Annotated in this window: 56 protein-coding genes (2 of these 56 running past the window's edge); 34 read left to right on the top strand and 22 right to left on the bottom strand. The window is 70.8% G+C overall.

Annotation, left to right across the window (positions count from 1 at the left end):
- A protein-coding gene (locus tag ACTIE5_RS01975; protein ID WP_439548013.1) for a hypothetical protein crosses the window boundary here: on the bottom strand, window positions 1-933 show its 5' portion. It extends 201 nt beyond the left edge of the window; the window shows 933 of its 1,134 coding nt (coding positions 1-933); the start codon lies at window positions 931-933; its stop codon lies beyond the left edge, outside the window.
- Between the two features lie 144 nt (window positions 934-1,077).
- Between ACTIE5_RS01975 and ACTIE5_RS01970 the strand changes: the two genes are divergently transcribed.
- From ACTIE5_RS01970 to ACTIE5_RS01955, 4 genes are all read left to right on the top strand, one after another.
- The gene (locus tag ACTIE5_RS01970) at window positions 1,078-2,784 is read left to right on the top strand and encodes a hypothetical protein (RefSeq protein WP_439548012.1); all 1,707 of its coding nucleotides are present in this window, start codon (window positions 1,078-1,080) and stop codon (window positions 2,782-2,784) included.
- A gap of 42 nt (window positions 2,785-2,826) precedes the next feature.
- On the top strand, window positions 2,827-4,611 hold the full coding sequence (locus ACTIE5_RS01965; protein ID WP_439548011.1) for an ATP-binding protein: 1,785 nt from the start codon (window positions 2,827-2,829) through the stop codon (window positions 4,609-4,611).
- Between the two features lie 49 nt (window positions 4,612-4,660).
- Entirely contained in the window at window positions 4,661-5,959 is a 1,299-nt protein-coding gene (locus ACTIE5_RS01960) for a Zn-dependent hydrolase (RefSeq protein ID WP_439548010.1), read from the top strand.
- 133 nt (window positions 5,960-6,092) lie between these two features.
- Window positions 6,093-7,541, top strand: coding sequence for a sensor histidine kinase (locus tag ACTIE5_RS01955; protein WP_439548009.1), 1,449 nt, complete (start codon window positions 6,093-6,095; stop codon window positions 7,539-7,541).
- Here the strand turns inward: ACTIE5_RS01955 and ACTIE5_RS01950 are convergent.
- Window positions 7,538-8,146: an HAD family hydrolase gene (locus ACTIE5_RS01950; protein ID WP_439548008.1), complete on the bottom strand. Its 609-nt coding sequence runs from the start codon at window positions 8,144-8,146 to the stop codon at window positions 7,538-7,540. The genes ACTIE5_RS01955 and ACTIE5_RS01950 overlap by 4 nt on opposite strands.
- A gap of 26 nt (window positions 8,147-8,172) precedes the next feature.
- Window positions 8,173-8,445 carry a hypothetical protein gene (locus tag ACTIE5_RS01945; RefSeq protein WP_439548007.1) on the bottom strand — a complete coding sequence of 91 codons (273 nt, stop codon included), beginning with the start codon at window positions 8,443-8,445 and terminating at the stop codon, window positions 8,173-8,175.
- 238 nt (window positions 8,446-8,683) lie between these two features.
- On the opposite strand from ACTIE5_RS01945, the gene serA reads away from it, so the two are divergent.
- Window positions 8,684-9,931 (top strand): phosphoglycerate dehydrogenase, encoded by a 1,248-nt coding sequence (gene serA / locus ACTIE5_RS01940; RefSeq protein WP_439548006.1) that lies wholly within the window; start codon window positions 8,684-8,686, stop codon window positions 9,929-9,931.
- 206 nt (window positions 9,932-10,137) lie between these two features.
- Here the strand turns inward: serA and ACTIE5_RS01935 are convergent, their stop codons facing one another.
- From ACTIE5_RS01935 to ACTIE5_RS01925, 3 genes are read right to left on the bottom strand one after another with little or no spacing between them, the layout of a single operon-like run.
- A complete protein-coding gene (locus tag ACTIE5_RS01935; RefSeq protein ID WP_439548005.1) occupies window positions 10,138-11,169 on the bottom strand; it encodes an amino acid ABC transporter substrate-binding protein in 1,032 nt (343 codons plus the stop codon).
- Window positions 11,169-13,079 (bottom strand): TRAP transporter permease, encoded by a 1,911-nt coding sequence (locus tag ACTIE5_RS01930; protein ID WP_439548004.1) that lies wholly within the window; start codon window positions 13,077-13,079, stop codon window positions 11,169-11,171. The genes ACTIE5_RS01935 and ACTIE5_RS01930 overlap by 1 nt, the downstream gene beginning before the upstream one ends.
- 27 nt (window positions 13,080-13,106) lie before the next feature.
- Window positions 13,107-14,105 carry a TAXI family TRAP transporter solute-binding subunit gene (locus ACTIE5_RS01925; protein ID WP_439548003.1) on the bottom strand — a complete coding sequence of 333 codons (999 nt, stop codon included), beginning with the start codon at window positions 14,103-14,105 and terminating at the stop codon, window positions 13,107-13,109.
- A gap of 102 nt (window positions 14,106-14,207) precedes the next feature.
- Between ACTIE5_RS01925 and ACTIE5_RS01920 the strand changes: the two genes are divergently transcribed.
- Window positions 14,208-15,794 carry an ABC transporter substrate-binding protein gene (locus ACTIE5_RS01920; RefSeq protein ID WP_439548002.1) on the top strand — a complete coding sequence of 529 codons (1,587 nt, stop codon included), beginning with the start codon at window positions 14,208-14,210 and terminating at the stop codon, window positions 15,792-15,794.
- 206 nt (window positions 15,795-16,000) lie between these two features.
- The gene (locus ACTIE5_RS01915; protein ID WP_439548001.1) at window positions 16,001-17,725 is read left to right on the top strand and encodes an ABC transporter ATP-binding protein; all 1,725 of its coding nucleotides are present in this window, start codon (window positions 16,001-16,003) and stop codon (window positions 17,723-17,725) included.
- Between the two features lie 158 nt (window positions 17,726-17,883).
- Here ACTIE5_RS01915 and ACTIE5_RS01910 read toward each other — a convergent pair whose 3' ends face one another.
- Window positions 17,884-18,474 carry a TetR/AcrR family transcriptional regulator gene (locus ACTIE5_RS01910; protein WP_439548000.1) on the bottom strand — a complete coding sequence of 197 codons (591 nt, stop codon included), beginning with the start codon at window positions 18,472-18,474 and terminating at the stop codon, window positions 17,884-17,886.
- A gap of 96 nt (window positions 18,475-18,570) precedes the next feature.
- Between ACTIE5_RS01910 and ACTIE5_RS01905 the strand changes: the two genes are divergently transcribed.
- The 5 genes from ACTIE5_RS01905 (at window position 18,571) to ACTIE5_RS01885 (ending at window position 22,745) form a co-directional block, all read left to right on the top strand.
- Complete coding sequence (locus tag ACTIE5_RS01905; RefSeq protein ID WP_439547999.1) at window positions 18,571-19,713, top strand: hypothetical protein; 1,143 nt, start codon at window positions 18,571-18,573, stop codon at window positions 19,711-19,713.
- A gap of 50 nt (window positions 19,714-19,763) precedes the next feature.
- Entirely contained in the window at window positions 19,764-20,597 is an 834-nt protein-coding gene (locus ACTIE5_RS01900) for a transporter substrate-binding domain-containing protein (protein ID WP_439547998.1), read from the top strand.
- 88 nt (window positions 20,598-20,685) lie between these two features.
- The gene (locus ACTIE5_RS01895; RefSeq protein ID WP_439547997.1) at window positions 20,686-21,120 is read left to right on the top strand and encodes a CBS domain-containing protein; all 435 of its coding nucleotides are present in this window, start codon (window positions 20,686-20,688) and stop codon (window positions 21,118-21,120) included.
- Between the two features lie 127 nt (window positions 21,121-21,247).
- Window positions 21,248-21,691: a CBS domain-containing protein gene (locus ACTIE5_RS01890; RefSeq protein WP_439547996.1), complete on the top strand. Its 444-nt coding sequence runs from the start codon at window positions 21,248-21,250 to the stop codon at window positions 21,689-21,691.
- 73 nt (window positions 21,692-21,764) lie between these two features.
- Window positions 21,765-22,745 (top strand): Bug family tripartite tricarboxylate transporter substrate binding protein, encoded by a 981-nt coding sequence (locus tag ACTIE5_RS01885; RefSeq protein WP_439547995.1) that lies wholly within the window; start codon window positions 21,765-21,767, stop codon window positions 22,743-22,745.
- Between the two features lie 97 nt (window positions 22,746-22,842).
- On the opposite strand, the gene ACTIE5_RS01880 is transcribed toward ACTIE5_RS01885, so the two are convergent.
- From ACTIE5_RS01880 to pdxY, 3 genes are all read right to left on the bottom strand, one after another.
- Window positions 22,843-23,406: a DedA family protein gene (locus ACTIE5_RS01880; protein ID WP_439547994.1), complete on the bottom strand. Its 564-nt coding sequence runs from the start codon at window positions 23,404-23,406 to the stop codon at window positions 22,843-22,845.
- A 120-nt stretch (window positions 23,407-23,526) separates the two neighbouring features.
- Entirely contained in the window at window positions 23,527-26,589 is a 3,063-nt protein-coding gene (locus ACTIE5_RS01875; RefSeq protein WP_439547993.1) for an autotransporter outer membrane beta-barrel domain-containing protein, read from the bottom strand.
- A gap of 104 nt (window positions 26,590-26,693) precedes the next feature.
- Entirely contained in the window at window positions 26,694-27,581 is an 888-nt protein-coding gene (pdxY, locus tag ACTIE5_RS01870; protein WP_439547992.1) for a pyridoxal kinase PdxY, read from the bottom strand.
- 192 nt (window positions 27,582-27,773) lie between these two features.
- Between pdxY and rpmE the strand changes: the two genes are divergently transcribed.
- Window positions 27,774-28,004, top strand: a complete 231-nt coding sequence (gene rpmE / locus ACTIE5_RS01865; protein ID WP_439547991.1) for a 50S ribosomal protein L31 — start codon at window positions 27,774-27,776, stop codon at window positions 28,002-28,004.
- Between the two features lie 255 nt (window positions 28,005-28,259).
- Window positions 28,260-28,727: an Hsp20 family protein gene (locus ACTIE5_RS01860; RefSeq protein ID WP_439547990.1), complete on the top strand. Its 468-nt coding sequence runs from the start codon at window positions 28,260-28,262 to the stop codon at window positions 28,725-28,727.
- A 42-nt stretch (window positions 28,728-28,769) separates the two neighbouring features.
- On the opposite strand, the gene ACTIE5_RS01855 is transcribed toward ACTIE5_RS01860, so the two are convergent.
- Window positions 28,770-28,964 carry a DUF1192 family protein gene (locus ACTIE5_RS01855; RefSeq protein WP_439547989.1) on the bottom strand — a complete coding sequence of 65 codons (195 nt, stop codon included), beginning with the start codon at window positions 28,962-28,964 and terminating at the stop codon, window positions 28,770-28,772.
- 131 nt (window positions 28,965-29,095) lie between these two features.
- Between ACTIE5_RS01855 and ACTIE5_RS01850 the strand changes: the two genes are divergently transcribed.
- Window positions 29,096-29,668, top strand: coding sequence for a cell cycle transcriptional regulator TrcR (locus tag ACTIE5_RS01850; protein WP_439547988.1), 573 nt, complete (start codon window positions 29,096-29,098; stop codon window positions 29,666-29,668).
- A gap of 106 nt (window positions 29,669-29,774) precedes the next feature.
- Here ACTIE5_RS01850 and ACTIE5_RS01845 read toward each other — a convergent pair whose 3' ends face one another.
- Window positions 29,775-29,948 carry a YdcH family protein gene (locus ACTIE5_RS01845; protein WP_439547987.1) on the bottom strand — a complete coding sequence of 58 codons (174 nt, stop codon included), beginning with the start codon at window positions 29,946-29,948 and terminating at the stop codon, window positions 29,775-29,777.
- A gap of 281 nt (window positions 29,949-30,229) precedes the next feature.
- Here ACTIE5_RS01845 and ACTIE5_RS01840 point away from each other — a divergent pair, with 281 nt between their 5' ends.
- The 6 genes from ACTIE5_RS01840 to ACTIE5_RS01815 all read left to right on the top strand — a co-directional run bounded on the left by ACTIE5_RS01840 (window position 30,230) and on the right by ACTIE5_RS01815 (window position 35,013).
- On the top strand, window positions 30,230-30,430 hold the full coding sequence (locus ACTIE5_RS01840; protein WP_092962147.1) for a YdcH family protein: 201 nt from the start codon (window positions 30,230-30,232) through the stop codon (window positions 30,428-30,430).
- A gap of 10 nt (window positions 30,431-30,440) precedes the next feature.
- Entirely contained in the window at window positions 30,441-30,944 is a 504-nt protein-coding gene (purE, locus tag ACTIE5_RS01835; protein ID WP_439547986.1) for a 5-(carboxyamino)imidazole ribonucleotide mutase, read from the top strand.
- Complete coding sequence (locus ACTIE5_RS01830; RefSeq protein WP_439547985.1) at window positions 30,941-32,074, top strand: 5-(carboxyamino)imidazole ribonucleotide synthase; 1,134 nt, start codon at window positions 30,941-30,943, stop codon at window positions 32,072-32,074. Before purE ends, ACTIE5_RS01830 begins: the two co-directional genes overlap by 4 nt.
- A 192-nt stretch (window positions 32,075-32,266) precedes the next feature.
- Entirely contained in the window at window positions 32,267-33,355 is a 1,089-nt protein-coding gene (locus ACTIE5_RS01825; protein ID WP_439547984.1) for an OmpA family protein, read from the top strand.
- Between the two features lie 106 nt (window positions 33,356-33,461).
- Complete coding sequence (locus ACTIE5_RS01820) at window positions 33,462-34,073, top strand: glutathione S-transferase family protein (protein ID WP_439547983.1); 612 nt, start codon at window positions 33,462-33,464, stop codon at window positions 34,071-34,073.
- Window positions 34,074-34,257: 184 nt separating this feature from the next.
- Window positions 34,258-35,013: a DUF1194 domain-containing protein gene (locus tag ACTIE5_RS01815; RefSeq protein WP_439547982.1), complete on the top strand. Its 756-nt coding sequence runs from the start codon at window positions 34,258-34,260 to the stop codon at window positions 35,011-35,013.
- 70 nt (window positions 35,014-35,083) lie between these two features.
- Here the strand turns inward: ACTIE5_RS01815 and ACTIE5_RS01810 are convergent, their stop codons facing one another.
- From ACTIE5_RS01810 to ACTIE5_RS01790, 5 genes are all read right to left on the bottom strand, one after another.
- Window positions 35,084-35,323, bottom strand: coding sequence for a DUF3072 domain-containing protein (locus ACTIE5_RS01810; RefSeq protein WP_439547981.1), 240 nt, complete (start codon window positions 35,321-35,323; stop codon window positions 35,084-35,086).
- Window positions 35,324-35,385: 62 nt separating this feature from the next.
- Window positions 35,386-35,583 (bottom strand): hypothetical protein, encoded by a 198-nt coding sequence (locus tag ACTIE5_RS01805; RefSeq protein ID WP_439547980.1) that lies wholly within the window; start codon window positions 35,581-35,583, stop codon window positions 35,386-35,388.
- An 18-nt stretch (window positions 35,584-35,601) separates the two neighbouring features.
- Window positions 35,602-36,018 carry a pyridoxamine 5'-phosphate oxidase family protein gene (locus ACTIE5_RS01800; protein WP_439547979.1) on the bottom strand — a complete coding sequence of 139 codons (417 nt, stop codon included), beginning with the start codon at window positions 36,016-36,018 and terminating at the stop codon, window positions 35,602-35,604.
- Window positions 36,019-36,045: 27 nt separating this feature from the next.
- Window positions 36,046-36,774 carry a GntR family transcriptional regulator gene (locus tag ACTIE5_RS01795; RefSeq protein ID WP_439547978.1) on the bottom strand — a complete coding sequence of 243 codons (729 nt, stop codon included), beginning with the start codon at window positions 36,772-36,774 and terminating at the stop codon, window positions 36,046-36,048.
- A complete protein-coding gene (locus ACTIE5_RS01790; RefSeq protein WP_439547977.1) occupies window positions 36,771-38,387 on the bottom strand; it encodes a thiamine pyrophosphate-binding protein in 1,617 nt (538 codons plus the stop codon). The genes ACTIE5_RS01795 and ACTIE5_RS01790 overlap by 4 nt, the downstream gene beginning before the upstream one ends.
- Window positions 38,388-38,465: 78 nt before the next feature.
- Between ACTIE5_RS01790 and ACTIE5_RS01785 the strand changes: the two genes are divergently transcribed.
- The 10 genes from ACTIE5_RS01785 (at window position 38,466) to chrA (ending at window position 46,968) form a co-directional block, all read left to right on the top strand.
- Window positions 38,466-39,209: a succinate dehydrogenase/fumarate reductase iron-sulfur subunit gene (locus ACTIE5_RS01785; RefSeq protein ID WP_439547976.1), complete on the top strand. Its 744-nt coding sequence runs from the start codon at window positions 38,466-38,468 to the stop codon at window positions 39,207-39,209.
- Window positions 39,206-39,538, top strand: coding sequence for a succinate dehydrogenase (locus ACTIE5_RS01780; protein ID WP_439547975.1), 333 nt, complete (start codon window positions 39,206-39,208; stop codon window positions 39,536-39,538). The genes ACTIE5_RS01785 and ACTIE5_RS01780 overlap by 4 nt, the downstream gene beginning before the upstream one ends.
- Window positions 39,535-39,882, top strand: coding sequence for a succinate dehydrogenase (locus ACTIE5_RS01775; RefSeq protein WP_439547974.1), 348 nt, complete (start codon window positions 39,535-39,537; stop codon window positions 39,880-39,882). Before ACTIE5_RS01780 ends, ACTIE5_RS01775 begins: the two co-directional genes overlap by 4 nt.
- On the top strand, window positions 39,879-40,610 hold the full coding sequence (locus tag ACTIE5_RS01770; RefSeq protein WP_439547973.1) for a sulfite exporter TauE/SafE family protein: 732 nt from the start codon (window positions 39,879-39,881) through the stop codon (window positions 40,608-40,610). Before ACTIE5_RS01775 ends, ACTIE5_RS01770 begins: the two co-directional genes overlap by 4 nt.
- A 13-nt stretch (window positions 40,611-40,623) precedes the next feature.
- A complete protein-coding gene (locus tag ACTIE5_RS01765; protein WP_439547972.1) occupies window positions 40,624-41,532 on the top strand; it encodes a fumarate hydratase in 909 nt (302 codons plus the stop codon).
- Between the two features lie 4 nt (window positions 41,533-41,536).
- The gene (locus ACTIE5_RS01760) at window positions 41,537-42,145 is read left to right on the top strand and encodes a fumarate hydratase C-terminal domain-containing protein (protein WP_439547971.1); all 609 of its coding nucleotides are present in this window, start codon (window positions 41,537-41,539) and stop codon (window positions 42,143-42,145) included.
- A gap of 145 nt (window positions 42,146-42,290) precedes the next feature.
- Window positions 42,291-44,027 carry an L-aspartate oxidase gene (locus ACTIE5_RS01755; protein ID WP_439547970.1) on the top strand — a complete coding sequence of 579 codons (1,737 nt, stop codon included), beginning with the start codon at window positions 42,291-42,293 and terminating at the stop codon, window positions 44,025-44,027.
- 94 nt (window positions 44,028-44,121) lie between these two features.
- Window positions 44,122-44,670: a ferritin-like domain-containing protein gene (locus ACTIE5_RS01750; protein WP_439547969.1), complete on the top strand. Its 549-nt coding sequence runs from the start codon at window positions 44,122-44,124 to the stop codon at window positions 44,668-44,670.
- A 151-nt stretch (window positions 44,671-44,821) separates the two neighbouring features.
- The gene (locus tag ACTIE5_RS01745) at window positions 44,822-45,637 is read left to right on the top strand and encodes a chromate resistance protein ChrB domain-containing protein (protein WP_439547968.1); all 816 of its coding nucleotides are present in this window, start codon (window positions 44,822-44,824) and stop codon (window positions 45,635-45,637) included.
- A complete protein-coding gene (chrA, locus tag ACTIE5_RS01740; RefSeq protein ID WP_439547967.1) occupies window positions 45,637-46,968 on the top strand; it encodes a chromate efflux transporter in 1,332 nt (443 codons plus the stop codon). The genes ACTIE5_RS01745 and chrA overlap by 1 nt, the downstream gene beginning before the upstream one ends.
- On the opposite strand, the gene ACTIE5_RS01735 is transcribed toward chrA, so the two are convergent.
- Together ACTIE5_RS01735 and ACTIE5_RS01730 are read right to left on the bottom strand one after the other, a co-directional pair.
- Window positions 46,957-47,565, bottom strand: coding sequence for a histidine phosphatase family protein (locus ACTIE5_RS01735; RefSeq protein WP_439547966.1), 609 nt, complete (start codon window positions 47,563-47,565; stop codon window positions 46,957-46,959). The genes chrA and ACTIE5_RS01735 overlap by 12 nt on opposite strands.
- Window positions 47,565-48,677, bottom strand: coding sequence for a Kelch repeat-containing protein (locus ACTIE5_RS01730; protein WP_439547965.1), 1,113 nt, complete (start codon window positions 48,675-48,677; stop codon window positions 47,565-47,567). The genes ACTIE5_RS01735 and ACTIE5_RS01730 overlap by 1 nt, the downstream gene beginning before the upstream one ends.
- Before the next feature lie 226 nt (window positions 48,678-48,903).
- Here ACTIE5_RS01730 and ACTIE5_RS01725 point away from each other — a divergent pair, with 226 nt between their 5' ends.
- From ACTIE5_RS01725 to ACTIE5_RS01715, 3 genes are all read left to right on the top strand, one after another.
- Complete coding sequence (locus ACTIE5_RS01725; protein WP_439547964.1) at window positions 48,904-49,245, top strand: YMGG-like glycine zipper-containing protein; 342 nt, start codon at window positions 48,904-48,906, stop codon at window positions 49,243-49,245.
- A 93-nt stretch (window positions 49,246-49,338) separates the two neighbouring features.
- Window positions 49,339-50,166: a PstS family phosphate ABC transporter substrate-binding protein gene (locus tag ACTIE5_RS01720; RefSeq protein WP_439547963.1), complete on the top strand. Its 828-nt coding sequence runs from the start codon at window positions 49,339-49,341 to the stop codon at window positions 50,164-50,166.
- Window positions 50,163-51,473, top strand: a complete 1,311-nt coding sequence (locus ACTIE5_RS01715; protein ID WP_439547962.1) for a sensor histidine kinase — start codon at window positions 50,163-50,165, stop codon at window positions 51,471-51,473. Before ACTIE5_RS01720 ends, ACTIE5_RS01715 begins: the two co-directional genes overlap by 4 nt.
- A gap of 3 nt (window positions 51,474-51,476) precedes the next feature.
- On the opposite strand, the gene ACTIE5_RS01710 is transcribed toward ACTIE5_RS01715, so the two are convergent.
- The 3 genes in view from ACTIE5_RS01710 to ACTIE5_RS01700 are tightly spaced (at most 35 nt apart) and all read right to left on the bottom strand, a layout consistent with a single transcriptional unit that may run on beyond the window.
- The gene (locus ACTIE5_RS01710; RefSeq protein WP_439547961.1) at window positions 51,477-52,427 is read right to left on the bottom strand and encodes a sterol desaturase family protein; all 951 of its coding nucleotides are present in this window, start codon (window positions 52,425-52,427) and stop codon (window positions 51,477-51,479) included.
- Complete coding sequence (locus tag ACTIE5_RS01705; RefSeq protein ID WP_439547960.1) at window positions 52,427-53,143, bottom strand: polysaccharide deacetylase family protein; 717 nt, start codon at window positions 53,141-53,143, stop codon at window positions 52,427-52,429. Before ACTIE5_RS01705 ends, ACTIE5_RS01710 begins: the two co-directional genes overlap by 1 nt.
- 35 nt (window positions 53,144-53,178) lie before the next feature.
- On the bottom strand, window positions 53,179-53,984 hold the 3' portion of the coding sequence (locus ACTIE5_RS01700; protein ID WP_439547959.1) for a YncE family protein. The gene runs 304 nt beyond the window's last position; 806 of the gene's 1,110 nt are visible here — the last part of the coding sequence; its start codon lies off the right edge, out of view; the stop codon is at window positions 53,179-53,181.

The following is a 53,984-nucleotide window of genomic DNA, read 5'->3' as shown; positions in this document are numbered from 1 at the left end:
CCAGGCGGGGCCGCCCTTGTTCTCGCCGATCCGGTGGTCGGCCACGACATAGCGTTCGCAGGCGCTGGCATGGGTGTGCCAGCCGGTCCCGCGCCAGACCAGCTCCGCCGCCCCGCTGGCGATGTCGAAGCGCATCACCCCCTGGCGGAAATCGACGAACCACACGGCACGCCCATCCGCGCCCCACACCTCATGCCCCGCCTTCCGCCCGGGCGGGCCGACCGGCCCGAAGCTGCCGGACCGGCGGTAGAAGAACATGCGGTGCTCATAGGGCTCGCTGACGCCGGAGGTCATGTCCACCTCATCCTCCCGCGCCAGCAGCACCAGTTCCGGATCGGTGGGCGAGAATTGGCCATGGTTGAAGTGGGACGGGCTGCAGAACCAGGGCTCATACCCGCCATCGGCCAGGTCGAGCGCGCCGATGAAGCAGCGCGTGCCGATCCGCGAATCGAGCAGCAGCCGCGACCCGTCCGCGCTGATGCTGGGCTGGGTGACCAGACGCTGGAGGAGGCGGCGGTGCGTCATCTCGAAGGGCAGGCAGCCGAGGTGGCGCGGCACCGCTTCGGGATCGGGGCCGCGGCGCCAGAGATCCCGGTTGTTCGCCCAGACCAGATCCCCCGTCGCCGGGTCCGCCGCCGCCCCGCCATCGCTGAACTGGTGGTCCGGCAGGCGCGTGACCGTGCCGCGTTCCAGGTCCACGACGCCCAGCATCCGCCCCGCCTTGGCCGACCCGGCCCAGGGCGTGAACCAGGCGAACCAGAGGAAGCGCAGCCCGTCGTCGCAGGACGGCTTGCCGAAATAGAGCGTCTGCGAGGAGACCGAGGGCGGCATCCGAAGCAGCCAGCTGTCGATGCCGCTGGCCGGATGGGTCGACCGCGCGAAGATGCCGGGCGCCGCGGCGCGCAGCCGGTCCACTGCCGAAACCATCGTCATGCCCGCCCGCCTCCCCAATCCCCCGGGCATTCCCACCGGCGTGGCCCGGGGGCCATTCACCTTGCCGTGCCCGCTGCTCCGCCACTTCGTAACCCCCACGGATTATCTTAGGCTACGCTGCACGTCCAAGCCGGGAGTCCGCCGATGCGCCGTCGCCTTGTCATCCTCGCCGTGGTTGGCGGGCTTGCCCTGCCGGTCGCCGGCGCCGTCGCCCAGGCGGAGGCCGAGCGCCGCGTGGATGCCGCGATCGAACGCCTGCGCGTCGCGATCGGGCCCGATGCCCGCATCGTCTGGGGGACGCGCCAGGTCGACCCCGTCTCCGGCCGCACGCGGCTGACCGATGTGGTGATGACCGGCGGCGACCGCCGGGTCACGGTGGCGGAGGTGCTGCTGCAGGAGGTTTCCGACGCGCGCCTCGGCCGCGCAGAGTTCCGCGCCCTGCTGCTGACCGAGGGCAAGGGCGAACGCACGGAGGTCGCCCGGCTGGTCCTGGGCGGCGTGCCCATCCCTGCCGCCGGGCAGGGCCTGGACCTGGCGCGGCTGGAGATCGGGGTGCTGGAGGCGGAGGCGCTGAACATCCTCAGCGCCGACGGCACGCTGACGCTGGGCCGCCTGAGCGCCGAGGGCTACGCCCCCGGCGCGCTCGGCCAGGCGTCGCTGGAGGGCCTGGAATTCCGGGGCGCCGGCAGCAACCGGAACAGCGGCCGCGTCGGGCGCATCACGGTCGCGGGCGTCACCATGCCCGCCCCCGGCCAGGATTTCGACATCAAGGACTTCACGCTGCGCAGCGCCAACCTCGAAGGGATCAGGGTGGCGGATGAGGAGAAGCAGGTCGATGTGTCGCTCGGCCGCCTGGCGCTGCGGGACTTCGTGCCGGGGCGGCTGATGGACCTGGCGATGGAGGGGCTTTCGGTCGGCACCCAGTTCGGCACCATGGGGCCGGGCGTCTTCCGCCTGGGCCGCGTCGTGGTGCAGGGCATCGATGCCGCGGGGCTGGCCACCGCCTGGTCCACCAACATCCAGCCGCCGGACCCGGCGCCGGGCGTCCCGCAGCTGATCCAGCTGGAGGGGATCACCGCGGAAGCCAATGGCGCGCCGCTGTTCAGCCTGGGCCGCATCCAGGCCGATGGCAGCGTGGCGGCCGATGGCGTGATCGGGGGCTCCCTGGTGGTGGACGGGCTGCGCGTGACGCTGCCGCGCGGCACCGCGCCGCCGCTGGAACAGCTGGGCTTCACGGAAATCGCGGGGGGGATGGAGATGCGCGCCACGCTCGCCCGCGCCGGCGGTGTCCTCGCCCTCAGCCCGTGGCGGACCCGGTGGAACGAGGCCGGGACGCTGACGCTGGCGGGCCGCTTCCGCGACATGCCCGCCCCCCTGCCCGGCACCACGCTGGACCCCGATGCCCAGGCGGCCGCGTTGATGAATGCGCGGGTGGAGGAGGTGACGCTGTCCTGGCGGGACCAGGGGCTGCTCGGCCGCGCCATCAGCTGGCAGGCGCGCCAGCAGCGGGTGCCGGAAGCGCGGATCCGCGACCAATGGGCCCAGATGGTGATGGCCATGCCCCTGCCGGGGGATGCACCGCCCCCCCGCCGCGGCGCCGCGCCGCCCGCCACCAAGGGCGCCCCGGCGCCCGCCGCCGGGGGCAAGGCGGGCCCCGCGCCGGCCGCCACGGGGCCCGACCCCTTCGTCGCGGTGCGGGAGGCCGTCGCGCAATTCATTCGCCAGCCGCGCGAGATCGAATTCACCCTCCGCCCGCCCCGCCCCATGGCCTTCGGGGAAATGACGGGCCTGATGGGCGCGGGACCGTCGGAGGGCGCGCGGCAGCTGGGCCTGACGGTGCGGCTGCCCTGACGGGCGGGCGGCGGCGACAGCAACGCCGCGACAGGCCGCGGATTGCTTGACGCTGGCCCTTCCCGTGGGCCTTCTGCCGGCACAAGGCGCCGTCCGGCATTCCCCCGCCTGAAAGAGGCCCCCCTGAACCAAGCCCCGTGGTCCCGCCTCCGGTCCGGCCTGCAATCCCGCCGCGCCGTCGGACCGGGCACGCTGCGGGGGCATCTGCTCGGCATCGCGCTGTTCGCCGCAGCGCTGGCGGGGCGCTTTGCGCTGGCCGGGGTGCTGCCGCCGGCGGGGTTCCCGTTCCTGACCTTCTTCCCCGCCGTGCTGCTGGCCACCTATTTCGGCGGCATGGGCCCCGGGCTGCTCACCGGCGCGCTCAGCACCCTGGCGGCCTGGTATTTCTTCATCCCGCCGGTCCACTCCTTCGCCCTGGCCACCACGGCCGATGTCATCGCGATCGGCTTCTTCATCGCCATCCTGCTGGTTGACGTCCTCGTCATCGATTTCATGAACGCCGCCGTGAACCGGCTGGAGGAAGAGAAGGCCCGCAGCGCGGGGCTGGCGGAGGAGTTGCGCCGGATGAATGCCTCGCTCGAGGACCGGGTGCGGTTGGAGGTGGCGGCGCGGGAGGCCGTGCAGCTCAAGCTCGCGCAGGATCTCCGGCTGCGCGCCCTCGGGCAGCTCGCCGGCGGTGTCGCGCATGACTTCAACAACATCATGCAGGCGGTGCAGAGCGGGGCGAGCCTGATGCGCCGCCGCGCCGAAAGCCCCGATGCCGTGCGGCACCTCGCGCAGATGGTGGAGGAAGCGACGCAGCGCGGCGCCTCCGTCACGCGCCGCCTGCTGTCCTTCGCCCGGCGCGGCGAATTGCGGCTGGAGCCGGTCGATCCCGCCAGCCTCGCCCGCGGGCTGCAGGAGATCCTGTGGCACACGCTGGGCGGGCGCGTGACGGTGGTGATCGAGGCCGAGGAGCCCCTGCCCGCGCTGGTGACGGATCGGGGCCAGCTGGAAACCGTGCTGGTGAACCTGGCGACCAATGCGCGGGACGCGATGCCGGGCGGCGGCACCCTGACCATCAGCGCCACCGAGGAACGGGTGACGGCGGCGGGGCTGCATGGCCTGGACCCCGGGCACTACGTGAAGTTCACGGTGCGGGACACCGGCGCGGGCATGACGGCGGAGGTCCTGGCCAGGGCTGGGGAGCCCTTCTTCTCCACCAAAGGCGCCGGTGCGGGCACCGGGCTGGGGCTCGCCATGGCGCGGGGCTTCGCGGAGCAATCCGCGGGCGCCATGGCGATCGACAGCGTGCCGGGCGCCGGCACCGCCATCAGCATCTGGCTGCCCGCCGCCGAGGCGCAGGATTTGCGGGAGCCGGCCGCGGCCGCGCTGCTGGCGCCCGCCCGACCGCTGCGCATCCTGCTGGTGGATGACGATGCGCTGGTGCGCGACTTCCTGGCGGAAAGCCTGGGCGAACAGGGCTTCACCGTGCTGCGCGCCAGTGGGGGCGCGGGCGCGCTGTCCCTGCTCTCGGCCGGGGAGCGGCCGGATATCGTGGTGACGGATTACGAGATGCCCGGGATCACCGGCCTGGCGCTGATCGACGCCGTCCGGGACGCTTCCGGGCCCACCCCCATGCCCGCCATCCTGCTGACCGGCAATTTGGAGGAAACGCTGGACGGGCAGCTGGCCGGCCGCGTCGCCATCGACCCGCTGCTGCTGGTGCTGCGCAAGCCGATCCTGGTGGAGGAACTGGCGGGCGCGCTGCTGGCGCTGGATGGCCTGGCGCAGGGCGGCGCCCCCGCGCAACACCCTGCCAGCGCCCGCCCCACCCCGTTGATCTGACGCCTGTTCCCCGCCAAACAGGGGCGCGTAGGGACAGGGGACAGCAGGCATGGCCGCATCGGACAGCACATCGGTCGAAGCCGCGCCCAACCTCGTCGCCGCCGTGTCCGAAACCCGGCAATGGGACCGCATCGCGCAGATGGCGCGGCTCGGCGGCTTCACCGATGCCGATGGCCATCAGGGCGTGAACCGCGCCGCGCTGACGAAGCTGGACCGGGAGTCGCGCCGCCTCCTGCTCTCCTGGGCGCTGCCGCTCGGCCTCAAGCCCTCCGTCGATGTGCTGGGCAATCTGTTCCTGCGGCATGAGGGGACGGAGAAGGACGCCGCCCCGGTCATGGCCGGCAGCCACATGGACAGCCAGCCCAATGGCGGCCGCTTCGACGGCATCTGGGGCGTGCTGGCGGCGCTGGAGGCGGTGCAGGCGATCCGGGAAGCCGGCATAGCCACCAGGCGCCCGATCGAGGTCGTGGCCTGGACCAATGAGGAAGGCGGCCGCTTCGCGCCGGGCTGCATGGGCAGCATGGCCTGGTCCGGCCACCGCCCGCCCGATACCTGGGACGACACGGCGGACAGCGAAGGGCTGCGCTTCGGCGACGAACTCGCGGCGCTGCTGGCCGCGGAAGCGGATATCCCGCGCCGCAGGCTCGGCATCGTGGAGGGGCCGCGCCCCTTCGCCTATGTCGAGCCGCATATCGAACAGGGCCCGCTGCTGGAATCGGAAGGGCTGGATATCGGCGTCGTCACCGGCATCCAGGGCAGCCGCTGGTTCCTGGTGGAGATCGAGGGCAAGACGGACCATGCAGGCACTGCGCCGCTCTCGCTCCGCCGCGATGCCGTGCAGGACATGGTGCGCGTCATCAACGCGCTGAACGCGCTGATGGCGGACCCGACGGACGTGCTGCGCTTCACCGTGGGGCGGATCGAGGTCGGCCCCAATTCCAGCAACACGGTCGCCGACCGCGCGCGCTTCACCATCGATTTCCGCCACCCGGACCCCGCGGTGCTGCTGCCGAAGGGCGATGCGATCGAGGCGACGGTCAAGGCCGCGCTGACCACCTGCCGTGCCACGGTGACGGAACGCTTCCACGCTTTGCCCGCCCGCTTCGACGCCATGGTGCAGGATTTGATCGAGGGCGCCGCCCGGTCCCAGGGGCTGAAGAGCCGCCGCATGCCCTCCGGCGCCTTCCACGATGCGCAGTTCCTGGTGCCGGTCTGCCCGACCGGGATGATCTTCATCCCCTCCCGCGGCGGCGTCAGCCACCACCCCGCGGAATACAGCACGCCCGCCCAGGTCGCGAACGGCGCGCGGGTGCTGGCGCAGGTGCTGGCGGAGCTGGCGAACCGTTGAGGTTGCGGAACCGGGGCAGGATGCTCCGGGTAAGTTGAATCGGCCCCGCGCGGCCCGCCCTGCTATGCCGGATCAAGGCCTGCCCCGGCCCGTGGCGCCGGGCGCGGCCGCTGGCAGCCGAGAGACACACTGCATGGGCGTTGAGGATATGGGCGGCGCCCGGCCCACGACGGGCGCGCCGGATGCCGGGCTCACCGCCTCGACCGCGCTGGACACCATCCTCCGCCTGATGCGGCAGTCCCGCCAGCCGATGTTCGTGGCCTGGGGCCCGGCGCTGGCCTTCCACTACAACGATGCCTACGCCGTGATCCTCGGCGCGCGCCACCCGCAGGCCCAAGGCCGCCCCTTCCAGGAGGTCTGGCCGGAGATCTGGGACGCCCTCCTGCCCCTGATCCGCCAGGCCCTGGCCGGCCAGGCGACCTGGAGCGAGAACCTGCACCTGGTCATGGAACGCCACGGCTACCGGGAGGATACCTGGTGGACCTTCTCCTACAGCCCGGCGCATGACAGGGATGGCCGGATCGCCGGCATCTTCTGTTCCTGCATCGAGACCACCGGCCAGGTCCTGGCCGAACGCCGGCTGCGGGAGAATGAGGGCCGGTTCCGCGCGTTGCTGGATGCCGCGCCGGCGATGATGTGGGTCACGGACCGCACCGGCTTCTGCACCCATCTCAGCCGCAGCTGGTACGCCTTCACCGGGCAGACGCCCGCCAATGCCCTCGGCACCGGGTGGCTGGAGGCGGTGCATCCGGATGATCGCGTCCGGGCCAAGGCCCGCTTCCTCGATGCCGTGCGGGACCGCGCCGAATTGCGGCTGGACTATCGGCTGCGGCGCGCCGATGGCGTCTGGCGCTGGGCGATAGATGCCGCGCAGCCGCGCCTCGCGGCCACCGGCGACTACCTCGGCCATGTCGGATCCGTGCTCGACATCACGGAGCGGCGGGAGGCGGAGGAACGCCAGGCGCTGCTGGCGCGGGAAGTGGACCACCGCGCCAAGAACGTGCTGGCGGTGGTGCAGGCCGTGCTGCGCCTGACCCGCGCGCCCGACATGCCAAGCTTCGCCCGCGCCGTCGAAGGCCGCGTCGCCGCGCTGGCGCGGGCGCAGACGCTGCTGGCCAAGGATCGCTGGGCGGGGGCCGATCTGCGATCCATGGTGGAGGGCGAGATCGCCCCCTTCCTGGTGGAGCACGGCCAGCGGGAAAGCCGCGCCACGCTGCGCGGCCCCGCTGTGGTGCTGCCAGCCGCGGCCGCGCAGCCGCTGACCATGCTGGTCCACGAACTCGCCACCAACGCCATGAAGCATGGCGCGCTGTCGGTGGAGTCGGGCCGCCTGCTGGTCAGCTGGCGGGTGGAGGGGCAGGCGCTGCACCTCGACTGGGTGGAGACCGGCGGGCCGGCAATCCTGGCCCCGCCGCTGCGCACCGGCTTCGGCACCAGGGTGCTGGATAGCACGGCGCGCGGGCAGCTTGGCGGCACCATGTCCCTGGAATGGCGCGCCACCGGCCTCGCCTGCCGCCTGACGATGCCACTCGACCGCCTGCCGGGGCAGGAGGAGGAGGCGGTTCCGGGCCTGGCCAGCTAGGCCGGGAGGCCTTCCGCCCGCAGCGCCGCCGCCAGCCCCGCCGCATCCCGGAAATGGTGCGCCCGCATCCCCACCGCACGGGCGCCGATCACGTTCTTCTCGCTGTCATCGATGAACAGGCAATCCGAGGCGGCCAGCCCGTTGCGGTCCAGCAGCCGGCGATAGATGGCGGGATCGGGCTTCAGCAGCCCTTCCTCCGCCGATACCACCACATCGATGAAGCGGGTCAGGAAGGGGAAGCGGGCCTGCGCCTCCGCGAATTTCTCGCTGGAGAAATTGGTGATGGCGTAGAGCGGCACGCCCGCTTCGCGCAGCCGCTCCAGGATCGCGACGCTGCCCGGCACCTCCCCGGGCACCATCTCATGCCACCGGTCGCTGTAGGCGGCGATCAGCGGGGCCTGGTCCGGGAACAGCGAGGTTCGTTCCGCCACCGCCGCCGCCCATCGCCGGCCGCGATCCTGTTCCAGGTTCCATTCCATGGTGCAGATGCGGGCCAGGAAATCGGCCCGCCCGGCGGCATCCGGGATCAGCTTGCGATACAGGTGCTCCGGGTCCCATTCGATCAGGACATTGCCGACATCGAAGACCACCACCGAAGCCGCCATCGCCGCACCCCCCGCTATGCCGATCTCTATGCCGGCGGCAGGGTAGCCGCGAAGGGCTCCTCGATCCCAGCCCGGGCGAGGTCGGCCACCAGGCGCGCCGCCGGGTCATCGCCGCGGCGCACCGCCTCCGCCGCCGACAGGGCGTAGAGCAGCAGAGCCGGGCCCGCGAGCCCGATCCGCAGCCCGACACGGCCCGCCCGCGCCAGCGCGTCCCTCGCCCGCGGATCGTCCCCCGCCATCTCGGCCAGGGCATCCAACCCATCCCCCGCCAGGGGCGACGGCTTGCGGAGATCAACCATGCCGCGACGCGGCCATCACACCACCCCTCCTGTCGCGCGCCCCTTCGGCCCGCATGAACATCCTGTCAGCCCGCCGGCACCCATAGACGCCGGAATCGCCGGAGCCGAGTGACATAAGGTTACGGGAATTTCACGAGAAGGGCACCCCCCCTCCCGGTCCTGGCGCACGACCCTTGCCCCGCCCGGCCATCGGGGGCAGACAGGCGCCCCCTCCATCCTCCCCGGATGCCCGCGCCCCATGAATGACCGCATCTCCCTCCCCAAGGACCGCATCCGCATCCTGCTGCTGGAAGGCATCGCGGACAGCGCCGTGGACCTGTTCGGCTCCGCCGACTACGTGACCATCGTGCGGGAGAAGAAGGCGCTGGAGGGCCAGGCGCTGATCGATGCGGTGAAGGGGGTCCATATCCTCGGCATCCGGTCCCGCACCGAGGTGTCGGAGGAAGTGCTGGCCGCCGCCGACCGGCTGATCGCCATCGGCTGCTTCTGCATCGGCACCAACCAGGTGGATCTGGCCGCCGCCGCCCGCCGCGGCGTGGCCGTCTTCAACGCGCCCTTCAGCAACACCCGCAGCGTGGCGGAGCTGACGCTGGCGGAAGCGGTCATGCTGATGCGCGGCATCGTCGAGAAATCGAACAGCGCCCACACCGGCGGCTGGGACAAATCGGCCGCCAACAGCTGGGAGATGCGGGGCAAGACGCTCGGCATCATCGGCTACGGCAATATCGGCAGCCAGCTTTCCGTCCTGGCGGAAGCCTTCGGCATGCGCGTGCTCTACCACGACCACACCGGCAAGCTGCCGCATGGCAATGCGTCGCCCGCCGCATCGCTGCGCGACCTTCTGTCCCAGGCCGATGTCGTGACCATCCACGTGCCGGAAACGCCCGACACCGTCGGCATGATCGGCGCGCGGGAACTCGGCTGGATGAAGCCCAGCGCCATCTTCATCAACAACGCCCGCGGCACGGTCGTGGACGTGGACGCGCTGGCCGATGCGCTGCGGGAAAAGCGCATCCTGGGCGCCGCCGTGGACGTCTTCCCGGTGGAGCCGAAGCGCAACGGCGACCCCTTCACCAGCCCCCTCCAGGGCCTGCCCAACGTGATCCTGACGCCCCATATCGGCGGCAGCACGGCAGAGGCACAGGACCGCATCGGCCAGGAAGTCGCCCGCAAGCTGGTGGACTACAGCGACACCGGCGCCACCATGGGATCGGTCAACCTGCCCCAGGTGCAGCTTCCCGTCCGCCCCGCCGGCGCGCGCTGGACGCATCTGCACCGGGACGCGCCCGGCATGCTGTCCCGCATCAATGAAAGCTTCGGCCGCCGCGGCCTGAACATCACCGCCCAGTACTACCAGACGGATTCCGAACTCGGCTACATCGTGGTCGAAAGCGTCGAAGCCCGCGCGGAGGCCGAGGCGATCCTGGCGGAACTGCGCGAACTGCCGGGGACCGTGCGGGCGCGCCTGATCTACGAGCGGCGGTAGCACGGGTTGCCGCAGGGAGGGCGTTGCCCTCCCCGCACCCCACCCACCAGGAGGCGGGGGCCTCCTGGACCACCGGCAATAGATGCAGAAAGGGAGGGGGGCACTTCGGCCCCCCTCCCTTTCTGCATGTAAAGTCCCGGCGGGGCCCGGGGGGCGCCACGCCCCCCGGCGGGGGTGCAGGGGGCAGAGCCCCCTGCAAGCGCGCCCTACCTGATCGGCGGCGCGTACATCAGCCCGCCGCGCGTCCACAAATCGTTCACGCCGCGCGGCAGGCCCACGGGCGATCCGGCGCCGAGGTGGCGGTCGAAGATCTCGCCGTAGTTCCCCACGGCCTTGATGGCGTTGTAGGCCCAACGCCGGTCGAGCCCCATGAAGGGCCCGTGGTCGCCGGAGACGCCCAGCAGGCGGCGCACATCGGGGCGTTCGCTGCGCAGCATCTCATCCACATTGGCCTGCGTCACGCCAAGCTCCTCGGCCTCGATCAGGGCGAAGATCGTCCAGCGCACGATGTCGAACCACTGGTCATCCCCCTGCCGCACCGCGACGCCGAGCGGTTCCTTCGAGATGAGGTCGGGCAGCACGATGTGCTCCGCCGGGTTGCGCAGCGCGGTGCGCGTGCCGGCGAGCTGGGAGGCATCCGTGGTGAAGACGTCGCAGCGGCCGGACTGGTAGGCCAGGCGCGTCTCGTCATTGTTCTCGAACACCAGCGGGCGGACGGTCAGCCGGTTCGCTCGCGCCCAATCCGCCAGGTTGAGTTCGCTGGTGGTGCCGGCGGTGACGCAGAAGGTCGCGCCATCCAGCTGCGTGGCGCGCGTGACGTTCAGGCTGCGGCGGATCAGGAAGCCCTGGCCATCGTAGAAATTCACGGCCGTGAAGTTCAGGCCATTCGCCGTGTCGCGCGAATGGGTCCAGGTGGTGGTGCGGGGCAGCACATCGATCTGCCCGGCCTGCAGCGCCGTCATCCGGGTGGAGGAGGTGAGCGTGGTGAAGCGCACCTTCGATCCATCGCCCAGCACGGCGGCCGCGACGGCACGGCAGGTATCGGCATCCAGCCCCGCATAATTGCCGCGGCTATCCATCACGCCGAAGCCCGGCGCGCCGGGATGCCCGCCGCAATCCACCACGCCCTTGGCGCGCACGGCCGTCAGCGTCGGCCCGGCGGAGACGACGCCCTGCGCCACCGCCGGCAGCGCCGTGGCGGCCAGCGCGACCAATGCGGCCAATGTCCTGCGGATCATCACGTCCCTCCCCGATCGAGGCGCGCGGTTCGTGCCGCGGCCCATTGGAATCCCGCGATCCCGCCGAGCACGGCGACACCGATCCCGAAACGCACGACATCGTCCAGCACATGCGCGAATGCGGCGACCAGGCCCGCCACCATCATCGCGATGCGCAGCGGCCAGCCGGTACTCGCCAGCAGGAAGCCCGCATAGCTGGCCGTGATCAAGGTGAGCGCCACCAACTGGATGCCCGTCGCCAGGAAGATGTCCGTGAACGACCCGCGCAGCATGATCCCGGGGTCGTAGATGAAGGCGAAGCCCACCGTGAAGCCGGCGATGCCGAAGCGCGTGGCGTGCACGCTGGTGATGGTGGGGCTGGCCTTGGCGATGGCCGCCGCCGCGAAGGCCGCCGCCGCCACCGGTGGCGTCGCATCCGCAATCACGGCGAAGTAGAAGACGAAAAGATGGGCCGCCAGCGGGTCCACGCCGATGCTGCGGCCGAGTTCCAGCACCTGCGGCACGCCGATCGCGGCCGCGATGATGTAGGCCGGCGTCGTCGGGATGCCGAGGCCGAGCACCAGCACCGTCAGCGCCAGCAGCACCAGCAGCAGGCCGAGGTTGCCGTCCGCCAGGCCCTTGATGATGCCGCCGAAGGCCACGACCATGCCGGTCGCCGTCAGCGCGGAGACGACGATGCCCGCGCCGGCGATGGAGACCGCGAGCGGCGCCATGGTCAGGCCCGCCTGCGCGAAACTCTCCCCGATGTCTCGCAGGCTCATCCGCGTGCGCTTCTTCAGCATGGCGACGACGACCATGGCGACGGTGGCGCAGAAGGCGGCGTAGTTGCCGGACCAGCGTTCCGCCATCATCCAGACCAGGACCGCGATCGGCAGCACCAGGTGGACATCCGCCAGGACTTCCCGCCAGGCGGGGATATCCTTCAGGGCCATGCCGGTCATGCCCTTCTTCTTCGCCTCGAAATGCACGGCGGAGAGGATGGCGAAGTAGTAGAGCACCGCGCCGATGGCGGCGGCGACGATGATGTCGCCATAGGGAATGTTGGTGATCTCCGCCATCACGAAGGCGGCCGCGCCCATCACCGGTGGCATCAGAGCGCCGCCGACGGATGCCGCACTCTCGATACCCCCCGCGACGGCCGGCTTGTAGCCAATGCGCTTCATCAGCGGGATCGTCATCGCCCCCGTGGTGATGACGTTGGAGACGGAGGAACCGCTCATCGTCCCGAAGAGGCCGGAGGTGATGACGGCGACCTTGGCCGGCCCGCCGGTGTAGCGGCCGGCGGCGGCGGCGCCGAGGTTGCTGAACAGCCGCCCCGTGCCGCTGCCCTGCATGAAGCTGCCGAACAGGATGAAGACGGCGATGGTGGTGGCGACGATGCCCGTCAGCGGGCCATAGACGCCGCCCGCCGTCGGCACCAGCCAGGCGGATTCGACGATCTCCTGCGGCGTGAAGGGGCGCGCATTGAAGATGCCCGGGACCAGGTAGCCCCACTGCATGTAGGCGAGCGAGCCCGCCACCATCCAGGCCAGGCCAGGCTCCACCGCGCGGCGCGTCGCTTCCAGCAGCGTGACGATGCAGGTGATGCCCAGCGCCATCATCATGGGCGTGAAGGGATCGACGTATTCCATGCGGTCCGCGACCGCCATCCAGTTCCACATGACCCAGGCATGGGGCACCGCACTCGCGATGGCCCAGCCCCAGTCGAACAGCGATGGCCGCGTGGCCGGCGATTTCCCGGGCCGAGCCGGATACAGAAGAAACAGGATCGGCACGAAGACGAGCAGGTGGAACCCGCGCATCTGGATGGGTTCGGGGAAGCCCACCGCGCCGAAATAGAGATGGACCGCGGCAGCCGCCGCGGCCCATGCCCAGCACACCCACTTCAGTGGGCCCGAAAGGTCACGCATTCCGGCGTGCGAGGATCAGGGTGCCCCTCAGGCCGGCATCACGCCGGCTTCGCGGAAGGCGCGCGCGGCGCCGGGGTGCAGCGGCAGGCCGTTGTACTTCCAGGCCTCCCGCGGGTTGAAGGCGGCGCAGGATGCGTGGATCTGCGTCAGCCGCGGCCCGGCATTCTTGATGAGGGTCCGCGTGATGCCATGGGCCACGGGCTCTGGCAGGGAATTGTGGACCATGATGACGGTGTCCATCGTCGTCACCATCATGTCCTGCGTCTGGCCGAGGCTGGGGTAGGTGTTCGCCGGCAGCAGGCCCTGGTTGTAGGCGAAGGTATCCTGCAGGTGCTTGCGCACATCCTCCGGCCAGGCAACCAGGCGCGTCGCGCGGCGGCCCTGGCCGATCTCGGTCAGGATCGCGGCCGGCTTGGCCAGCGCGCAATACAGGTAGTCCACCTGCCCGTCATTGTAGGCCGCCGCGATATCCGCATAGGACCCGTTGAGGTAGCGGCCGCCGGAATTGCGGATGGCATCCGGGCTGGTGCCGAGGAAGCGGAGGATGCGCTGCAGCGTCATCTCATCCGTGCTGGACCGCTGCGGGCAGGCGATGCGCAGGCCACGCTGGGTCAGGATCTCCCGCATCCCCTCCGGCCCCGCATCGGCGCGGCGGATCAGATTGTGCTCGGTCGGGCTGTAGCCGACGCCAAGGGAGGAGATGTTCTCATGCTTGGCCGTGTAGGGTTCCTCGCCCCGCGCGGCGGCGGCGGCAAAGGCATCGATGCCGAAGCCGACCTGGGACTGGTTGTTGTTCACGCGGGTGGAATTGGCGAGACCGCCGCCCGGCACGACGCGCAGCCGGATCTGCGGATTCTCCTCCGCGATCAGCGAGGAGAAGCCGGCGGCGATGGTGTACCATCCGCCGCCGACCGACCCCGCGACGAATTCGAAGGTCTGCTGCGCCTGTGCGGTCCGCACGAAAGGCGATGCCAGCGCGGCGGCGGCACCCAGCAGCGCGGCGCGGCGCGGAACGAACAGGGCCATGATCTTTTCTCTCCCAACCTGAGGCCGGGATCATGCGCGGCATTGCGCGCGCTGGGCAAGGCCCGGCATCCTTGCCTCTCCGTAAGCCGGGAGTCTCCCTCGATGCGCCGCCGTACGCTGCTGACCACCCTCGCCGCCGCCCCCCTCGCCGCCCGCGCCGCCCCTGCCCTTGCCCAGGGCAGCGCCGCGACCACGCTGCGCTACATGCCGCAGGCGGACGTCACCTCCATCGACCCGATGAGCACGACGAGCTACGGCGTGCGCAACCACGGCCACATGTGCTGGGACACGCTCTACGGCCCGGACGAGAATTTCGTCATCCGCCCGCAGCTCGCCGCCGGGCACATGGTGGAGGATGACGGGCTGCGCTGGATCTTCACGCTGCGGCCCGGCGTTCGCTTCCACGACAACGAACCGGTCCGCGCGCGCGACGCCGTCGCCTCCATCCAGCGCTGGTGGGCGCGGGACACGCTGGGCCAGACGCTGCGGGACCGGACGGACGCGATCACGGCGCTGGACGACCGGCGCTTCGAGATCCGCCTGAAGCAGCGCTTCGGCCCGATGCTGGAAGCACTCGGCAAGCCCAGCTCCTACCCCTGCTTCATCTTCCCCGAACGCTTCGCCACCGTCGATCCCGCCCGCCCCTTCACGGAAGTCGTGGGGTCGGGCCCCTATCGCTGGGTGGCCGCCGAACGCCTCTCCGGCGCCCGCGCCGTCTACCAGCGGTTCGACGGCTATGTTCCGAACCCCGCCGCGCCCAGCCTGCTCGGCGGCGCCAAGATGGCGCATTTCGAACGCGTGGTCTTCAACTGGATCCCGGATGCCGGCACCGCCGCCGCCGCGCTGCAATCCGGCGAGATCGACATGTACGAACAGGTGGCGCCGGACCTGCGCGGCCTGCTCGCCCGCCACCGCGACGTGGTGCTGGACCGCGTCGATACCGGCGGCCTGGTAGCGCATCTCCGCTTCAACCAGCTGCACGCGCCCTTCGATGACCCTGCCGTGCGCCGCGCGCTGCTGCATTCCATCAACCAGTCCGACTTCATGACCTCCATCATGGGCAATGACCGGCGCCTCTGGTCCGACGGCATCGGCGCCTTCCCCACCGCATCGCCGCTGGCGAATGACGAGGGGATCGCCGCCATGACATCCCCCCGCAGCGTGGACCGCGCGCGCGAAGCGCTGCGCGCCGCCGGCTACGCCAACACGCCCGTCACCGTCCTGCACCCCACCGACGTCACCAACAACAACACCATGACCACGGTGCTGACGGATGTGCTGAAGCGCAGCGGGCTGAACGCCGACAGCGCGACCAGCGACTGGGCCACCGTCCTGCAGCGCCGCGCCAACCAGAATCCGCCCGGCCAGGGCGGGTGGAACGCCCTCATCGTCCTGTTCGGCGGCGTGGACCTGGCCAACCCCGGCGTCCACCCGCTGCTGCGCGGCAATGGCCGCCAGGCCTGGTTCGGCTGGCCCACCAGCCCCACCCTCGAAACGCTGCGCGACGAATGGCTCGCCGCCCCGGACCTCGATGCGCAGAAACCCATCGCGCGCCGCGTGCAGGCAGCGCTGTGGCAGGACGCACCCTACATCCCGCTCGGCCAGTACTACACCGACGCCGCCTGGCGCCGCGGGCTGGTGGGGATCCAGAAGGGGATGACACTGCCGCTGAACATTCGCCGCGGGTGAACGCGCTGTGCGAGAGGGACGCTGTCCCTCTCGCGCTCTCCCTGCCAGGGGCCAGCGGGCCCCTGGACCCCAGGCTTTTCATCGATGGGTGATGGGAGGGGGTTCCAAGGGGCCGCTGCCCCTTGGCGGGTGGGGCGCGGGGAGGGCAGAGCCCTCCTCGCACAACCCGTTTGCACCCGGCGCATGCCCGGGTGTATCGCCCCCTCATGATCCGACAGTTCGCGCAGTTCTACCGGCCGCATATGCGGCTGGTCTTCATCGCTTTCGGCTGTGCCGCGGCGTCCGGCTTGCTGGAGCTCGGCTTTCCCATGGCCGTGCGGGCTTTCATCGATCACCTGCTGCCGCGGCAGGACATGCAGGTGGTGGGGTTGGCGATCGCGGGTCTGCTCGCGGTGTATCTGCTGAATGCGGTGCTGATGGCGGTCGTCACCTATTGGGGCCATGTGCTCGGCATCGCGATCGAGACGGAGTTGCGCGCCCGCGCCTTCGATCACCTGATGCGCCTGTCCCACCGCTTCTATGATGAGGAGAAGACCGGCCACCTCGTCGGCCGCGTGACGAAGAACCTGGAGGATATCGGGGAGGTCGCGCATCACGGGCCGGAAGATCTGCTGATCGCGCTGCTGACCTTCGCCGGCGCCTTCGCGCTGATGGTGATGGTGAGCCCGCAACTGGCCCTGCTGACGGCGCTGATCGTCCCCATCATCGGCTGGGCCGTCGCGCATTTCGGCGGCAGGATGACGGGCAATTGGCAGGCGCAGTTCCGGCGCGTCGGCGCCTTCAATGCGCGGATCGAGGAAGCGGTCGGCGGCATCCGCGTGGTCAAGGCCTTCGCGAATGAGGCGCATGAGAAGCGCCTGTTCGCCGCCGACAATGCCGGCTACCAGCGCACCAAGCTCGACGCCTATCGCATCATGGCCATCGGCACGACCTTCAACTACCTCGGCATGCGGCTGGTGCAGCTGGTGGTGATGCTGGCGGGCGCGGTGTTCATCGTGGGCGGCAGCCTCACCATCGGCGATTTCGTCGCCTTCCTGCTGCTGGTGAACGTGTTCTACCGGCCGCTCGAGAAGATCAACGCGGTCATCGAGACCTACCCCAAGGGCATCGCCGGCTTCCGCAGCTACCTCGATCTGATGGCGACGAAGCCGGAGATCGAGGACGCGCCCGATGCCCTGCCCGCCCCCGCCTTGCGCGGCGCGGTGCGGTTCGAGGGCGTGAGCTTCGGCTACGACCCCGCCCGCCCCGTGCTGCGCGGCATCGACCTGGCGGTGGAGCCCGGCCAGACCATCGCCCTCGTCGGTCCCTCCGGCGCCGGGAAGACCACGCTGTGCTCCCTGCTGCCGCGCTTCTACGATGTGCAGGCGGGGCGCATCACCATCGATGGCATCGACATCCGGCGCATGACACTGTCCTCGCTCCGCGCCCAGATCGGCCTGGTGCAGCAGGATGTCTTCCTGTTCGCCGGCACGATGCGGGAGAACATCGCCTATGGCCGCCTCGGTGCCTCGGATGAGGAGATCATGCAGGCGGCGCGGCGCGCACGGCTGGATGCGCTGATCGCGGAGATGCCGGCGGGCCTCGACACGCTGATCGGGGAGCGTGGCGTGAAGCTCTCCGGCGGGCAGAAGCAGCGCATGGCGATCGCGCGCATCTTCCTGATGAATCCGCCGATCCTGGTATTGGATGAGGCGACGAGCGCGCTGGACACGGAGACGGAGCGCGCGATCCAGCTGGCACTGTCCGAACTGGCACAGGGCCGCACGACGCTGGTCATCGCCCACCGCCTGGCGACGATCCGCGACGCCGACCGCATCGTGGTGGTCACGGCCGACGGCATCGCCGAACAGGGCACGCACCAGGATCTGCTCGCGCGGCCTGGGCCGTACCGGCGCCTGCATGAGGCGCAGTTCGCGGACCAGGCTTCCTAGGGTCCAAACCCAGTCATCTGCCGGGCGCCTGGCCGGTCTCGCGCGGCATCCGCGGCGTCAGGCCACTTGCCGATGCAACCAGCATCGGCGGCGCGCCCCTCCTTGCGGCCTGCCACGCGAGACCGGCCATCCGCCTCGGGTCTGACTGGGTTTGGACCCTAGCCCGGCGTCGCCAGGCCCCGCGCCAGGGCCAGCACCACGGTGGAAAGCTGCGCCCGCAGCGCTGGCAGGGGCGTCGTCTCCAGCTTCTCATCGAGGCCGAGGGAGACGATGCCATGGACGGCCGCGAAGACGGACCGTGCCAGCGCCTCGCGCTCCGCCCCCGGCATGAGCGCGGCGAGCGGCGCCTCCACATGGCGGAACACCCGGGCGCGCTGGGCGCGATAGGCGGCGGGCACCTCAGCCTCCGAGGGCAGCCGATGCTCGAACAGCGCGGCCCAGCGCGGGCGATGCGCCGCCGCCCATTCGAGATAGGCGAGCGAGAGGGCCAGGATGCGCTGGGCCGGGTCCGCCCCCTCACCCGCGGCGCCCGACATCGCCGCATCCAGCAGATCCAGCGTCCGCGCCTGCACGGCGAAGACCAGCGCATCGAGGTCGGGGAAGTGCAGGTAGATGGCGCCGAGCGAACAGCCGGCCTCCTTCGCCAGGTCGCGCGCCTTCAGCGCGGCCAGGCCCCCTTCGGCGATCCGGCGCTCGGCGATGTCGATCAGGGCGGCGCGCAGCGCGGCCTGGCGGTCGGTGGTGGACATGGGGGGCAGCATAGCGGTTGAACGGCGTTCAGAAAACGATTGAACAACGTTCATCGTGATGGCATAGCGCATTGAACGTTGTTCATGGAACCCATCATGCACCCGATCCTCACCCCACCCACCCCCGCGGCGCGGCGAGCGCCGGACCTGCTTGACGGGCTGAAGGACCTCGTGACGGCGGTCGCCGGCGTCATCCTGACCTTCATCATGCTGGAACAGGCCTCCTGGTTCGGCCTGCCCTGGCAGGTCCGGCAGGTCATCGGCCTGGCATTGCTGGCCGCCATTCCCGCCATGCTGCTCATCGCGCTGCCGCTGAAGACGCTGAAGCTGGGTTGCGGGCGGGATGCGCTGATGCCCTTCGCCATCGTCCATGCGGTGGCGATCATCGTCTCCGTGCCCGCCTTGCTGGGGCCGGGGCTGCCGACGGTGTTGATGACCTTCGTCCCGCCCATCGGCGCGTTGCTGCTGGTGGTGTTGAACATCGCCCTGGGCTTGGCCGTCTGGTGGCCCGCCTTCCTGGTGGCGCGGGTCACGGGGCGGCGGCGTCCGGCGCTGCTGCTGGCCGCGGCGGTCTTCGCGGCCCTCGCCATCCCGCCGGGCCTGGCCTCCCGCCTGGTGGCGGAGCGGGAGGCCGCGCCGCTGCGCGCCGGCGATGTCGCCGGGCGGCTGGAAGGCGCCGCACCGAACCGGCTGGAAATCGCCGTGACCTCGGTCGCGGAACGGGGCTCGCCGCAGCCCTTCCGGGATGCGCGCTGCGACACGCTGTGCGAGGGCCTTCTGCGCTCCGGCCAGGTGGACCGGCTGCGCATCACCTGGCAGGCGCCGGATGCGCCGCCGCGGAGCATCATCTACGCCGCCGGCGCGCCCGAGACCTGCCGCGCGGGGCGGCCCTGCGTCGCCACGGTCGAGGAGGCGGATTGGGCGCCCTCCCCCCGGCTGTCGGTGACGGAAACCACCCTCCCGGGGCCGCGCGTCGGGGACCGCCGCGGCAGCCGCCTGGTGACGCGCTTCGAGGTCACGCTGCCCGATGATGGGGGCGACCGCCTGGTCGCGCGGTCCACCATGGTGCGCGCGGCGGTGGTCACCATGCCGGTGCTGGTGGACTACAACTGGGTGGACCACCAGACCGCGGTCGTCGGCGTCTCTCGCCTGCACCGGGTGATGAACCCCATCGAGATGCGGGACCTCCTCGTCAACACGCTGGGCTACGCCGTGCCGCCCGATCAACGGCCTTCCTGACCGCGCCGCGCGAGGCCATGCTGCGCGCAACACCAACGGGAGGAACCGCCATGCTCCGACGCAGCCTGCTGGCCGCCGCCGCGCTTCTCGCCGCTCGCCCCTTGTTTTCCCCCGGGGCCTTTGCCCAGCCCGCCGATGCCGCGACGCGGGCGCAGCTTCTCCCCGCCGGGCGCCTTCGGGTCGGCATCGGCGTCGGCCCCGCGGCTTCCGCCTTCTGGGCCATGCGCCAGCCCGATGGCACGGCGCGGGGCGTGACGGTGGCGCTGGCGCAGGAAGCCGCCAGCCGGCTCGGCGTGCCGCTCGACCTGCTGCTGCTGAACTCCTCCGGTGAGGTGGTGGAGGCCGGGGCCACGGCGACGCCGGCCTGGGACCTCTCCTTCATGCCCGTCGATGCCGAACGGGTGGCCAGGCTCGATTTCGGGCCGGACTACTACCTCTCCACCAGCACCTACCTGGCGCCGGCGGGCAGCCCGCTGGCCAGCGTGGAGCAGGCGAACACGCCGGGCATCCGGCTCTGGGGCGTTGCCAACACGACCACCATCCGCGCCAGCCAGCGCACCGCGCCCCGCGCCACCATCACCGCCGCCGCCAGCCTGGACCAGGTGATGGCGGCGATCGCGCGCGGCGAGGTCGATGGCGTGGCGCTGGGGCGTGAATCGCTGGACAGCCTGCTGCCCCGCCTGCCCGGCGCGCGGATCCTGGACGGGCATTTCCACGCGCTCGGCACCGCCATCGTCGTGCCGCGCAACCGGCCGTTGTCGCACGCCTGGGCCACCGCCTTCATCGAAACGGCCAAGGCCGATGGCACGGTGCGGCGCGCACTGGATGCGATGGGCATCACCGGCCCGGTGGCGCCGGCGGGCAGCCGCACCGCGGGGGCCTGAATAGTGTTGCAACGGGATGACGCGGGGGGATACACCGCCCGCGGTTGAGCAAGGCGACAGCATCGTTCGAAGGGAAGGACCCCGGACCATGTCGATCGCCCATGTTTTGCGTCACAAGGGAAATGCGGTCATCACCGTCCGGCCGGACACATCGGCCGGCGATGCCGCGCGGCTGCTCGCCGGCCACGGGATCGGCGTGCTGCTGGTGCGCGATGATGGCGGCGCCATCCTCGGCCTGCTGTCGGAATCCGATATCGTCCGGGCCGTCGCCGCGCGGCCCCGTGGCGTCGCGGGGCTCGACGTCGCCGCGCTGATGCTGCGCGACCCGCTGCTGGTGCGGCCGGAGACCTCGATCCCCGTCGCCATCGACCTGCTGGCGGAAGGCGGCCAGCGGCATCTGCCGGTGGTGGATGCGGGCGGCGCGCTGGTCGGCATCCTGGGCCTGGCGGATCTGGTCCGGCACCGCGCACCCGCCGATGGCGGCACGCATACGGAGCGGCGGCCGCGCGGCCCCCTGCACTGAACGCCACCATTTGAGATTTCCGCCGGAAATCGGCGGCCCGCAACATTGCGGAAACGTGAACCCTACCGATATGCGCCACGCGGAGGGGAACGCACACTAAGGGCCGGCGCAGGGAGCGCTCATAACCATGAACATCGAAGCCGTATTGCGGCTGACGAGCCATGGGGTCATCGCGGTGTCGCCGGAAAGTCCGGTGGCGGAAGCAGCGAGGTTGATCGCGGCACACCGCATCGGCGCGGTGGTGGTGCAGGACCGCGGCGGCAACGCCATCGGCCTGCTCTCCGAATTCGACATCGTCCGCATCGTGGCCGAACGCCGTGCCGGCATCCGCGGCCTGGCGGCGGAGGATGCGATGCGCCGTACGCCCATCTCCGTCCTGCCCGATACCAGTGTTGCGGATGCCATCGCGATGATGGCCGATGGCGATCTGCGCCACCTGCCCGTCTGCACGCGGGATGGCCGTCTGCTCGGCCTGGTCGGGCTGCGCGACCTGCTGCGCCACCGGCCCGACCCCGCCGCCCATCCGGGTGCCGCCGAGGGCCAGGACAACAGCCGCGCCTATGTGAACTGAACGCGGCGCCACTTTTGCCTGCCCCCGGCGCGCAGCCCGCGCTGGCGGGCCCGCGCTTTCCGGAGACGCCTTGATGATTCAACGCCGCCTGCTGCTCGGCACCCTTGCCGCGCCCCTGTTCGCGCCTGCCCTGGCGCGGGCCCAGACCCCCGCCTGGACACCCGATCGCCCGCTGCGGCTGCTGATCGGCTTCCCGCCCGGCGGTGCCTCCGATGCCGCCGTCCGCATCATCCAGCCCAGGCTTTCGGCACTGCTCGGCCAGACGGTGGTGGTGGACAACCGCGCCGGCGCCGGCGGCAATCTGGCGGCGGAGGCCGCGGCGCGCAGCGCGCCGGATGGCACCACCCTCGTTTCCGCCAATATCGGCACCCTCGCGGTGAACCCGGCGCTGGTGCGGCAGATGCCCTTCCATCCCGTGAACGATTTGGCGCCGCTGTCGCTGATCTTCAACGCGACCAATGTCCTCGTCGTGCCCTCCTCCCGCCCCTGGCGCAGCGTGGCGGAGCTGGTGGCGGCGGCGAAGGCGCGGCCCGATACCATCACCTACGGCACGGGCGGCGTCGGATCGCCCGGGCATCTCTGCGGCATCCTGGTGGACAAGCTGGCGGGCACGCGCACCGTCTCCGTCCCCTATCGCGGCGGCGGGCCGCAGATGCTGGGGCTGGTGGCGGGGGAGCATGATTTCTCCTTCTCCCCGATGGGCACCGTGACCAGCCACATCGCGGCCGGCACGATCCGCGCGCTCGGCGTCTCCACCCGCGCCCGCGCGCCGGAACTGCCCGACGTGCCGACGATGATCGAGGCCGGGCTGGCGGATTACGAGGTGCTGAACTGGGACGGCATCCTGGTGCCGCGCGCGACGCCGGCGCCGATCCGCCAGCGCCTGGGCGACGCCATCCGCCAGGTGCTGGCGGAGCCAGAGATCGTGGCCGACTTCGCCAGGCGCGGCCTGACGCCCCGCCCGACCAGCGAAGCCGCCTTCGCCGCGCAATTGGCCGCGGACAGCGAGACCTGGCAGGGCCTGATCCGCGCGGCGGGCATCGAGCCGAGCTGATGACAAAGGCCCGGCCTTGCGGCCGGGCCTTCTGTCGTAACCGTAACCGTTTCGTCACAACCCGGGATTGCCGCCACTCGCGCCCTGGTCGCGGATTTCAGGTCGGCTGGATCGCCGCCCGGCGCCGGCGCCACCACCAGCGCGCCACGAAGAAGCCGAGCACGGTGAAGGCGATGCCACCGATGGCCCAGAAGATGTTCTCCACGCCCAGCCAGGCGCCCAGGAACCACCCCGCCCCCACGAAGCTCGCGGCCCAGACGCCGGCGCCGATGAAGTTGAGGATGGCGAAGCGGCGATAGGACAGCCCCGCCATGCCGCAGGCCGCCGCGGCGACGTTGCGGATGCCGTAGAGGAAGCGGAAGCTCAGGATGAAGTAGGCGCCGTATTTGTGCAGCAGGATGGAAGCGCGTTCGAAATGCTTGCGCGCCTTGGGCATCCGTTCCAGCAGCCGCGGGCCGAATTTCCAGCCGAGGTAGAACCAGCACTGGTCCCCGCAGAAGGATCCGAACCAGGCGGAGAGCATGAGCAGCCAGGGATCGATGAGCCCGGTCGCCGAACCGACGGCCGCCGCGGCGATGACGAAGGTCTCGCCCTCGAGGAACGCCCAGAGGAACACGCCGAGATAGGCGAGTGAGCCCCAATCCTCCCAGATTTGTGCCAAACCTGCTCTCCCGCTCGTGATGAGCATGACTGATATGCAGGATGATGAAAAGACATCCAGAGAGCATTAATGCGGCGTCACATTTAAGACAGGTGCGGCAATAAGCTCAGAATTCGTTCCTCAGAATTCGTATCGCAGCCGCGCCGTCCCGCCGATGCTGGTCACGTTGCCGCTGAACTCGCCCTCCATCCGGCTGTGCAGCGTGATGCGGTCGGCCAGCGTCACCTCCAGCCCCGCCCCCACCAGCGCCGCGTTGCGGTCCGGCCGCGCGCCCGTCGTCACGAAGCTGGTGCTGCGTTCGCCGGCGAAGTTGGACAGCATGCCCGCTTCCCGATCCAGGTAATGCGCCCAGGCCAGGCGCCCCACCAGCCGCAGGTTCAGGCCGAGCGACCGGCCCAGCATGCTGGTCTGCCCGACCTCATACTCGCCGCCCAGCCCGATCTCCGTCCGGGTCGTCGCCTGGGTGGCGGGCTGCACCGTCAGCGCCGCGGCCGCGGCACCGCCCGTGGCGGTTTCCGAATAGCCGTCGCTCCGCGTCCAATGGCCCTGGTAGGCGAAGGCGGGGATGGGCGTGAAGCCGCCGATCTTCGCCATCTCATAGGCGGCCTCGACGCGCGTGGACCAGGTCTGCGGCACCGTCTCCGCCCGCGCGGCGCCGTTGAGGTAGCTGAGCGAGCGGCTGGTATCGGCCTCCATCCGCGTATGGCTGCCGGCGAAGCCCAGGAAGAGCGGGCCGAACCAGTGGGAGCCGAAGAGGCCGCCCTGCGCCACCTCCCCGCTCGCCCGTCCCTGCCCGCCATCCAGCGTCGCCTCCCCCTGCCCGCCCGCGAACGCGAAGCCGAAGGTGGTCCCGGCGCCGAGGCGCATGTCGGTGCCGACCGCGCTGCCGGCATTGCGGGTCTGCCGGGTGGAGGAGCCGACCGCACCCTCACCGGCATTGCGGCCATAGCCGCCGATCGCCGCGACCCAGACGGAATAGGGCTGGTCGGAGGATCGCTCCCCCCGCCGCAGGCGCGACCCGTCCAGCATCGCCGCGAGGAACTGCGACGCCGCCTGCTGGCTGATCGCGGCCGGCGCGGTGCCGGCTTCGCCCGTCAGCTGCCGGGCGGCGGCGCGCGTCTGGCCGGCGGGGGCGTTGAGCACGCCGAAGAAGGGGTTGGCATCGCCCGACCGCTGGTCCAGCGCATTCGTCACATTGACGACGTTGGTGGGCTCATCCGGCGCCAGCGTCGGCCCCAGCGCCTGGGGCTGCAGCACCAGCGACACGCCGGTGGGCGTCAGCGCGATCAGCGGGTTCACGCCTGGGCCGAAGCTGCCGGTGGTGGAGACGGCATCGAAGGCACCCGTCCGCCCGCCCGTGGCGTTCACCAGCACGAGGGGCGTGTTGAAGGTGAAGCTGCTCCCGATCGGCACCAGTTGCAGCGTGCCCGCCAGCGTCGCGGTGCCGGAGACGTTGATGCGGTCCGCCGCGGCTCCCTGCACCTCCATCACCGTCACCGATCCCGGCTGCAGGACCAGGTTGCCCAGGATTCCCAGCGTGCCGATGGAATTGCCCGGCGCGATGCGGCCCGCGACGCTGGTGGACCCCACCGTGCCGCTGCCGCCGAGCAGCCCGCTTGCCTCCACGCTGACGGGGGAAGCCAGGCTGCCATTCACCAGCAGCGTGCCGCTGCGCACCGTGGTCAGGCCGGTATAGGTGCTGGCGCCCGTCAGCGTCAGCCGCCCGCCATTGTCGATCACCAGGCCGCCGCCCGCGCCGCCCACGGCCTCGCTATCCGTGATGGTGCCGGAGAAGGTGCCGCCCGCCGCGCCGATCGTCAGGGTCGTGCGCCCGAGTTGCACCGTGCCGGCTCCATTGAGCCCGGCGATGCCGGTGGCCCGGCTGGCCACGCCCGATACGTCGAACAAGGTGTCGGCGCCGAGGGTCAGCGCGCTGTTGGCGATCGACCCGGCGCCGGACAGCAGCAGCCCGCCGGCCTCCACCACCGTCGGCCCGGTGAAGCTGTTGACGCCGTCCAGCACCAGCGTGCCCGGGCCCCGGTTCACCAGTGAACCCGCGCCGCTGATGCTGGCGCTGTAGTCCAGGCTGCCGCCATGGTTGAAGGCCAGCGTCGTGCCCGCGGCCAGCGCCACATTGCCGGCGACAAGGCGGGGGAAGCCGCCATCGCCAACGGTCAGCGACCCGCCTTGCAGCGTGATGGTGCCGGTCAGGCTGCTCCCGCCTGTCAGCACCCGCGCCTCATTGCCCGCGAAGGTGACGTTGCCCGTGCCGGTGATGTCCAGCGGCAGCGCGCCGCCCGCGACGGTGCCGATGGTCAGCGTGCCCGTCCCGAAGGTCTCGATCGTGCCGCTGGTGGCCGACAGCGTGCCGAGGGTGAAGGCCGCCATCGGCGCCGAATCGCTGCCCATGCGCAGCGCGCTGCCGGCCACCAGGTTCAGCCGCGCGCCATTGCCGGTCGCGTTGCCGAAGACCTGCAGCGCGCTCCCGCCGCCGCCCAGCGTGATGCGCGCCGTGCCGAGGGAGCCATTGGCACCCACGCGCAGCACCCCGCCCGAGGCCATGCCGATGCTGGCATTGCCGAGGCTCGCCGTGCCCGGCGCGGTCATGTTGACGTCGATCGAGGCCGCGTTGGTGACGGTGGCGTTGCCAAGGCTGGAGGCCCCCAGCAGCGCGATCGGCACGCCATCGATGGTCGCGCTGCCGCCGCTGGCGGTGCCGGAGAACTGCACGAGCGTCGGCCCGCCCGTGCCCCCGCTGACGACGGCATTCCCGAGGCTCGCCCCGTTCTGCAGCACCAGCCGCACCTGGCCGCTGGGATCGGCGGGGCTCAGCAGGATGGTCGGCGCGAAATCGGACGCATTGGCGATGCCGCCGCCGTTCAGCGTCAGCGTGACATCGTTGCCGAAGCCGCCATTCAGGGTGATGGCATAGGCCGGCGCACCGGCCTCGAAGGACAGGGTATCGAAGGCCAGCGGGCGGTTGAGGAAGGTGTTCGTGGTGCCCGAGGCGCCGAAACTGGCCGTGCCGGTCGGCACCGAATCGGGGCTCCAGTTCCCGTTCGATCCGAGGTCCCCGAAGCTGAAGCCGTTCCAGGTGCCGTCCTGCGCCGCGGCGGGCGCGGAGACGAGGGCGAGGCAGCCCAGCAGTGGCGCGATGCCGCCACCCATCCGAAGCCGTGCCATGACGACGCTTCCCCCGCACTGACCACGCGCCGGTCAAGAACCTTGCGCAAGGACGGGAGCTTAGTGGGGCAGGCGCCGAAGCGTTAACGGAATCGAACGGATGGTCAGCAGGCCTCGGCGCGGAACACCCGGCTCGGCGTGACGAATTCCTCCTGCGCCGCCACGGTCAGGATCTCCCGGCTGCCGGCTTCCGCCGTGCGGCGCAGCAGCCCGTAGATGGAGGAAGCGGCGGCGGAGAGCGCGACGGAGGCCTGGCCCCAGCGCAGGCGGTGGAACAGGAAGAGCGCCGCGATGGCATCCCCCGCGCCATTGACGTTCACGGGCAGCAGCGGCGTGCGGACGCGCCAGAACTGCCCGCCATCCGCGGCCAGCAGGTCCATGGCGTCGGCGGGCGTGTCCTCCACCCGAAGGCTTGTCACCAGCACGCAGCGCGGGCCCTTCGCCTGCAACGCCGTCACGGCCCGCTTCGCCTGGTCCAGCGTCGTGACGCTGGTGCCGGCCATCCATTCCAGCTCGAACTGGTTGGGGGTGATGATGTCGGCGGCGGGGATGGCGCGGTCGCGCATGAATTCGGGGATGCCGGGGCGGACGAAGATCCCCCGCCCGACATCGCCGATGACGGGGTCGCAGCAATACATGGCGGCGGGGTTGGCGGCCTTCACCCGTGCGGCGGCATCCAGGATCGCCTCCCCGATCTCCGCCGCGCCCATGTAGCCGGACAGCACGGCATCGCAGCGCGGCAGGGCGCCGCGCTCGGCGATGCCCTCCACCAGCTCCTGGATCAGCTCCGCCCCGAAGACGCTGCCGCGCCAGGCGCCGTAGCCCGTGTGGTTGGAGAACTGGACCGTGTTCACCGCCCAGACCTCCGCCCCCAGCCGCTGCAGCGGGAAGACGGCGGAGGCATTGCCCACATGCCCATAGGCCACCCAGGACTGGATGGAGAGGATGTTCAGCGGGCGCCCCGAGTCGGAGGGGGAGGTGGCCTGGTTCATGCGCGTGGTCCTGCTTCCCGCCCCGCTATGGCGCCGGCGGGCGGCGCTGATCAACCCCGGGATGCCGCGGCCGGCGGGATGGCGGGCCCCGCCACGCCAACGGTTGCGCCAAACCACGCCCTACCCTATAGCGCGCCTTCCCAGTGCCTGCCGGTCACCGTCGGCGGGACCATCTGTATGAGCGGCGGACCGATGAAGCCCGACATCCATCCCGAGTACCACACCATCAACATCATCATGACGGATGGTACGACCTTCACCACCCGCTCCTGCTACGGGAAGGAAGGGGATACGATGCGCCTCGACATCGACCCGAAGTCCCACCCGGCCTGGACCGGCCAGCAGCGCGTGATGGACACGGGCGGCCAGATCGCCAAGTTCAACAAGAAGTTCGCCGGCCTCGGCGTCCGCAAGGCGGGCTGAGGCACCGCCGGCGGGGCAACCCGCCGAGGTCTTTGCGCGTGGTGAAGCGCGCCGCCGGGGGCACCCGCGGCGCGCTTTTTCACGTCCGCACGCCCCCTTGAACGGCGGGGTGCCGCTGCTTAACTCCTGCATCGCTGGCGGTGCCCGATCGGGGCCGACAGCGCGGACCAGGGGTCCAGGTCGCCCGGTATCGGGGACCGTCACAGCCCCTCGGATTCGCCGTGCAACGACCTTGCTCCCGCAGGAGGTCTTCCTATGAACACGCTCGATTTCGCCCCCCTCTTCCGCACCGCCATCGGCTTCGACCGCATGGCCCGCCTGGCGGAGACCGCCCGCGCGGCGGCCGAGGGGTCCAGCTACCCCCCCTACAACATCGAGAAGACGGGCGAGGACAGCTACGTGCTGACCATGGCCGTCGCCGGCTTCGGGCCGGAGGACATCGATGTGGTGACACATGAGAACACGCTGACCGTCGCCGGCAAGGCCCCGCAGGCCCAGCCGGAGCATGGCCGCGTGCTCTACCGCGGCATCGCCGGCCGCGCCTTCGAACGCCGCTTCGTGCTGGCCGATCACATCGTGGTGGAAGGCGCAGACCTGCAGCACGGCCTGCTGCATGTCGCGCTGCGGCGGGAGGTGCCCGAAGCCCTGAAGCCGCGCCGGATCGCCATCCAGGCCGGCACGCCGAAGGTCATCCAGAACGAGGCGGTCCCGCAGGCCGCCTGACGCGAGCAATTTGGCCGGCGGGGAAACACGCCGGCCTTTCCGCTACCCCCGCGGCCCCAACTTGAAGAACGCCGAGGCCGCGGCCCTGCTCGCCTCCCGCTTGCCGATCTCGCGCTCCGCGCGGCCGATCTCCTCCCGCAGCGCCTCGATATAAGCGCGCAGCTCCTCCACTCCCCAGGCATCGATCACCGGCGGCGTGAACCGGTTCCGGGGCCGCGGCCCCTCCTCCTCCATCATTCCTGCTCCCCCTTTTCCTCGGGCTTTGACCCGGCCCGGCCCCCTCTCTATATCCGATGCTGACGAGGCGCGGGCGCCCCGGCGAGCGTTTCCGCTTGCCCAGGCGGCGGCCGACCACCAAAGGGTAGAACATGAAGACGCCCCTGATGCCGAAGGCCACCGCGGTGTGGCTGATCGAGAAGACGTCGCTCTCCTTCGAGCAGATCGCCGATTTCGTCGGCATGCATCCGCTTGAGGTCCAGGCCATCGCCGATGGCGAGGTGGCGCAGGGCATCGTCGGCTACGACCCCGTCGCGAATGACCAGCTGACGCGGGAGGAGATCGTGCGCTGCGAGGCATCGCCCGGCGCGCGCCTCCAGCTCACGGAACGGTCGATGCCGCTGCCGAAGCAGCGCGGCAAGGGGGCCCGCTACATCCCCGTCGCCAAGCGCACGGAACGCCCGGACGCCATCGCCTGGCTGCTGCGCAACTATCCCCAGCTGTCGGACCCGCAGATCGTCAAGCTCCTCGCCACCACGAAGGAGACGATCGCGAAGGTGCGGGACAAGACCCACCCCAACACGCCGAACATCAAGCCGCGGGATCCCGTGACGCTCGGCCTCTGCACGCAGACGGCCTTGAATGAGGCGGTCGGCACCGCGATGGAACGCCATGGCGGCGGCCCGATTCCGCCGCCCCTGCCGATGGACGACCAGGCCGCCTGAACGGTGTTCCCTCCCCCGCGCTTGCGGGGGGTTGGCGGCACTGCCGCCAACGCCAGGGGCTGGTCAGGGTGGGGGTCCGGCCAGACCTCCCCCCACCCGACGCGCCTTAGTGCAGGCGCGTTCGCAGCTTCTCCATCTCTTCCTTCAGGCGAAGCTTCTCCCGCTTCAGCCGGACGAGTTCCAGGTCATTCGGCTTCGGCCGACATACCTCCTGGGCGATCCGTGCCTCCAGCGTCGCGTGCCGTTCCTCGAGGGATCGGATGCGTGCAGCTTCAGCCATGCGCAAGTTCCTTGTCCATTGCCAAGCGGGGCAAAGGCAGGACGGTCCGCGCCACGGTATGAGCGCCACGATCAACTGGAACGCGGCACCAAGGCACCGGGGGCGCGCATCCGTCCCTTCTGCGCCCGCGCCTGTCATGTTATGCCGACCCTCGGCAGGGTCCAGCACTATGTTTGCGATCCGCCGGGTCGAGCGGCACGTTTTTTCGAGGGACGCTAACCCTTGATCAACCGTTGTTTCGCGGCCCCGATCTGCCTCTTCAACCGGCACCCAGGGGGCGCATGCAGGCCGACCGCGACAGCCTTCTCCGACGCCTGCATGAGCTGCGGAGCGAGCACCGGGACCTCGACACCGTCATCGCCCGCCTGAGCGAGGCCGGGACCGATGCCCTGCAGCTCCAGCGCCTCAAGAAGCGCAAGCTGAAGCTGAAGGACGAGATCGCCTGGCTCGAAGGCCGCCTCGTCCCAGACATCATTGCCTGAGGGTTCCCCCATGACCGAAGCCGTTGCCGACGGGGCCCCGCCCCGTGTCGGCGTCATCATGGGCTCGACCTCGGATTGGGAGACGATGCGCCAGGCGGCGGAGGTGCTCGCCGCGCTCGGCGTCGCGCACGAAACACGCGTGGTATCGGCCCATCGCACGCCGGACCGCATGGTGGCCTATGCCAAGGATGCGGCGGGGCGGGGCATCCAGGTCATCATCGCCGGCGCCGGCGGCGCGGCGCACCTGCCGGGCATGGTCGCGGCCTTCACCACCCTGCCGGTCCTCGGCGTGCCGGTCGAAAGCCATGCGCTGAAGGGCATGGACAGCCTGATGTCCATCGTCCAGATGCCCGGCGGCATCCCGGTCGGCACGCTCGCCATCGGCAAGGCCGGCGCGCTGAATGCCGGGCTGCTGGCCGCCGCCATCCTGGCGCTGAACGATCCCGGCCTGGCGGCCCGCCTCGCCGCCTGGCGCGAAGCGCGGACCGATGCCGTGCCGGACAGCCCAGCGTGAGCAACCCCGTGCCCCCGCCCTTGGCTCCCGGCTCCACCATCGGCATCCTCGGTGGCGGGCAACTCGGCCGCATGTCGGCGCTGGCCGCGGCCGCGCTCGGCTATCGCTGCCACGTCTTCGCGCCGGAGGGTGACAGCCCCGGCATGCAGGTGGCCGCCGCCCGCACCGTGGCCGGCTATGACGACACCCAGGCCCTCGCCGCCTTCGCCGCCGCCGTCGATGTCGTGACCTTCGAGTTCGAGAACGTGCCGGCCGCGACGCTCGATGTGCTGGCCCCCCTGGTGCCCTGCCGCCCCGGCGTCGCCGCGCTGCGCATCGGCCAGGACCGCGTGGCGGAGAAGCGCTTTTTCGAATCGGCCGGCATCCCGGTCGGCCCCTGGCGCGAAGTCACCAGCCGCGAATCGCTGCACGCGGCCATCGCCGCACTGGGCCTGCCGGCGGTGCTGAAGACGACCCGACTCGGCTATGATGGCCGCGGCCAGGCGGTGCTGCGCTCCCCCGGGGATGCCGATGCGGCCTTCGATCGCCTGGCGCCGCATCCCCTCATCCTGGAAGCCTTCATCCCCTTCGCGAAGGAGGTCTCCGCCATCGCGGCGCGCGGTGCCGATGGCCAGGTCGTGACCTTCGACGCGGTGGAGAACCGCCACGCCCACCACATCCTCGACCTCTCCTTCGCCCCGGCCCTGGTGCCGGATGCCGTCGCCACCGCCGCCCGCGCCCATGTCGCCGCCGTCGCCACGGCGCTGGATCTGGTCGGCATCCTGGCGCTGGAGATGTTCCTGCAGGCCGATGGCACGCTGCTGGCGAATGAAATGGCGCCCCGGCCGCATAATTCCGGCCACTGGACCATGGATGCCTGCGCCCATGGGCAGTTCGAGCTGCATATGCGGGCGGTCGCCGGCCTGCCCCTGCCCGATCCGGGCCGGCATCACGATGCCGTCATGAAGAACCTGGTCGGCCCCGATTCCTTCGCCGCCTGGCCTTCCCTGGCCGCCATGCCGGACGTGGCGCTGCATCTCTATGGCAAGGCGGAGGCCCGGCCGGGCCGGAAGCTGGGCCATGCGAACCGCCTTCTGCCGCCGGGCAGCCTCGCCCAGGCCAGGGATCCGGCCGACCTCTCGCCCCTGTGACCGTTTTGCCATGGTCGCGTGTGTCCTGAAGGCCACACACCACTGATTGTGCTGCAACCGCGCTGACATCACCGATCAGGCAATGTTAGTCTGGTTCCCATGCAGCCGCCCTGGACGGGGGCATCGGCGATCAAACGTCGATGAGGTGGTCCGGTCGGGTGCGACGCACCTGTGATCAAGGAGATTGATCGAATGACATTCCGCAAGGCCCTGCTGGCCGCCACCATGCTGGCACTGCCGCTCGCCGCCCAGGCGCAGCCGGTGACCGGCTTCTACATCGGCGCTGGCGCCGGCGTGAACATGCTGCAGGAATCGGACATCAACCTGAGCGGCCCCGCGGTCGCCGGCCTGACCGGCCCGCAGCGCAACGGCTCGGTCGAGTTCAACTACGGCTATGTCGGCGTCCTCAGCCTCGGCTACGGCTACGGCAACGGCCTGCGCGCCGAACTCGAAGGCAGCTTCCGCGAGAATGAGGTCGACGGCGCCAGCGGCTTCCAGGCGCTCACCCGCCCGCTGCGCGCGGACGGCAAGGTCCGTTCCTACGGCGTGATGGCCAACGCCTTCTACGATTTCGACATGGGCGCCGGTTCCTTCATCTTCCCCTATGTCGGCGCCGGTATCGGCATGCAGTGGCAGGAATTCTCGTCCGTCCGAGTCCGCGGCGCCGGCGGCGGTGGCAGCCTCACCCTCGATGGTGAACAGGGCCGCTTTGCCTACCAGGCGATCGTCGGCGCCGCCTTCCCGATCAACGCCAACCTGTCCGTGACGGCGGAATACCGCTTCATGGGCACGCAGCCGGTCGAGTTCGACATCCGCAACGCCAACGGCGTGCGTGGCACGGCGGAAGCCGACAACTTCAACCACAGCCTGCTGATCGGCCTGCGCTACGCCTTCGGCGCCGCCCCGGCCCCGGCCCCCGTCGTCGCGCCGACCCCGGCCGCCGCCCCGGCCCCGGCCCGCACCTTCCTGGTGTTCTTCGACTTCGACCGCGCCGACCTGACTGATCGCGCCCGCCAGATCATCGGTGAGGCCGCGACCAACAGCCGCACCGGCACGACGCGGATCGAGGTTTCCGGCCACGCCGACCGTTCCGGCACGCCGCAGTACAACCAGCGCCTGTCCGAGCGCCGCGCCGCCGCCGTGGCCGCGGAACTCGAGCGCCGTGGCGTTGCCCGCTCCGCCATGGCCATCCAGGCCTTCGGCGAGAGCCGCCCGCTGGTCCCGACCGCGGACGGCGTGCGCGAGCCGCAGAACCGCCGCGTCGAGATCGTCCTGCGCTGATCCAGCGCCGGACCTTCTTCGGCCCGACACGGAAGGGGGGTGCCGCAAGGCGCCCCCTTTTTCGTTGCGGGCCCGCCACCAAGAAATCACGTGAGGAAACCATCCCATGATCCTGATCGGCCGCAATCTTTCCCCCTTCGTCCGCCGCGTCGGCGCCAGCCTGGCCGTGCTCGGCATCGCCTATGAACAGCGCCACTACGGCACGGTGGACCAGCGGGCGGAGATCCTGTCCCTCAACCCGCTCGGTCGCGTGCCGGCGCTGGTGATGGATGATGGAGAGGTGCTGGTGGACAGCATCGCCATCCTGGACGCGATCGATGATCTGGTCGGCCCGGACCGCGCCTTGGTCCCCGCCACCGGCGCGCCCCGCCGCGCCGCCATGCGCGCCCTGGCGCTGGCCGTGGGGGCGACGGAAAAGCTGGTCGCCTGCTACCAGGAAACCAAGCGCCGCCCGGCGGAACTCGTCTGGGCGGATGCCGCCACGAAGCTGCTGGACCAGGCCGCGGGCGGCTTCGCGGCGCTGGACATGATGGCGACCGGCCAGGAATGGCTGTGCGGGGACCGGATGACCCAGGCCGACATCACCGTGACCGCCTCGCTCGATTTCGCCGATGTCGTGATGCCGGACTTCACCGCCGGCCGATTCCCCGCCCTGCTGGCGCTGCGGGACCGCGCCAACGCCATCCCGGCCATCGGCGATACGCGCTGGAAAGCGTAAGCCTTCCTGCCATTGCCCATGCGATGGGCAAGGTTATTCGCCATCGCGCCCCGCATGGGCAATATCCCGGCATGTGATGAAAAACGCCGCAAATACGATGTTGCGGCGCAGCATATTTGTCTTAGGTTTACCCCCGGAGGGTACGTGCAAGACCGGTCCACCATCTCGGTGAAGGAAACCGCACGTGAGCACCTCCCCGCTCCTGAGCAGAAGGCTCGTCCTGGGTAGCGCCCTGGCCGCGCCGCTTATCCTCCGCACCGGCGCCGCCCGTGCGCAGGAACCCGTCGATGTCGAACTCGTCCTCGCCGTCGATGTCAGCCGTTCGGTCGATGAGGTCGAACAGGAACTCCAGTTCAACGGCTACGCCGCCGCCTTCCGCGACCCCAAGCTGCTGGAAGGCATCGCCGGCGGGCCGCTCGGCCAGATCGCGGTCACCATGTTCACCTGGTCCGACTGGCACATCCAGGAGATGATGGTCCCCTGGATGAAGATCGATGGCCCCGCCGCCGGCGAACGCTTCGCCGCCGCGGTGGACGCCGCCCCCCGCCGGACCTGGCTCTACACCTCCATCTCCGGCGCCATGGACTACGCCGCCAACCTCTTCGGCCGGGGGTATGAGGGCACGCGCAAGGTCGTCGACATCTCCGGCGACGGCGTGAACAATTCCGGCCGCCCCGTTGCCGAAGCCCGCGCCGATGCGCTGGAAAAGGGCATCGTCCTCAACGGCCTGGCCGTTCTGGACCGCACCCCCACCCCCTGGGCCGCGGGGCTGCCGCCGCTGGATGACTACTACCGCACCGAGGTGATCGGCGGCCCCGGCGCCTTCCTGATGGTGGCCGAAGGCTTCGACGCCTTCGAGACCGCGGTGAAGCGCAAGATCATCCGGGAGATCGCCAGCGCACCGGCGCCCGGACCACTGGTGGAGCGAGCCTTCGCGTGAAGAACGACGCACAAGGCACTGATATTGAAATATAGATAGGGGGAGCACTGCTCCCCCTTGCCGCCGCGCCCTACCGGCCGCGGCCGGTCCTCTCCTGCAACGCATCGATGCGCTTGGAGGCATCGGCCTTGCTGAGGCCGGGGTCGAATTCCTCGCCCGCCTCCTCGCTCAGCGTCTTGAGGTAGGAAGCCTGCGCCCCTGTCATCGCCTCATCGCCCGTGGTCCAATCCGCGGGGTCCTTGATGGTGTTGGACCCGGGATCGGGATTGGTCTTGGGGTTGTCGTCCATCGGTTCGGGCTGCTTCGCCATGGCCTGGTCCTCCGTCCTGTGTTGCCAGAACGTTCACGGCCACCGATGGGTTCCGCCCCGCTTCAGTACAGGTTGGCGGAGAGCCTCGCGGGCGCATCCGCGTCATAGACCTTCCCATCCACCGCCCCGCCCGTCGCGGATTGCAGCAGGTCGCCGGCCGTCGGCAGGGTGGCTGGCCGCTTCGTCTCCCCCCAGAGCTTCGACCGCAGCAGGGCGCGGGCGCATTGGAAGAACACCTCCTCCACCGTGATGCGCAGCACCGTCGCGGGCTCCCGGCCCTAATGCGCCAGGCGCGCCCGCAGCGCGGGGTCGGTGCTGATCACAGCCTTGCCGCCGACGCGCAGCGTCTCCCCCGACCCCGGCACCAGGAACAGCAGCGCCACATTCGGGTCGCCGATGATGTCGCGCAGCGCGTCGATCCGGTTGTTGCCGCGCCTGTCGGGCAGCAGAAGTTCGGTCGGCGACACCACCTGCACGAAGCCCGGCCCGTCGCCCCGGGGCGTGCCATGCACCCGCCCATCCGCGTTGCGGGTGGACAGGATGCAGAAGGGGCTGCCCGCGATGAAGGCGGCGCTCGGCGCATCCAGGTCGCGGCGCACCTTCAGCACGGAATTCGGCACCGCCGCGCCATAGAGCGCCTCCAGCGCCTCCAGGCTCGTCACGGCATGGGGGTCGGTCATTGGCGCTTCAGGCATGGGGCCATCCTGCCCATGCGGGCCCGCTCAGTCCAGATTGGCGATGTAGCGATGCGCCGCCGTGTCCAGCAGCGTCACGCGGCGTTCCACCGGGCGGTCCTGCAGGTCGAAGGCGATGCGGGCGATCTCCAGCAGGGGCGCCCCCGCCGCCAGCCCCAGCAGCGCGGCGTCATCCGGCGCGGCGGCGATGGCGGCCAGGCGTTCCTCCGCGCGGGCGATCGTCACGGCATGGTCGCGCTGATACAGGACGTAGAGTTCATCCGTCATCTCCCGCCCCACCGGCAGGGCGAAACCCGGGAAGCGCGCGGCGGGCAGCCAGATGCGTTCCAGGATGCAGGCGGCACCGCCCACCATCCGCCCGCGCTTCACCCGATGCACCGGATCGCCCTCCGCCAGGCCCAAAGGCGCGGCTTCCTCCGCGCTGGCCGCGACGGTGGCGCATTCCAGCACATGGCTGGTCGGCGCCCGCCGCTGCCCGTCCAGCGCGGTGATGCGGAAGAAGTGGAACAGCGCCCGTTCGGAGGTATGCGCCGCGACGAAAGTGCCCCTGCCCTGCCGCCGCTCGATCAGCCGCCGGCGTTCCAGCCCCCCCAGCGCCTTCCGCACCGTGCCCGGGGAGACGCCGAGTTCTGCCGCCAGATCGGGCTCCGGCGGGATCATGGCGCCCGGCGCCCAGAACCCCTCCGCGATCCGCCGTGTCAGGATCGCTTCCGCCTGGGCGTAGAGGGGCTTGGAATCCGGGCGCGCCTGGTTCATCGCTTCAGCGTCGGCGCCGGCTGCCCGTCCAGCACCACATTCACCACGGCCGGCTTGCCGGAGGCGATGGCCCGGTCGATGGCCGGCCCGATCTCCGCCACCTCCGTCACCTGCTCCCCATGCCCGCCGAGGGCCACCGCCACCAGATCGTAGCGCGTGCCGGGGGCTAGTTCGCAGCCATGGGCGCGGTTGGCGCCATAGTCCCGGATCTGGATCTGGTGCTCCGCATTCCAGCGGCTGTCATTGCCGACCACGGCGACGAAGGGCAGGCCGTGGCGGGCGGCGGTGTCGATCTCCGCCATGTGGAAGCCGAAGGACCCGTCGCCCATCAGCGCGATGACGGGGGCCGGGCGCGCGGCGCGGGCGCCGATGCCACCCGCGGCGGAGCCGCCAATGGCAAACGGAATGCCCACGCCGATGGCCCCCGCCACGCCATTCACGGCGCGGGTATCCGCCTTCACCATCGCCATGCCCCACTGCCCGATCTCGCCCCCGTCGCAGATGAAGGTGGCGCCGTGGCGGGCGACAGCGTCGTTCACGGCGGCGCAGAGCGTCGCGGACCGGATCGGCCCAGCCGCCTGCGGCGTGGACCACTCGGCAGGCCGCCAGGTGATCGCTTCCCGCACCGTCGCCGCCCATTCCGCATGGCCGGGCGTCACCGCCGCCGTCAGCGCGGTGATGGCGCTGGTCGGGTCGGCGATGGCGGCCAGCACCAGCCTCTCCCCCAGCAGCGCCTGGGCGCGGCCGACCAGCGCGGCCTCCGGCTCCAGCAGGATGAAGCGGCAATCCGCCGGAATCGGCTTGCCAAAGCCGAGGGTGAAGTCGAGCGGCTTGCCGATCAGCACCACCAAATCCGCCTGGCCCAGAACCTCCCTCAGCAGCCCCAGCGTCGGGTCCGCCAGGCCGCGGGGCGATTGCATGGGCAGGACCGGCAGGCCGGACGCCGCCTCCAGCCCCCGCTGCAGCGCGAAGCCGGCGGGGGTGCAGAGCGCGGGCGGCGCCACCAGCACCGGCCGCGCCGCCCCCGCGATGGCCTGCGCGACCAGCGCCGCCGTGGTGGGTGAGAGCGCCATGGGGCTGAGGGCGGGGGTGGGCACGGGCGCGTCCACCGCCTCGCCCTCCAGCACATCGGTGGGCAGGGACAAATGCACAGGGCCCGGGCGGCCGGACATCGCGATGGACACGGCCTTCGCCACATCCGCCGCCATGCCGCCGGGGGTCTGCGCCGCCCAGGCCGCCTTGGCCGCCGGCGCCGCCATCGCCACCTGGTCCAGCTCCTGGAAGGCGCCGAGGCCGATCTGGTTCAGCGGCGCATGGCCCGACAGCAGCAGCACCGGGACCTCCCCCTGCCAGGCCGTGCAGAGCGCGGCCGCCGCATTGGCATGGCCCTGCCCACCCGTCACCAGCGCGACACCCACCTGGCCGGTCAGCCGCGCCCAGGCATCGGCCATGTGGACCGCCGCGGCCTCGTGCCGCGTGTGAACGATCTCGATCCCCGAGCCCACCAGCGCGTCATAGACCGGCATGATGTGGTTGCCGGACAGGGAGAAGATCCGCCCCACCCCCGCCGCAAGCAGGCCCTTCACCAGGATGTCCGCGCCGCGCAATGCCATGGTCTCAGCTCTCCAGTCCGGGTCTTGTGTCTGATACAAGACCATGCAAGCCTTTGATGGCGCAAGGGGAGCAAACGGATGAACGCGGCATCGCCGACGCTTCGCGTCCGGATCTGGCGCGGTAACGCCGAAGGCGGCGCCATGGCGGATTACGCCGTGCCCGCCCGCGCCAACCAGACGGTGCTGGACGTCGTCACCTTCATCCAGCGGGAGGTCGATCCCACCCTCGCCTATCGCTTCGCCTGCCGCGTCGGCATGTGCGGGTCCTGCGCCATGGTGGTGAATGGCCGCCCCCGCTGGACCTGCCGCACCCATGTCAGCCGTGTCGCCAAGGATGGCGCGCTTGAATTGCGGCCGCTGTCCAACCTGCCCGTGATCCGCGACCTGGCCACCGACATGGCCCCCTTCTTCGACAAATGGGCCAAGGCCCGCGGCAGCTTCCAGCCCAAGGACGCACCCGATGGCGCGGTGCCAGAGGAATTCGCCCCGGGGGAATTCGCCGTCGTTCCCCCTGCCTCGAAACAGCGGGAGGCCGCGGATGCCGGGATCGAATGCATCGGCTGCGGCGTCTGCTACGCCGGCTGCGACATCGTCGCCTGGAACCCGGATTACCTCGGCCCCGCCGCGCTGAACCGCGCCTGGACGCTGGTGAATGATGTGCGGGATGGCGGGAAGAAGGACCGGCTGGCGGCGGTGGCCGGCGATGCGGGCTGCCATGCCTGCCATTCCACCCAATCCTGCACCGCCCATTGCCCGAAGGGCATCGACCCTTCCGGCGCCATCGCCGGCCTCAAGCGGGGCATCTTCTGGGGGGTGCGATGAACGGCGTGCAACTCTGGGCCGTGCAGCGCGGCACGGCGATGGTCCTGGCGCTGGCGGTGGTCGTCCACCTCGTCACCATCCTGGTCGCGGTGCGGGGCGGGCTTTCCGCCGCCGAGATCATCGGCCGCACGCAAGGCAGCTGGGCCTGGCTCGGCTTCTACAGCGTCTTCGCGCTGGCGGCGGGGCTGCATGGCGCGATCGGGCTGCGCGCCATCGCGGCGGAATGGGCGGGCTGGCGCGGGCGGGGCTACGACCTGGCCTGGGTGGCGATCGGGCTGCTGACCGCCGCCTTCGGCATCCGCGCCGCCTTCGGGCTGTTCAGCTCATGAGCCACTGGCGCGGCCGCGGCCATCCCGCCTGGATCGCCTTCCTGGTCCATCGCCTGTCCGGCCTGGCGCTGGCGCTGTTCCTGCCCGTGCATTTCTGGGCGCTCGGCCAGGCCATCCAGGGGGAGGCCGCGCTGGAGGGCTTTCTCCGGTGGTCCAACAATCCCGTCCTGAAGGTGGCGGAGACGGTGCTGGTGGTGCTGCTGGCCGCGCATCTGGCGGGCGGGCTGCGCGTGCTGGCGCTGGAATTCCTGGGCTGGCGGGCGCAGCAGAAGACGATGGTCGCGGCCTCCGCCGGCTTCGCCTTCGCCACGGGGCTGCTGTTCCTGCTGAATACAGGCGCATGAGCCTGGAAATGGCCGTGCTGGTCGGCGCCTGCTTCGTGGCGGCCTTCGCCTCAGGGATGGCGGGCTTCGCCTTCAACCTGATCGCGGCGGGCATCCTGTTCCACTGGCTGCCGCCGCAGGAAACGGCGCCGGTCCTGGTGGTGGGGTCCTTCATCATCCAGCTCGGCACCATCCGCGCCGTGCTGCCCGCCATGCGCTGGGCGGTGCTGCGGCCCTATGTCGTGGGCGGCGTGCTGGGCACGCCACTCGGCATCGTGGTCCTGAAACTGACCAGCGCGGCTTCCATCACGGTGGGCATCGGCGCGCTGCTGGTGGTCTATGCCGGCTACACCCTGGCCCGCATCGCCCTCAAGCGCGCGCCCCACGCCTTCACCACCGGCCCCCTGCCCGATGCCGGCATCGGCTTCGCCGGCGGCGTGCTGGGCGGGATCGGCGGCTTCTCCGGCGCGCTGCCGGCGATGTGGGGGGATCTGAAGGGGCTCCGGAAGGATGAGGCGCGGGCCATCTTCCAGCCCTTCATCGTCGCCATGCAGGCGCTGGCCGCGATCGGCCTTCTCGCCGGTGGCTTCTTCACCGCCGACAGCGCCATCATGCTGCTGGCCTGCCTGCCCGCGCTGGCCGCCGGCGCCTGGCTCGGCGTGCGTGCCTATGGCGTGATCCCGGCCGAGGGTTTCCGCCTGGTCTTGCTGGTGCTGCTGCTGCTCTCCGGCCTGTCGCTGGTCCTGTAAGGGAGGAAGAACGATGACGCTGATGACACGTCAGGGCGTGGAACCGCTGCGCATCGCGCCGGAGGCGATCGAGGAAGCGGCCAAGCTCCTCTACATCCGCGCGCTGAAGATCCTCCCCGACGACATCAAGGAAGGCTTTTCCAGCCTGGTGGCGACGGAGACGGATGAGACCGCGCAATCCATCCTGGCCACGATGGTCGAGAATATCGGCGTGGCGGAGCGAACGGAGAACCTGCTCTGCCAGGACACCGGCATCCCCATCTTCAACATCGAGATCGGCCGCAATGTCGAGATTGATGGCTGGGCCCTGAAGCAGGCGATCCGGCGGGGGACGGAGCGCGCCACGCGCGAACACCCGCTGCGCAGCTCCGTCGTCCACCCCATCACCCGCCAGAACGAACACACGAGCTGCGGCGCGCATGTCCCCGTCATCAACATCGATTTCGTGGAGGAGGAGCGCGTGCTGCGCCTGGCCATGATCCCCAAGGGATCGGGCAGCGAGAACGGGTCCTTCCTGCAGATGCTGATCCCGGCGGATGGCCTCAACGGCGTGAAGCGCTTCGTCATCGATGCCGCGATGAAGGCCGGCGGCAAGGTCTGCCCGCCGACCATCATGGGCATCGGCATCGGCGGCACCAGCGACCTCTGCATGCACCTGGCCAAGGTCGCCGCGACGCGGCCGCTCGGTTCGCGCTGCACGGACGAACAGGGCGCGGCGCTGGAAATGTCGCTGGCCGATGCGGTGAACAGCCTCGGCATCGGCCCCCAGGGCCTGGGCGGCGACAGCACCGCCTTCGCCGTGCATGTGGAAATCGCGGCGACGCACATCACGATGAACCCCGTCGCCGTCAACATCCAGTGCCACAGCGCCCGCCGCGCCAGCGCCACCTTCACGCCGGATGGCGTGAGCATCGGGTTCTGACGCCATGACCCACCACACGCTGCACATGCCCTGCACCGAGGCCGATATCCGCAAGCTACGCATCGGTGATCACGTCACCTTGCAGGACACGCTGTTCGGCATCCGCGACGCGACCCAGATCCACATGTTCGACCATGGCCGCCGCACGCGCTTCGACCTCAACGGCCACGCCGTCATCCACACCGCCCCCAATGTCCGCAAGGTGGACAAGCGCGCCACGAATGACAGCGGCTATGAGGCTGTCTGCATCGGCACCACCACATCGGACCGCATGGAACGCTTCACCCGCCCCCTGATGGAGCGCGAGGGCGTGCGGATCATTATCGGCAAGGGCGGCCTGCGTGAATCGTCACAACAGGCTTTCGCCGATCTCGGCGGCGTCTACCTCGCCATCATCGGCGGCACCGCGGCGCTGGAGACGACCTGGATCGAGGCGATCGAGGATGTTGACCTCGACGATCTGAACCCTGAAAGCCTCTGGCGATTCCGCATCCGTGACTTCGGGCCGTTGCTCGTGGCCATGGACAGCCATGGCGGAAGCCTGTTCGCTGAGGTCCAGCAGAAGGTCCAGGACCGGCGCGCCGCCGCGCTGGCCCGATTGGGGGTTACATGATCGCCGTCGTCGTCGTTGCCGTGGGTGTCCTGATCGCCGTTCTCGTCGGCGCGTCCGACGGAAGTTCCCAGCCCCTGCCGCAGAACCCGCCCGTGACGCAGGAGGATTGCGGCTGCGGCGTGCCGGCCTCTCCGAGAGGGCCGCGATGACGCGCATCCGCCACCACACCACCGACATCCTCGTCATCGGCTCCGGCGGCGCCGGGCTGCTGGGCGCGCTGCACGCCAAGGCGGGCGCGCCGGACCTCAAGGTCACCGTCGCGGTGAAGGGGCTCCTCGGAAAATCCGGCTGCACCCGCATGGTCCAGGGCGGCTACAACGTCGCCCTCGCCGCGGCCGATTCAGCCGAGCGCCATTTCATGGATACGCTCGACGGCGGCAAATGGCTGAATGACCAGGACCTCGCCTGGACCCTCGTCACCGTCGCGCAACAACGCATCCGCGAATTGGAAAACCGCTGGGGCTGCTTCTTCGACCGCAACCCCGATGGCACGATCCACCAGAAGGCCTTCGCCGGCCAGACCTTCGACCGCACCGTCCACAAGGGCGATTTGACCGGCATCGAGATCATCAACCGCCTGGCCGAACAGACCTGGGCGCGCGGGATCGAACGGCTGGAGGAACACCGCGCCCTCGCCCTGATCCCGTCCAGGGACGGCGCCCGTATCAGCGGCGTGCTGCTGATCGACATCCGTTCGGGCGACTACGTCTTCGCGAAGGCCAAGGCCGTGCTGCTCGGCACCGGCGGGGGCCCGACGATGTACACCTACCATACCCCCTCCGGCGACAAATCCTGCGACGGCATGGCGATGGCGCTGCGCGCCGGCCTCAGGCTGCGGGACATGGAGATGGTGCAGTTCCACCCGACCGGCGTCCTCGCCGGCCCCGGCACCCGCATGACCGGCACGATCATCGAGGAAGGGCTGCGCGGTTCCGGCGGCTTCCTGCTCGGCGGCGACGGCGAGCGCTTCATGCACAAATACGATTCCCGGAATGAACGCGCGACGCGGGACATCGTATCGCGGGCGATGTACCGGGAGATGCTCGCCGGCAACACCAACGAGCATGGCGGCCTCTACATCGCCATGGCGCATCTCGGCCCCGATCGCGTGCGGCGTGAATTCAAGGGCATGGTGGAGCGCTGCGCCGATATGGGCTTCGACCTCGCCGGCGGCCAGGTGCCGGTGGTGCCGACGGCGCACTACATGATGGGCGGCCTCGTCTTCCGCCCCGATGGCAGCACCGATCTTCCGGGCCTGTTCGCGGCCGGGGAGGATACCGGCGGCGTGCATGGCGCGAACCGGCTGGGTGGCAACGGCGTCGCCAACTCCACCGTCTTCGGTGGCATCGCCGGCGACAGCATGGCGCGCTTTGTGCCCCGCCATGGCGCCTTCGAGGACCGCTGCCCCACCGCGCTCGACGCCGCCATCGCGCTGGCCGAGGCGCCCTTCGCGAAGCCCGCCCGCAGCCTCACGCCGCTGCGCGACGCGCTGCACAAGCTGATGTGGGACAAGGCCGGAATCCTGCGCAACGAAGCGGGCCTCGACGAAGCCGCCAGCGGCCTCGATGCGCTCGAAGCCGAACTCGATTCCACCGGCATCGCCGATGGCGCGCGGGGCTTCGACCTGGCCTGGCAGGAATGGCTCAACCTCCGCTCCCTGCTGCTGGTCAGCCGCGCCATCGTCACCGCCGCACAGGCCAGGCGCGAAAGCCGCGGCGCGCATTTCCGCGAGGATTTTCCGCAAACGGACAGTGACAGCGCCGGCCTCAGCGCCACCATCACGACGCTGCGCGCGGACAACCGCATCGCGCTCGACTGGCAGCCCGTCTCCTTCAGCCGGATCAGGCCCGGGCAAAGCCTGCTGCCCGCCGCCGCGGAATAGTCACGCGGCGCCGGGCAACCGCCCCCCCGCCCGCCCCGTTCCTCCTGCCACGGCCGCCGATCTGGGCGGCACGGGTGAGAGAGGAAGCGATGCCATGGACGATATCTCCAAGCTGATGATCGACCAGCTCAAGGACGCCTACAGCGCCGAACGCCAGGCTCTGCGGGCCATGCCGAAGATGATGAAGAACGCGACGCACCCCGCACTCAAGCAGTGCATCCAGATGCATATGGAACAGACCGAGGGCCAGGTGGAGCGCATCGAGCAGGCGCTCGAGATGATCGGCGGCAAGCCCGGCCGGAAGGTCTGCGAGGCGATGCGCGGCCTGGTCGAGGAAGCGACGCATGAGATCGAGGAGAACGATCGCGGCGAGATGCTCGACGTCCTCATCATCGCCGCCGCGCAGCGGATCGAGCATTACGAGATCGCCGCCTATGGCACGATGGTCACGCTCGCCAAGGCCGCCGGGCAGAAGCAGCTCGCCGACCTCCTCGCCCAGACCCTGGCGGAGGAGAAGGAGACCGACCAGAAGCTGACCGATGTGGCGGAATCCGAGGTGAACCCCGCCTTCATCCAATCCGCCCAGGGCAGCGCGGAAGCCAATGAGAACAGCCGCGGCTCCAGCCGTCGCAAGGCTTCCTGAACCCATCCCCGCCGGGCGCGTGCCCGGCGGGGCCTTCCGCTGCTTGACAGCCACGCCCGCTGGTCGCCAACAATGGTGCTCAGGGGCCTTCGCGATCGCCCCGTGAGGCGTCAGCCCAAGCATCGCGTCCACTCATCCCGGATGGACGCTTATGCCCTCCCCCAATTCGATCACCGTGCAGCACCTCGCTCGCCAGGTGGGCCTGCCCGATGCGCCCGTCATCCTCGATGTCCGCATCGCGGAGGATGTGGCCGATGACCCGCGCCTGCTGCCCGCCAGCGATCAACGCAGCCATACCCATGTCGCATCCTGGGCCCGAGACTTCGATGACCGCGACGTGGTGGTGGTCTGCCAGCGCGGCCTGAAGATCAGCGAGGGCGTCGCCGCCTGGCTCCGCCATGAAGGCGCGCGGGCGGAGGTGCTGGAAGGCGGCTTCGCGGCCTGGCGCGATGCGCGGATGCCCCTGGTGGAACCAGCCGCCATCCCGCCGCGGGATGCAGAGGGCCGCACCGTCTGGGTGACGCGCGCGCGCCCCAAGGTGGACCGCATCGCCTGCCCCTGGCTGATCCGCCGCTTCGTCGATCCCTCCGCCGTCTTCCTCTACGTCGCGGCATCCCAGGTGGAAGCGGTGGCGGAGCGTTTCGGCGCCACCCCCTTCGACATCGAGGGCGTCTTCTGGACCCATCGCGGGGAAGGCTGCACCTTCGACACGATGCTGGAGGAATTCGGCCTGCGCACGCCCACGCTGGAACGCCTGGCGATGCTGGTGCGCGGCGCGGATACGGGGCGGCCGGACATGGCCCCGCAGGCCGCAGGCCTCCTCGCCGTCTCGCTCGGCCTGTCGCGCCTGCACCGGGACGATCTGGCGCAGCTGGAAGCCGGCCTCGCCCTCTATGACGCCTTCCACCTGTGGTGCCGGGATGCGACGGAGGAGGTGCATGACTGGCCCGCCTCGGGATCCCGCTGATGGACACGCGACCCCCGCCCGCCTTCCCCACGCTGAAGGAAGCCGCCCCCGTCTGGTGGCGCATCGGGCTGCTCAGCTTCGGCGGCCCCGCCGCGCAGATCGCCCTGATGCACCGGGAGGTGGTGGAACAGCGCCACTGGATCTCCGATGCGCGTTTCCTGCACGCGCTGAATTTCTGCATGCTGCTGCCGGGGCCGGAGGCACAGCAGCTTGCCACCTATCTCGGCTGGCTGATGCATGGCGTGAAGGGCGGGCTGCTGGCGGGCATCGCCTTCATCCTGCCCGGCGTCGCGGTGATGATGGCGCTGACCATCCTCTACGCCACGCTCGGCGACGTGCCGCTGGTGGGGGCGCTGTTCTTCGGCCTGAAATGCGCCGTGCTGGTCCTGGTGGTGGAAGCCCTGGTCCGCGTCGCGCGGCGCGCGCTGAAGGGGGGCATCGCCTGGGGCATGGCGCTGGCGGCCTTCGTCGCGCTCTTCGCCTTCGATGTCCCCTTCCCCGTGGTCGTGCTGGTAGCGGGGCTCGTCGGCTATGCGCTGCCGCATGCCTTCGCCGGTGGCGGGCATGGCGCGGCCAAGGCGGGCCCGCCGGCGCTGCTGGATGCGCTGATCGCGGCCGACCCCGGCCGCATCCCCGCCATGACCGCGGCGGCCCGCCGCGCCGGCCTGGTGGCGGTGGCGCTGTGGTTCTGGCCGGTGGCAATGCTGATGGGCGCCGGCACCTTCGGCGACATCGCCTGGTTCTTCTCCAAGATGGCGGTCGTCACCTTCGGCGGCGCCTATGCCGTGCTGGCCTATGTCGCGCAGGAAGCGGTGGAGTTCTACGGCTGGCTTTCCGCCGCCGACATGCTGGCCGGGCTCGGCCTGGCGGAGACCACGCCGGGGCCGCTGATCCTGGTGCTGCAATTCGTGGGCTTCCTGGCGGCCTTCCGGGATGGCGGCATCCTGGGCGGCATGGCGGGCGCGATGCTCACGGTCTGGGTCACCTTCACCCCCTGCTTCGCCTTCATCTTCCTCGGCGCCCCCTTCGTGGAGACGCTGCACGCCAATCCGCGCCTCAAGGGCGCGCTGGCGGGGGTGACGGCGGCGGTGGTGGGCGTGATCGCGAACCTGGCCCTGTGGTTCGCGCTGCGCGTCATCTTCACGCGGGTGGAGAAGCTGGCGATCGGCCCGATGGTGCTGGACGTGCCGGACCCGCTGAGCATGGTGCCCGATGCGGCGGCGCTCAGTGCGCTGGCGGCGGTCTGCCTGTTCGTCCTGAAGCTCGGCGTGGTGCGCACGCTGGCGGTGACGGCCGCGGCGGGCTTCGCGGCGCGGACGCTACTGGGGTAGCGTTTCCGCAGCCAGGATGCCCATCAGCCGCCCGGCATCCTGGCCCGGCGCGAATATCGCCAGGCTGCCCTCTGGATATTCGGCCTGCGCCAGCCCGCGGCCGAGCACCATGCCGAGCGGCACGATATGCCCCACCAGGATGTCCGTGGCGCCAGCGGCGGAGGGCCTGCCCGTCCGCGCCCGCAGCCAGGCGATCTGCCGGGCCAATTGCGCGGCATCGGGCGTGTAGTCATCCGCGGTCAGCAGCGGCTCCACCACCGCGCGCGCGCCGAAGGCCAGTTCGGCGGTATCACGCGCCCGGAACACCGGGCTCGCCAGCACCTGCCCCAACGGCACGCCGAGTGCCGCCAGCGCGCGCCCCGTGCGGCGGGATTGTTCGCGCCCGGCCTCGCTGAGGTTGCGCTGCCCGGCGCGGTTGGAGAGGTCCCCCGTATCCACCTGGCTGCGATCCGTGATGCCATGCCGCATCACCACCACCACGCCACCGGCCCGCAGCGCGGCGACCAGCCCACGCGCGGCCTCCCCCTGCGCGGTGGCGGCGAAGCCGGGCCGCGCCAGCAGGAGGGCCGGCGCGGCGAGGAAGGAACGGCGCCGCATCAGCCCAGCGTGAACGCCTCATGCACCGCCGTCTTGATGCCGCCGCCCACGATCGGGCCGCCGCCGGCGACGTAGATGAAATCCCCGATCGTCACCGCGCCCATGCCGTGGCGCGGCGTCGGCATCGGCGCGTGGTGCTGCCAGGTGTCGGAGGCCGGGTCGTAGCTTTCCATCTGGCCATGCACCTGGCCGGTCAGCTCCCGGTTCACGAAGACGCCGCTTTCGCCGCCCATGGCGAAGAAGCGGCCCCGATAGACCACCAGGCCATGGCCCGACCGCGCCGTCGGCAGGGGCGACCGCGTGGTCCACTGGTCCGCCGCCGCGTCGTACACATGGTGCAGGCCGGTGTTGTATTCGAAGGTGTTGAAGCGGCCGCCCACGATGTGGATCAGGCCGTTATGGACGACGACGCCGGCATGGTCCCGCGCGCCGGGCAGGGCCTTGCGGCGCTCCCACCGGTCCGCCTGGGGGTCATAGACCTCATGCCAGCCGACCGAGGCGCGTTCCGTATCCGGGTTCGACGCGCCCCCGATATGGTGGATGCGCCCCCCCACCGCCGCCAGCGCGCCGGCGCCGCGCGGCCGCGGCATGTCCGCGATCCGGTCCCAGCGATCGGCGGCGACGTCATAGGCGAAGGCCAGCACATCCGCCTGGCGGTTCTGCGCGGTGAAGCCGCCGAAGGCGTAGATCTTCCCCGCGCTGGCGACGACGCCGACATGGTTCGCGCCGCGCGGCAGGCGGGCCTTCTCCACCCAGCTGTTCGCCGCCGGGTCGAAGACGTGGTGGTAGCTGTTGTCCACCCGCTGCTCGGCATAGCCGCCGATGACGTGCAGCTTGTTGTCCCATTCCGCGGCCCAGGCCATTTCCGTGCGCGGCAGCGGCAGCGTCGCACGTTCCACCCAGCGGCCCGGGGGGCCGGCCGGGGCGGGGCTGTCCACGAAGCGCTGCGCGTATTGCGCGGGGGTCAGCGTGACGGGGCCGGAACCCCGCAGCGGTGCCATCCGGTCGGAGGGGATCGGCAGGCCGTGATGAGGCACCGCCTGCTGCGCCCGCGCGGCACCCGCGCCACCCAGCAGCGCCGCCGCGCCGCCCAGAATCGCCCTGCGGTTCATGTCCCGATCTCCGGATCCGATGCATTCCCCATAGCGAAACCATCAACGCGCTGAAAGGTGCAATCGTTTGCCCGCGCGGAGCGCAAATCGTTTGCCCGCACGGTGCGCGACATGAACCGCAGGGGGGCGAAGATCGGCCCATGGAACCATCGCCCGCGGCTAACGATATGGGCCCTGGCCGGCAGGCGGCCCGCGCCGCCTGCCCGAGCGCCACCAGGAGCCGCCCATGACGCCCCGCCTTGCCCTGATCCTCGCGCCGCTGCTCGTGCTGGCCGCCTGTTCCGATCCGAATGACCGTAACCAGCGGGCGCTGACGGGCGCCGCCATCGGCACAGGCGCCGGTGCGCTGATCGGCTCCGTCACCGGCAGTGCCGGGCGCGGCGCGCTGATCGGCGGCGCGCTCGGCACCCTGGCGGGGGCGCTGACGCCGCCGCCGCAGCCCGATGCCATCCCCACCGAACCCCGCCTGGCCCAGCCCTACGACCCCCGCTATGGCGGCTGGTACGACCAGTACGGCCAATGGCACCACGGCCAGCCGCCGCAGGGCTACCAGCCCAACTACAAATAGCCCTGTTTCAGCCAGCCCCGATCCTTCCGGCTTCGTGCTAACTGGCCGGCAACGCTCCCGCATTCTATTGTGCGCCGGAGGATCGAAGCTTTCATGCGCCTGCCTCGTCGTGCCCTGCCGGCCCTGGCGGCATCCGCCCTGGCCACGCCGATCCTCGCCCCGCGGGCCGAGGAAGCGGTCCTGCGCGCGGGCGGCACCGGCATGGCGCTGGCCGCCATGCGCCGCGTGGCCGCGCTCTACGCCGCGCTGCATCCCGGCCACAGCGTGGAATTGCTGCCGAGCCTCGGCACCGGCGGGGGCATCCGGGCCTTGCTGGCACGGGCGATCGACCTTGGCCTGCTGGCCCGGCCCCTGCTGCCGGAGGAAGCGGCCCGCGGCCTTAGCGCCCGCCCCTATGCCCGCACCCCCATCGCCATCGTCACCGGCGGCGGCACGAACAGCGCGGCCATCACGCTCGACCGCTTCGCCGCCATCCTGCGCGGCGATGTGACGACCTGGCCGGAAGGCAACCGCCTGCGCCTGGTGCGGCGGGAAGCGTCGGACTCGGACTGGCAATTGCTCGCCGGCCTTTCGCCGGAGATGGCGCGCAGCGTCGCCATCGCGCTGCGCCGCCCCGGCCTGGTGACGGTCGGCACGGACCAGGAGAATGCGGAAGCCCTGCAGGCCATGGCCGGCTCCATCGGCGTGATGTCCATCGGCCAGTTGCGGGCGGAGGCCCTGCGCCTGCGGCCCCTGGCGCTGGAAGGCGTCGCGCCAACCCTGGATGCGGTGGAAGCGGGGCGCTACCCGCTGTCCCGCACGCTGCACATCGCCTGGGCCGCGGACCCCGTCCCCGCCGTCGCGCCCTTCCTCGACTTCCTGGCGGGCGACGCCGCGCGCGAAACGCTGCTCAACCTCGGCTACGGCCCGCCCGCGCCGTGACGGGCCTGGATACCGGGCGCATCGACCCGCGCATCGTGCGGGTCATCACCGCGCTCGCCCTCACCGTCTCCTTGATCGTCATGGTGGCGCTGCCGGCGGCGTATCTCGTCTCCGCGCGCGTCGCCATCACCGCCACGCTCCAGGCCCGGGCGGGGTCGGCTGCGAATGTCATGACCGAATTCGTCACCCGCAATCCCGATGCCTGGGTGTACGAGAATGCGCGCATCCTGGGACGCCTGACCCCCTTCACCGAAGCCGAGGCGCCGAAGCACTGGCGCGTGCTGGACGGGGCAGGCAGGCCGGTCGCCACCATCGGGCGGCCGGCTGCGAAGCCCGCCATCGCGGTCCGCCATCCCATCTATGATTCCGGCGTCGTCGCCGGGTCGGTGGAGATCTCCCGCTCCATCAACGACGTCGTCGGATGGACCGCCTTCCTGGCCGTGATCGGCATGGCCCTGGCCGGCGCCTCCTTCGTGCTGCTGCGGTCGCTGCCGCTGCGGCTGCTGGCGGAATCGATGGAGCGGCTGGACCGGCTGCAGGCCCAGGAACGCGACCGGGTGGCGCAACTCGCCCAGGCCTCCAAGCTCGCGCAGCTCGGCGAATTGGCGACCGGCATGGCGCATGAGCTGAACCAGCCGCTGACCGCCATCACCCTGGCCGCGCAGAACGCGCTGAAGCAGCTGGAACGGGGCGCGCTGGACCCCCCTGCCCTCGCCGGCCGGCTGGACCGCATCCTGCAGATGGCGCGCCGCGCCTCCACCGTCATCGACCACATGCGCATCTTCGGCCGCATGGGCGGGGAAGCCAGCGGCCCCGTCCCCCTGGCCGCCGCGGTGCGGGGCGCGCGGGACCTGCTGGCCTTCAAGCTGGAACGCCACCGCGTGCGGGTGGTGGAGGATCTGCCGCTCGACCTGCCTTCCGTGGTCGGCCAGGCCGTGCCGCTGGAACAGGTGATGGTCAACCTGATCGCCAATGCCTGCGACGCCTATGGCCCGGCGCCGGAGGCCACCGATGCGCCGCCGCGGATCATCGCCATCGCCGCCACCGCCGCGGATGGCTGGGTGCGCCTGGCGGTGCGGGACGAGGCCGGCGGCATCCCGCCCGACATCCTGCCCCGCATCTTCGCCCCCTTCTTCACCACCAAGCCGGTGGGAGAGGGCACAGGCCTCGGCCTGTCGATCAGCTACGGCATCATCAACGACATGGGCGGCACGCTGGCGGCGGATTCCGCCGATGGCAGCACCACCTTCATCATCAGCCTACCTGTAGCGCCAGCGGCTGGCACGGCGGCAGCGCCAGCAGGCTGACCCTCAGGCGTCCCGACCCCGCAGCGCCCGCACCAGGCGCTTCGTCCCGTCCACCTGCTGCCGGACCCAGCCGCCGGAGGCCAGGCTCTCGGGGGCGGTGGGATCGCCCGTGCTGGGATAGCGCCCACGGTCGAAATCCGCCGTGCCGAAGACCCAGTCCCAGATCGGCAGCAGCACCGCGTAGTTCTTCCCCGTGGCGCCGGCCGAGAGCAGCCCGTGATGCAGCCGGTGGAAGCGGGGCGAGACCAGCAGCCTTTCCCCCACCCGCCCGAAATCGAGCCGCACATTGGCATGGGACAGGCTCTCCCCCAGTCGCAGCACCAGCAGGATGATCGGGAACTGGCCGGGCGGCACGCCGATCGCCACCGCGATCACGCCGAACCAGGCGGCGGCGATGACATCGTCGATCACGTGGTTCCGGTCATCGGTCCAGAAGGTCATCTGCTTCTGGGCGTGGTGCACGGAATGCAGCGCCCACCACCAGCCGAAGGTGTGCTGGAAGCGGTGGCGCCAGTATTCGCCGAAATCCAGGATGACGATGTAGATCAGCAGCGCCAGCAGCGGGGTTTCGCGGAGGCCCGGGAAGGTGCTTTCCAGCGTCGGCGGCACCCAGCCGCTATCGGCGATCAGGCCCTCGATGCGCACCTGCACGGCGGCGAACAGCACGAAGGCCAGCAGCGGCAGGATGCCGAGCCGCGCGAGCAGCGTGTAGACCACGTCGGTCCAGACCGCGCTGCCATCTTCCCACCGCTCCACCGGCCGCCAGGCCTCCAGCGGCCGGCACACCAGGTAGACCACGCCGATGCCGAGCAGCCCGAAGACGAAGAAGTCGAGCCAGTGGAAGGCTTCCTCCGCCCAATCCATCAGGCCGAGCGCATACATCGCGGGCTGCACCGCTTCCTCGAACAGCCAGCCCGTGAACAGGCCGTAGGTATCGGCCATCCAGTCGAACATCAGGCTTTCCCCTCGGCCGGCAGCGCCTCGAAACACAGGCCGCGCGCCATGAGGCCGGTGATCAATTCTTCCAGGATGCCGGCGAAGGGTTCACGGCGGCTGCGCACGCCCCAATGCATCACCAGCACCTCCCCCGGCTGCACCGCGGCCAGGTTGCGGCGCAGCAGCGCGGCATTGGGGTGGGCGGCGCTGTCGAGTTCGTCGCCGAGGAAGCCGTTGCGCGTCCAGCCCTGGTGGCGCAGCCCGCAGGCGGCGGCCAGGCGCACGGCGTTGGGCGTGGTGATGCCGCCGGGGGCGCGCCACAGCGGCAGCACGCGGGCTTCCGGCGCGAAGCGGCGCAGCGCCTCGATCGGCCGGGCGAGTTCAGCGCAGAGGCCCTGCTGGTCCAGCACCTCCTGCCCCTCGTTCCGGCGGGACCGGAAGGTGGTGCGGCCGGGCGCCGGGTCGCCCGCGAAATACCAGTGCCGCCAGGTGTGGCTGGCGAAGGCGTGGCCTTCCGCGACGCGGGCGCGCCAGAAGGGCGCCCAGGCATCGGACAGCGTGGTATCGCCGCGGAAGGTGGGTTCGTTGGCGATGAACAGCGTGGTGGTGATGGCGTGGCGGCGGAGGATGGCGGCGATCGCCTCCGCCTCCCGGCTCCAGCCCGTATCGATGGTCAGGTAGACCGGCCCCCGGCAGCCCTGCGGGGCGCGCTGCGCCAGCGCGGGGGCCGCCATCAGCCCGGCCCCGGCGCCGAGAAACCCCCGGCGCTTCAAGGCGTGCGGCGCAGCGATGCGGGGATGGCCGGCGCGGCCGGGATGCTGCCGGGCACGATGCCGGCGGGCGGCGGCGCCCCGGCATGGGGGCGGCGCGGCAACGGCGTGGCCAACGGCCGGGTGCCGGATGTGGCGCCCGCCATGGACAGCGCGAAATCACCGCCCACCCCGTCCCGCCGCGGCTTGAAGAAGATGCCATGCGGGGACCGGCCGACGCGCACCGTCTCCCACGTGTCACCCCGGGGGTCGAGCACCGCGACCCGGCCGATCCAGCGCAGCGTCATCCAGACCCGCCCCTCGGGGTCGAAGGTCAGGCAGTCCGGCCCGCCCGGGATCGCCCAGGTCCGGCGCACCGCCAGCGTCTCGGGATCGATTTCCGCCAGGCGGCTGTCCACCCGGCTGGTGGCATACAGGCTGCGGCCATCGGGGGATGGGAAGATGGTGTGCGCCCCGCGGCCCAGCGTGAAGGCCTGCCGAACCTCCCGCGTCACCGGATCGAGCGTCACGAAATGGTCGCTGCCCATGATGCCGATGATGAGCCTGCCGCGATGCCAGATGATGCCCGCGGGTTCCGGCCCCACTTCCTGGGTCCAGAGATGGGTGCGCGTGCCCATGTCGAAGGCGGCGACGGCGCGGTCCCCCTGCATGGTCACGAAGACCGTGCGGCTGTCCGGGGTGAAGGCGACGTGGCTGGGCTTGTCGCCCGGGCGGAAGCGGTGGACCAGTTCCAGCGTCGCGGCATCCAGGATATCCACCTGGTCCCGCCGCAGGCTGGCGATCACCAGGTACTTCCCGTCCGGGC

It is taken from the genome of Falsiroseomonas sp., from assembly GCF_051859025.1.
Classification (GTDB): domain Bacteria; phylum Pseudomonadota; class Alphaproteobacteria; order Acetobacterales; family Acetobacteraceae; genus Falsiroseomonas.
This window is presented reverse-complemented; position numbering and strand designations above follow the sequence as displayed.

What these genes read in the sequence shown, in the direction of transcription:
- ACTIE5_RS01970 (WP_439548012.1), top strand. Translation starts at nt 1,078, where the DNA reads ATGCGCCGTCGCCTTGTCATCCTCGCCGTGGTTGGCGGGCTTGCCCTG.
- ACTIE5_RS01960 (WP_439548010.1), top strand. Translation starts at nt 4,661, where the DNA reads ATGGCCGCATCGGACAGCACATCGGTCGAAGCCGCGCCCAACCTCGTC.
- ACTIE5_RS01955 (WP_439548009.1), top strand. Translation starts at nt 6,093, where the DNA reads ATGGGCGTTGAGGATATGGGCGGCGCCCGGCCCACGACGGGCGCGCCG.
- ACTIE5_RS01950 (WP_439548008.1), bottom strand. Translation starts at nt 8,146, where the DNA reads ATGGCGGCTTCGGTGGTGGTCTTCGATGTCGGCAATGTCCTGATCGAA.
- ACTIE5_RS01945 (WP_439548007.1), bottom strand. Translation starts at nt 8,445, where the DNA reads ATGGTTGATCTCCGCAAGCCGTCGCCCCTGGCGGGGGATGGGTTGGAT.
- serA (WP_439548006.1), top strand. Translation starts at nt 8,684, where the DNA reads ATGAATGACCGCATCTCCCTCCCCAAGGACCGCATCCGCATCCTGCTG.
- ACTIE5_RS01935 (WP_439548005.1), bottom strand. Translation starts at nt 11,169, where the DNA reads ATGATCCGCAGGACATTGGCCGCATTGGTCGCGCTGGCCGCCACGGCG.
- ACTIE5_RS01930 (WP_439548004.1), bottom strand. Translation starts at nt 13,079, where the DNA reads ATGCGTGACCTTTCGGGCCCACTGAAGTGGGTGTGCTGGGCATGGGCC.
- ACTIE5_RS01925 (WP_439548003.1), bottom strand. Translation starts at nt 14,105, where the DNA reads ATGGCCCTGTTCGTTCCGCGCCGCGCCGCGCTGCTGGGTGCCGCCGCC.
- ACTIE5_RS01920 (WP_439548002.1), top strand. Translation starts at nt 14,208, where the DNA reads ATGCGCCGCCGTACGCTGCTGACCACCCTCGCCGCCGCCCCCCTCGCC.
- ACTIE5_RS01915 (WP_439548001.1), top strand. Translation starts at nt 16,001, where the DNA reads ATGATCCGACAGTTCGCGCAGTTCTACCGGCCGCATATGCGGCTGGTC.
- ACTIE5_RS01910 (WP_439548000.1), bottom strand. Translation starts at nt 18,474, where the DNA reads ATGTCCACCACCGACCGCCAGGCCGCGCTGCGCGCCGCCCTGATCGAC.
- ACTIE5_RS01905 (WP_439547999.1), top strand. Translation starts at nt 18,571, where the DNA reads ATGCACCCGATCCTCACCCCACCCACCCCCGCGGCGCGGCGAGCGCCG.
- ACTIE5_RS01900 (WP_439547998.1), top strand. Translation starts at nt 19,764, where the DNA reads ATGCTCCGACGCAGCCTGCTGGCCGCCGCCGCGCTTCTCGCCGCTCGC.
- ACTIE5_RS01895 (WP_439547997.1), top strand. Translation starts at nt 20,686, where the DNA reads ATGTCGATCGCCCATGTTTTGCGTCACAAGGGAAATGCGGTCATCACC.
- ACTIE5_RS01890 (WP_439547996.1), top strand. Translation starts at nt 21,248, where the DNA reads ATGAACATCGAAGCCGTATTGCGGCTGACGAGCCATGGGGTCATCGCG.
- ACTIE5_RS01885 (WP_439547995.1), top strand. Translation starts at nt 21,765, where the DNA reads ATGATTCAACGCCGCCTGCTGCTCGGCACCCTTGCCGCGCCCCTGTTC.
- ACTIE5_RS01875 (WP_439547993.1), bottom strand. Translation starts at nt 26,589, where the DNA reads ATGGCACGGCTTCGGATGGGTGGCGGCATCGCGCCACTGCTGGGCTGC.
- pdxY (WP_439547992.1), bottom strand. Translation starts at nt 27,581, where the DNA reads ATGAACCAGGCCACCTCCCCCTCCGACTCGGGGCGCCCGCTGAACATC.
- rpmE (WP_439547991.1), top strand. Translation starts at nt 27,774, where the DNA reads ATGAAGCCCGACATCCATCCCGAGTACCACACCATCAACATCATCATG.
- ACTIE5_RS01860 (WP_439547990.1), top strand. Translation starts at nt 28,260, where the DNA reads ATGAACACGCTCGATTTCGCCCCCCTCTTCCGCACCGCCATCGGCTTC.
- ACTIE5_RS01855 (WP_439547989.1), bottom strand. Translation starts at nt 28,964, where the DNA reads ATGATGGAGGAGGAGGGGCCGCGGCCCCGGAACCGGTTCACGCCGCCG.
- ACTIE5_RS01850 (WP_439547988.1), top strand. Translation starts at nt 29,096, where the DNA reads ATGAAGACGCCCCTGATGCCGAAGGCCACCGCGGTGTGGCTGATCGAG.
- ACTIE5_RS01845 (WP_439547987.1), bottom strand. Translation starts at nt 29,948, where the DNA reads ATGGCTGAAGCTGCACGCATCCGATCCCTCGAGGAACGGCACGCGACG.
- ACTIE5_RS01840 (WP_092962147.1), top strand. Translation starts at nt 30,230, where the DNA reads ATGCAGGCCGACCGCGACAGCCTTCTCCGACGCCTGCATGAGCTGCGG.
- purE (WP_439547986.1), top strand. Translation starts at nt 30,441, where the DNA reads ATGACCGAAGCCGTTGCCGACGGGGCCCCGCCCCGTGTCGGCGTCATC.
- ACTIE5_RS01825 (WP_439547984.1), top strand. Translation starts at nt 32,267, where the DNA reads ATGACATTCCGCAAGGCCCTGCTGGCCGCCACCATGCTGGCACTGCCG.
- ACTIE5_RS01820 (WP_439547983.1), top strand. Translation starts at nt 33,462, where the DNA reads ATGATCCTGATCGGCCGCAATCTTTCCCCCTTCGTCCGCCGCGTCGGC.
- ACTIE5_RS01810 (WP_439547981.1), bottom strand. Translation starts at nt 35,323, where the DNA reads ATGGCGAAGCAGCCCGAACCGATGGACGACAACCCCAAGACCAATCCC.
- ACTIE5_RS01800 (WP_439547979.1), bottom strand. Translation starts at nt 36,018, where the DNA reads ATGCCTGAAGCGCCAATGACCGACCCCCATGCCGTGACGAGCCTGGAG.
- ACTIE5_RS01795 (WP_439547978.1), bottom strand. Translation starts at nt 36,774, where the DNA reads ATGAACCAGGCGCGCCCGGATTCCAAGCCCCTCTACGCCCAGGCGGAA.
- ACTIE5_RS01790 (WP_439547977.1), bottom strand. Translation starts at nt 38,387, where the DNA reads ATGGCATTGCGCGGCGCGGACATCCTGGTGAAGGGCCTGCTTGCGGCG.
- ACTIE5_RS01785 (WP_439547976.1), top strand. Translation starts at nt 38,466, where the DNA reads ATGAACGCGGCATCGCCGACGCTTCGCGTCCGGATCTGGCGCGGTAAC.
- ACTIE5_RS01780 (WP_439547975.1), top strand. Translation starts at nt 39,206, where the DNA reads ATGAACGGCGTGCAACTCTGGGCCGTGCAGCGCGGCACGGCGATGGTC.
- ACTIE5_RS01775 (WP_439547974.1), top strand. Translation starts at nt 39,535, where the DNA reads ATGAGCCACTGGCGCGGCCGCGGCCATCCCGCCTGGATCGCCTTCCTG.
- ACTIE5_RS01770 (WP_439547973.1), top strand. Translation starts at nt 39,879, where the DNA reads ATGAGCCTGGAAATGGCCGTGCTGGTCGGCGCCTGCTTCGTGGCGGCC.
- ACTIE5_RS01765 (WP_439547972.1), top strand. Translation starts at nt 40,624, where the DNA reads ATGACGCTGATGACACGTCAGGGCGTGGAACCGCTGCGCATCGCGCCG.
- ACTIE5_RS01760 (WP_439547971.1), top strand. Translation starts at nt 41,537, where the DNA reads ATGACCCACCACACGCTGCACATGCCCTGCACCGAGGCCGATATCCGC.
- ACTIE5_RS01755 (WP_439547970.1), top strand. Translation starts at nt 42,291, where the DNA reads ATGACGCGCATCCGCCACCACACCACCGACATCCTCGTCATCGGCTCC.
- ACTIE5_RS01750 (WP_439547969.1), top strand. Translation starts at nt 44,122, where the DNA reads ATGGACGATATCTCCAAGCTGATGATCGACCAGCTCAAGGACGCCTAC.
- ACTIE5_RS01745 (WP_439547968.1), top strand. Translation starts at nt 44,822, where the DNA reads ATGCCCTCCCCCAATTCGATCACCGTGCAGCACCTCGCTCGCCAGGTG.
- chrA (WP_439547967.1), top strand. Translation starts at nt 45,637, where the DNA reads ATGGACACGCGACCCCCGCCCGCCTTCCCCACGCTGAAGGAAGCCGCC.
- ACTIE5_RS01735 (WP_439547966.1), bottom strand. Translation starts at nt 47,565, where the DNA reads ATGCGGCGCCGTTCCTTCCTCGCCGCGCCGGCCCTCCTGCTGGCGCGG.
- ACTIE5_RS01730 (WP_439547965.1), bottom strand. Translation starts at nt 48,677, where the DNA reads ATGAACCGCAGGGCGATTCTGGGCGGCGCGGCGGCGCTGCTGGGTGGC.
- ACTIE5_RS01725 (WP_439547964.1), top strand. Translation starts at nt 48,904, where the DNA reads ATGACGCCCCGCCTTGCCCTGATCCTCGCGCCGCTGCTCGTGCTGGCC.
- ACTIE5_RS01720 (WP_439547963.1), top strand. Translation starts at nt 49,339, where the DNA reads ATGCGCCTGCCTCGTCGTGCCCTGCCGGCCCTGGCGGCATCCGCCCTG.
- ACTIE5_RS01710 (WP_439547961.1), bottom strand. Translation starts at nt 52,427, where the DNA reads ATGTTCGACTGGATGGCCGATACCTACGGCCTGTTCACGGGCTGGCTG.
- ACTIE5_RS01705 (WP_439547960.1), bottom strand. Translation starts at nt 53,143, where the DNA reads ATGGCGGCCCCCGCGCTGGCGCAGCGCGCCCCGCAGGGCTGCCGGGGG.